Annotated in this window: 66 protein-coding genes and 1 pseudogene (1 of these 67 only partly in view); 30 read left to right on the top strand and 37 right to left on the bottom strand. The window is 69.9% G+C overall.

Going from position 1 to position 52,242, the window contains the following annotated elements; all coding sequences use genetic code 11:
- The 23 genes from ACWEF2_RS27175 to ACWEF2_RS27065 all read right to left on the bottom strand — a co-directional run.
- Nucleotides 1-456, bottom strand: the start of a protein-coding gene (locus tag ACWEF2_RS27175; protein ID WP_453819171.1) for a helix-turn-helix domain-containing protein. The gene continues 606 nt to the left of window position 1, outside the view; 456 of the gene's 1,062 nt are visible here — the first part of the coding sequence; it begins with the start codon at nt 454-456; the stop codon falls past the left edge of the window.
- Nucleotides 434-931, bottom strand: a complete 498-nt coding sequence (locus tag ACWEF2_RS27170) for a hypothetical protein (RefSeq protein WP_453819170.1) — start codon at nt 929-931, stop codon at nt 434-436. The genes ACWEF2_RS27175 and ACWEF2_RS27170 overlap by 23 nt, the downstream gene beginning before the upstream one ends.
- 244 nt (nt 932-1,175) lie before the next feature.
- Nucleotides 1,176-1,334, bottom strand: a complete 159-nt coding sequence (locus ACWEF2_RS27165) for a hypothetical protein (protein ID WP_453819169.1) — start codon at nt 1,332-1,334, stop codon at nt 1,176-1,178.
- Between the two features lie 99 nt (nt 1,335-1,433).
- A complete protein-coding gene (locus ACWEF2_RS27160) occupies nt 1,434-2,645 on the bottom strand; it encodes a hypothetical protein (RefSeq protein WP_453819168.1) in 1,212 nt (403 codons plus the stop codon).
- Complete coding sequence (locus ACWEF2_RS27155; RefSeq protein WP_453819167.1) at nt 2,642-3,238, bottom strand: hypothetical protein; 597 nt, start codon at nt 3,236-3,238, stop codon at nt 2,642-2,644. Before ACWEF2_RS27155 ends, ACWEF2_RS27160 begins: the two co-directional genes overlap by 4 nt.
- A 56-nt stretch (nt 3,239-3,294) precedes the next feature.
- Nucleotides 3,295-3,678, bottom strand: coding sequence for a hypothetical protein (locus ACWEF2_RS27150; RefSeq protein WP_453819166.1), 384 nt, complete (start codon nt 3,676-3,678; stop codon nt 3,295-3,297).
- Between the two features lie 105 nt (nt 3,679-3,783).
- A complete protein-coding gene (locus ACWEF2_RS27145; RefSeq protein ID WP_453819165.1) occupies nt 3,784-4,173 on the bottom strand; it encodes a helix-turn-helix domain-containing protein in 390 nt (129 codons plus the stop codon).
- A 195-nt stretch (nt 4,174-4,368) separates the two neighbouring features.
- The gene (locus ACWEF2_RS27140) at nt 4,369-4,920 is read right to left on the bottom strand and encodes a hypothetical protein (protein ID WP_453819164.1); all 552 of its coding nucleotides are present in this window, start codon (nt 4,918-4,920) and stop codon (nt 4,369-4,371) included.
- 49 nt (nt 4,921-4,969) lie between these two features.
- The gene (locus tag ACWEF2_RS27135; RefSeq protein ID WP_453819163.1) at nt 4,970-5,152 is read right to left on the bottom strand and encodes a hypothetical protein; all 183 of its coding nucleotides are present in this window, start codon (nt 5,150-5,152) and stop codon (nt 4,970-4,972) included.
- An 86-nt stretch (nt 5,153-5,238) separates the two neighbouring features.
- Nucleotides 5,239-5,805: an NUDIX hydrolase gene (locus ACWEF2_RS27130; protein WP_453819162.1), complete on the bottom strand. Its 567-nt coding sequence runs from the start codon at nt 5,803-5,805 to the stop codon at nt 5,239-5,241.
- Nucleotides 5,806-5,905: 100 nt separating this feature from the next.
- Nucleotides 5,906-6,034: a hypothetical protein gene (locus tag ACWEF2_RS27125; protein WP_453819161.1), complete on the bottom strand. Its 129-nt coding sequence runs from the start codon at nt 6,032-6,034 to the stop codon at nt 5,906-5,908.
- Nucleotides 6,035-6,256: 222 nt separating this feature from the next.
- Nucleotides 6,257-8,389 carry a hypothetical protein gene (locus ACWEF2_RS27120; RefSeq protein ID WP_453819160.1) on the bottom strand — a complete coding sequence of 711 codons (2,133 nt, stop codon included), beginning with the start codon at nt 8,387-8,389 and terminating at the stop codon, nt 6,257-6,259.
- Nucleotides 8,390-8,426: 37 nt separating this feature from the next.
- On the bottom strand, nt 8,427-10,046 hold the full coding sequence (locus tag ACWEF2_RS27115) for a hypothetical protein (RefSeq protein WP_453819159.1): 1,620 nt from the start codon (nt 10,044-10,046) through the stop codon (nt 8,427-8,429).
- Nucleotides 10,043-10,192, bottom strand: coding sequence for a hypothetical protein (locus ACWEF2_RS27110; RefSeq protein ID WP_453819158.1), 150 nt, complete (start codon nt 10,190-10,192; stop codon nt 10,043-10,045). The genes ACWEF2_RS27115 and ACWEF2_RS27110 overlap by 4 nt, the downstream gene beginning before the upstream one ends.
- Entirely contained in the window at nt 10,189-11,544 is a 1,356-nt protein-coding gene (locus tag ACWEF2_RS27105) for a hypothetical protein (protein WP_453819196.1), read from the bottom strand. Before ACWEF2_RS27105 ends, ACWEF2_RS27110 begins: the two co-directional genes overlap by 4 nt.
- Nucleotides 11,544-12,002, bottom strand: coding sequence for a Pycsar system effector family protein (locus tag ACWEF2_RS27100; RefSeq protein ID WP_453819157.1), 459 nt, complete (start codon nt 12,000-12,002; stop codon nt 11,544-11,546). Before ACWEF2_RS27100 ends, ACWEF2_RS27105 begins: the two co-directional genes overlap by 1 nt.
- A gap of 95 nt (nt 12,003-12,097) precedes the next feature.
- A complete protein-coding gene (locus tag ACWEF2_RS27095; RefSeq protein ID WP_453819156.1) occupies nt 12,098-12,247 on the bottom strand; it encodes a hypothetical protein in 150 nt (49 codons plus the stop codon).
- Between the two features lie 96 nt (nt 12,248-12,343).
- On the bottom strand, nt 12,344-12,520 hold the full coding sequence (locus ACWEF2_RS27090; RefSeq protein ID WP_453819155.1) for a hypothetical protein: 177 nt from the start codon (nt 12,518-12,520) through the stop codon (nt 12,344-12,346).
- Nucleotides 12,517-12,738, bottom strand: a complete 222-nt coding sequence (locus ACWEF2_RS27085) for a hypothetical protein (RefSeq protein WP_453819154.1) — start codon at nt 12,736-12,738, stop codon at nt 12,517-12,519. Before ACWEF2_RS27085 ends, ACWEF2_RS27090 begins: the two co-directional genes overlap by 4 nt.
- 94 nt (nt 12,739-12,832) lie before the next feature.
- Nucleotides 12,833-13,015 (bottom strand): hypothetical protein, encoded by a 183-nt coding sequence (locus ACWEF2_RS27080; RefSeq protein ID WP_453819153.1) that lies wholly within the window; start codon nt 13,013-13,015, stop codon nt 12,833-12,835.
- Nucleotides 13,012-13,671 carry a hypothetical protein gene (locus tag ACWEF2_RS27075; RefSeq protein ID WP_453819152.1) on the bottom strand — a complete coding sequence of 220 codons (660 nt, stop codon included), beginning with the start codon at nt 13,669-13,671 and terminating at the stop codon, nt 13,012-13,014. Before ACWEF2_RS27075 ends, ACWEF2_RS27080 begins: the two co-directional genes overlap by 4 nt.
- Nucleotides 13,668-13,796: a hypothetical protein gene (locus ACWEF2_RS27070; protein WP_453819151.1), complete on the bottom strand. Its 129-nt coding sequence runs from the start codon at nt 13,794-13,796 to the stop codon at nt 13,668-13,670. The genes ACWEF2_RS27075 and ACWEF2_RS27070 overlap by 4 nt, the downstream gene beginning before the upstream one ends.
- A 78-nt stretch (nt 13,797-13,874) precedes the next feature.
- Nucleotides 13,875-14,282, bottom strand: a complete 408-nt coding sequence (locus tag ACWEF2_RS27065) for a helix-turn-helix domain-containing protein (RefSeq protein WP_453819150.1) — start codon at nt 14,280-14,282, stop codon at nt 13,875-13,877.
- 199 nt (nt 14,283-14,481) lie between these two features.
- On the opposite strand from ACWEF2_RS27065, the gene ACWEF2_RS27060 reads away from it, so the two are divergent.
- The 7 genes from ACWEF2_RS27060 (at nt 14,482) to ACWEF2_RS27030 (ending at nt 19,097) form a co-directional block, all read left to right on the top strand.
- Nucleotides 14,482-15,240: a GntR family transcriptional regulator gene (locus ACWEF2_RS27060; protein ID WP_453819149.1), complete on the top strand. Its 759-nt coding sequence runs from the start codon at nt 14,482-14,484 to the stop codon at nt 15,238-15,240.
- A gap of 347 nt (nt 15,241-15,587) precedes the next feature.
- Nucleotides 15,588-16,847 carry a hypothetical protein gene (locus ACWEF2_RS27055; protein ID WP_453819148.1) on the top strand — a complete coding sequence of 420 codons (1,260 nt, stop codon included), beginning with the start codon at nt 15,588-15,590 and terminating at the stop codon, nt 16,845-16,847.
- A gap of 30 nt (nt 16,848-16,877) precedes the next feature.
- The gene (locus tag ACWEF2_RS27050; protein ID WP_453819147.1) at nt 16,878-17,087 is read left to right on the top strand and encodes a hypothetical protein; all 210 of its coding nucleotides are present in this window, start codon (nt 16,878-16,880) and stop codon (nt 17,085-17,087) included.
- A 45-nt stretch (nt 17,088-17,132) separates the two neighbouring features.
- A complete protein-coding gene (locus tag ACWEF2_RS27045) occupies nt 17,133-17,753 on the top strand; it encodes a hypothetical protein (RefSeq protein ID WP_453819146.1) in 621 nt (206 codons plus the stop codon).
- Nucleotides 17,754-17,760: 7 nt separating this feature from the next.
- The gene (locus ACWEF2_RS27040; protein ID WP_453819145.1) at nt 17,761-17,976 is read left to right on the top strand and encodes a hypothetical protein; all 216 of its coding nucleotides are present in this window, start codon (nt 17,761-17,763) and stop codon (nt 17,974-17,976) included.
- Nucleotides 17,977-18,298: 322 nt separating this feature from the next.
- Nucleotides 18,299-18,691 (top strand): DUF7718 family protein, encoded by a 393-nt coding sequence (locus ACWEF2_RS27035; RefSeq protein ID WP_453819144.1) that lies wholly within the window; start codon nt 18,299-18,301, stop codon nt 18,689-18,691.
- Nucleotides 18,681-19,097, top strand: a complete 417-nt coding sequence (locus ACWEF2_RS27030; RefSeq protein WP_453819143.1) for a hypothetical protein — start codon at nt 18,681-18,683, stop codon at nt 19,095-19,097. Before ACWEF2_RS27035 ends, ACWEF2_RS27030 begins: the two co-directional genes overlap by 11 nt.
- A 303-nt stretch (nt 19,098-19,400) precedes the next feature.
- Here the strand turns inward: ACWEF2_RS27030 and ACWEF2_RS27025 are convergent, their stop codons facing one another.
- The 3 genes from ACWEF2_RS27025 to ACWEF2_RS27015 all read right to left on the bottom strand — a co-directional run bounded on the left by ACWEF2_RS27025 (nt 19,401) and on the right by ACWEF2_RS27015 (nt 20,550).
- On the bottom strand, nt 19,401-19,598 hold the full coding sequence (locus ACWEF2_RS27025) for a hypothetical protein (protein WP_453819142.1): 198 nt from the start codon (nt 19,596-19,598) through the stop codon (nt 19,401-19,403).
- Nucleotides 19,595-19,816 (bottom strand): hypothetical protein, encoded by a 222-nt coding sequence (locus ACWEF2_RS27020; protein ID WP_453819141.1) that lies wholly within the window; start codon nt 19,814-19,816, stop codon nt 19,595-19,597. The genes ACWEF2_RS27025 and ACWEF2_RS27020 overlap by 4 nt, the downstream gene beginning before the upstream one ends.
- 353 nt (nt 19,817-20,169) lie before the next feature.
- Nucleotides 20,170-20,550, bottom strand: coding sequence for a hypothetical protein (locus ACWEF2_RS27015; protein WP_453819140.1), 381 nt, complete (start codon nt 20,548-20,550; stop codon nt 20,170-20,172).
- Between the two features lie 93 nt (nt 20,551-20,643).
- Here ACWEF2_RS27015 and ACWEF2_RS27010 point away from each other — a divergent pair, with 93 nt between their 5' ends.
- The gene (locus tag ACWEF2_RS27010) at nt 20,644-21,405 is read left to right on the top strand and encodes a GntR family transcriptional regulator (protein ID WP_453819139.1); all 762 of its coding nucleotides are present in this window, start codon (nt 20,644-20,646) and stop codon (nt 21,403-21,405) included.
- 62 nt (nt 21,406-21,467) lie between these two features.
- On the opposite strand, the gene ACWEF2_RS27005 is transcribed toward ACWEF2_RS27010, so the two are convergent.
- Nucleotides 21,468-21,875, bottom strand: a complete 408-nt coding sequence (locus ACWEF2_RS27005; RefSeq protein WP_453819138.1) for a hypothetical protein — start codon at nt 21,873-21,875, stop codon at nt 21,468-21,470.
- A 230-nt stretch (nt 21,876-22,105) separates the two neighbouring features.
- Here ACWEF2_RS27005 and ACWEF2_RS27000 point away from each other — a divergent pair, with 230 nt between their 5' ends.
- The 3 genes from ACWEF2_RS27000 (at nt 22,106) to ACWEF2_RS26990 (ending at nt 23,779) form a co-directional block, all read left to right on the top strand.
- Complete coding sequence (locus ACWEF2_RS27000; RefSeq protein ID WP_453819137.1) at nt 22,106-22,513, top strand: GntR family transcriptional regulator; 408 nt, start codon at nt 22,106-22,108, stop codon at nt 22,511-22,513.
- A 656-nt stretch (nt 22,514-23,169) separates the two neighbouring features.
- Entirely contained in the window at nt 23,170-23,364 is a 195-nt protein-coding gene (locus ACWEF2_RS26995) for a hypothetical protein (protein WP_453819136.1), read from the top strand.
- Nucleotide 23,365: 1 nt separating this feature from the next.
- A complete protein-coding gene (locus ACWEF2_RS26990; RefSeq protein WP_350945992.1) occupies nt 23,366-23,779 on the top strand; it encodes a type II toxin-antitoxin system VapC family toxin in 414 nt (137 codons plus the stop codon).
- 223 nt (nt 23,780-24,002) lie between these two features.
- Here the strand turns inward: ACWEF2_RS26990 and ACWEF2_RS26985 are convergent, their stop codons facing one another.
- The 3 genes from ACWEF2_RS26985 to ACWEF2_RS26975 form a co-directional block, all read right to left on the bottom strand.
- Nucleotides 24,003-24,443 carry a site-specific integrase gene (locus ACWEF2_RS26985; RefSeq protein ID WP_453819135.1) on the bottom strand — a complete coding sequence of 147 codons (441 nt, stop codon included), beginning with the start codon at nt 24,441-24,443 and terminating at the stop codon, nt 24,003-24,005.
- A gap of 69 nt (nt 24,444-24,512) precedes the next feature.
- Entirely contained in the window at nt 24,513-24,968 is a 456-nt protein-coding gene (locus ACWEF2_RS26980; protein ID WP_453819134.1) for a hypothetical protein, read from the bottom strand.
- Complete coding sequence (locus tag ACWEF2_RS26975; protein ID WP_453819133.1) at nt 24,965-25,426, bottom strand: hypothetical protein; 462 nt, start codon at nt 25,424-25,426, stop codon at nt 24,965-24,967. Before ACWEF2_RS26975 ends, ACWEF2_RS26980 begins: the two co-directional genes overlap by 4 nt.
- Before the next feature lie 166 nt (nt 25,427-25,592).
- Between ACWEF2_RS26975 and ACWEF2_RS26970 the strand changes: the two genes are divergently transcribed.
- From ACWEF2_RS26970 to ACWEF2_RS26940, 7 genes are all read left to right on the top strand, one after another.
- Entirely contained in the window at nt 25,593-25,754 is a 162-nt protein-coding gene (locus ACWEF2_RS26970; RefSeq protein WP_453819132.1) for a hypothetical protein, read from the top strand.
- 520 nt (nt 25,755-26,274) lie between these two features.
- Nucleotides 26,275-26,598: a hypothetical protein gene (locus ACWEF2_RS26965; RefSeq protein WP_453819131.1), complete on the top strand. Its 324-nt coding sequence runs from the start codon at nt 26,275-26,277 to the stop codon at nt 26,596-26,598.
- A gap of 74 nt (nt 26,599-26,672) precedes the next feature.
- Nucleotides 26,673-27,071: a type II toxin-antitoxin system RelE/ParE family toxin gene (locus ACWEF2_RS26960; protein WP_453819130.1), complete on the top strand. Its 399-nt coding sequence runs from the start codon at nt 26,673-26,675 to the stop codon at nt 27,069-27,071.
- Complete coding sequence (locus ACWEF2_RS26955; RefSeq protein WP_453819129.1) at nt 27,071-27,379, top strand: helix-turn-helix domain-containing protein; 309 nt, start codon at nt 27,071-27,073, stop codon at nt 27,377-27,379. Before ACWEF2_RS26960 ends, ACWEF2_RS26955 begins: the two co-directional genes overlap by 1 nt.
- A gap of 500 nt (nt 27,380-27,879) precedes the next feature.
- Complete coding sequence (locus ACWEF2_RS26950; RefSeq protein WP_453819128.1) at nt 27,880-28,371, top strand: DUF2975 domain-containing protein; 492 nt, start codon at nt 27,880-27,882, stop codon at nt 28,369-28,371.
- On the top strand, nt 28,371-28,592 hold the full coding sequence (locus ACWEF2_RS26945) for a helix-turn-helix domain-containing protein (protein ID WP_046086987.1): 222 nt from the start codon (nt 28,371-28,373) through the stop codon (nt 28,590-28,592). The genes ACWEF2_RS26950 and ACWEF2_RS26945 overlap by 1 nt, the downstream gene beginning before the upstream one ends.
- A 624-nt stretch (nt 28,593-29,216) precedes the next feature.
- Complete coding sequence (locus tag ACWEF2_RS26940; protein WP_453819127.1) at nt 29,217-30,140, top strand: ATP-binding cassette domain-containing protein; 924 nt, start codon at nt 29,217-29,219, stop codon at nt 30,138-30,140.
- Nucleotides 30,141-31,501: 1,361 nt separating this feature from the next.
- On the opposite strand, the gene ACWEF2_RS26935 is transcribed toward ACWEF2_RS26940, so the two are convergent.
- Both ACWEF2_RS26935 and ACWEF2_RS26930 read right to left on the bottom strand, forming a co-directional pair.
- Entirely contained in the window at nt 31,502-32,224 is a 723-nt protein-coding gene (locus ACWEF2_RS26935; protein WP_453819126.1) for a GbsR/MarR family transcriptional regulator, read from the bottom strand.
- A 266-nt stretch (nt 32,225-32,490) separates the two neighbouring features.
- Entirely contained in the window at nt 32,491-32,814 is a 324-nt protein-coding gene (locus ACWEF2_RS26930) for a hypothetical protein (RefSeq protein ID WP_453819125.1), read from the bottom strand.
- Between the two features lie 458 nt (nt 32,815-33,272).
- Here ACWEF2_RS26930 and ACWEF2_RS26925 point away from each other — a divergent pair, with 458 nt between their 5' ends.
- From ACWEF2_RS26925 to ACWEF2_RS26915, 3 genes and pseudogenes are all read left to right on the top strand, one after another.
- Nucleotides 33,273-33,542, top strand: a complete 270-nt coding sequence (locus ACWEF2_RS26925; RefSeq protein WP_453819124.1) for a hypothetical protein — start codon at nt 33,273-33,275, stop codon at nt 33,540-33,542.
- 295 nt (nt 33,543-33,837) lie between these two features.
- A pseudogene (locus ACWEF2_RS26920) lies at nt 33,838-34,244 on the top strand (IS30 family transposase); the annotation flags it as partial.
- A 54-nt stretch (nt 34,245-34,298) separates the two neighbouring features.
- Nucleotides 34,299-34,976 (top strand): class I SAM-dependent methyltransferase, encoded by a 678-nt coding sequence (locus ACWEF2_RS26915; protein WP_453819123.1) that lies wholly within the window; start codon nt 34,299-34,301, stop codon nt 34,974-34,976.
- 466 nt (nt 34,977-35,442) lie between these two features.
- Here the strand turns inward: ACWEF2_RS26915 and ACWEF2_RS26910 are convergent, their stop codons facing one another.
- The 3 genes from ACWEF2_RS26910 to ACWEF2_RS26900 all read right to left on the bottom strand — a co-directional run bounded on the left by ACWEF2_RS26910 (nt 35,443) and on the right by ACWEF2_RS26900 (nt 38,512).
- Nucleotides 35,443-36,087: a hypothetical protein gene (locus ACWEF2_RS26910; RefSeq protein ID WP_453819122.1), complete on the bottom strand. Its 645-nt coding sequence runs from the start codon at nt 36,085-36,087 to the stop codon at nt 35,443-35,445.
- Nucleotides 36,088-36,358: 271 nt separating this feature from the next.
- A complete protein-coding gene (locus ACWEF2_RS26905) occupies nt 36,359-37,156 on the bottom strand; it encodes an IclR family transcriptional regulator (RefSeq protein ID WP_453819121.1) in 798 nt (265 codons plus the stop codon).
- A gap of 180 nt (nt 37,157-37,336) precedes the next feature.
- On the bottom strand, nt 37,337-38,512 hold the full coding sequence (locus ACWEF2_RS26900; protein ID WP_453819195.1) for a PucR family transcriptional regulator: 1,176 nt from the start codon (nt 38,510-38,512) through the stop codon (nt 37,337-37,339).
- 108 nt (nt 38,513-38,620) lie between these two features.
- Between ACWEF2_RS26900 and ACWEF2_RS26895 the strand changes: the two genes are divergently transcribed.
- The 7 genes from ACWEF2_RS26895 to ACWEF2_RS26865 all read left to right on the top strand — a co-directional run bounded on the left by ACWEF2_RS26895 (nt 38,621) and on the right by ACWEF2_RS26865 (nt 47,753).
- Nucleotides 38,621-39,955, top strand: coding sequence for a purine-cytosine permease family protein (locus ACWEF2_RS26895; RefSeq protein WP_453819120.1), 1,335 nt, complete (start codon nt 38,621-38,623; stop codon nt 39,953-39,955).
- Nucleotides 39,955-40,974 carry an LLM class flavin-dependent oxidoreductase gene (locus tag ACWEF2_RS26890; RefSeq protein ID WP_453819119.1) on the top strand — a complete coding sequence of 340 codons (1,020 nt, stop codon included), beginning with the start codon at nt 39,955-39,957 and terminating at the stop codon, nt 40,972-40,974. Before ACWEF2_RS26895 ends, ACWEF2_RS26890 begins: the two co-directional genes overlap by 1 nt.
- Nucleotides 40,971-42,158, top strand: a complete 1,188-nt coding sequence (locus ACWEF2_RS26885) for a M24 family metallopeptidase (protein ID WP_453819118.1) — start codon at nt 40,971-40,973, stop codon at nt 42,156-42,158. The genes ACWEF2_RS26890 and ACWEF2_RS26885 overlap by 4 nt, the downstream gene beginning before the upstream one ends.
- Entirely contained in the window at nt 42,155-43,411 is a 1,257-nt protein-coding gene (locus ACWEF2_RS26880) for a threonine synthase (RefSeq protein WP_453819117.1), read from the top strand. Before ACWEF2_RS26885 ends, ACWEF2_RS26880 begins: the two co-directional genes overlap by 4 nt.
- On the top strand, nt 43,408-44,361 hold the full coding sequence (locus ACWEF2_RS26875) for an LLM class flavin-dependent oxidoreductase (protein ID WP_453819116.1): 954 nt from the start codon (nt 43,408-43,410) through the stop codon (nt 44,359-44,361). The genes ACWEF2_RS26880 and ACWEF2_RS26875 overlap by 4 nt, the downstream gene beginning before the upstream one ends.
- 36 nt (nt 44,362-44,397) lie before the next feature.
- Nucleotides 44,398-46,422, top strand: a complete 2,025-nt coding sequence (gene recQ / locus ACWEF2_RS26870; protein WP_453819115.1) for a DNA helicase RecQ — start codon at nt 44,398-44,400, stop codon at nt 46,420-46,422.
- An 86-nt stretch (nt 46,423-46,508) separates the two neighbouring features.
- The gene (locus ACWEF2_RS26865; RefSeq protein WP_355599963.1) at nt 46,509-47,753 is read left to right on the top strand and encodes a hypothetical protein; all 1,245 of its coding nucleotides are present in this window, start codon (nt 46,509-46,511) and stop codon (nt 47,751-47,753) included.
- Nucleotides 47,754-47,909: 156 nt separating this feature from the next.
- Here the strand turns inward: ACWEF2_RS26865 and ACWEF2_RS26860 are convergent, their stop codons facing one another.
- On the bottom strand, nt 47,910-48,767 hold the full coding sequence (locus ACWEF2_RS26860) for an NAD(+)/NADH kinase (RefSeq protein WP_453819114.1): 858 nt from the start codon (nt 48,765-48,767) through the stop codon (nt 47,910-47,912).
- Nucleotides 48,768-48,831: 64 nt separating this feature from the next.
- Nucleotides 48,832-49,275 (bottom strand): hypothetical protein, encoded by a 444-nt coding sequence (locus ACWEF2_RS26855; RefSeq protein ID WP_453819113.1) that lies wholly within the window; start codon nt 49,273-49,275, stop codon nt 48,832-48,834.
- Between the two features lie 317 nt (nt 49,276-49,592).
- Here ACWEF2_RS26855 and ACWEF2_RS26850 point away from each other — a divergent pair, with 317 nt between their 5' ends.
- Nucleotides 49,593-50,975: a hemolysin family protein gene (locus tag ACWEF2_RS26850; protein ID WP_453819112.1), complete on the top strand. Its 1,383-nt coding sequence runs from the start codon at nt 49,593-49,595 to the stop codon at nt 50,973-50,975.
- The gene (locus ACWEF2_RS26845; protein ID WP_453819111.1) at nt 50,972-52,006 is read left to right on the top strand and encodes a CNNM domain-containing protein; all 1,035 of its coding nucleotides are present in this window, start codon (nt 50,972-50,974) and stop codon (nt 52,004-52,006) included. The genes ACWEF2_RS26850 and ACWEF2_RS26845 overlap by 4 nt, the downstream gene beginning before the upstream one ends.
- The last annotated feature ends 236 nt before the right edge of the window (nt 52,007-52,242 follow it).

Raw genomic sequence — 52,242 nt, 5'->3', positions numbered from 1 at the left:
GGTCACGTGCATCAGTGGCCCGTCCCCGCCGATTTGGAGCGCCTCCCGGGTCTGTGCGGCCAGGTCCTCGATATCGTCCCCGGAAACCTCTCCGGTGGCGAAAGGCAGGTCGGGTCCGCCGTATCCGGCGGTGACGAGCAGATCGCTGGTGATCCGATACGCCTCGTCGAACAGTGCTTTGACGCGCTTGGCTTCCCCGCGGCGGGCGGTGGCGTACTTGCGGAACCGCAGGGTGCCGAGCGGGACGTCGGGCGGTATGACTTCGAAGAACCGGCGGGGGGTTGCGGTTGCTGCTGCGATGGCGTCGATGATTTCTTGGGTGGCTTCGAGTCCTCCTCGTTCGATCTCGGAAATTCTTGATTGTCCGACGCCTGCGGCGTCTGCGAGCTGTTCTTGAGTCAGGCCAAGCAGATGCCGCAGGGCTCGGATGCGCTCACCGGCCAGCGGGGTTGGCATCGCCCTTCTCCTCGTCTCGATCGATGGGCAGAATGACGTTGATGCTGCTTGATGAGGGACTGAACTCCAGGCCGGAGAGTTCGTCCCAGGTGCGTGAGAGGGGGAAGTCGATGTCGACCTTGGCGGCCTGGCCGATCTTCCACTTGTCGATGGTTCGGACGATGCGGATGTCGATCTGACCGTTGACGGTGAGTCCCCATACGCCGACCAGTTGGCTGGCTCGTACGCCGTGCAGGCCGACGTCGGCGTTGCGGTAGTAGTCGATGCGGGCTTCGTTGCTCCCTGGCGCCGGGATGCCGTCCTGGGGCCATCCGTGGAGGATTCTCAGCTTCAGGAGGGCGTTGCGAAGCAGGACTTGGCCGTTGACGCGGCCGGGGACCAAGATCCAGCCGCCAAGCTTTTCCTTCCGGAGGGCGTTGCGGAGGTGGAAGCGGGTGAGGTGGGTGATCCCGATCGCGTCTTCAGGGCTGCTCATGCCGTGCTCGATGAAGTGAGCTTCAGCGATGGCGTGGGATCTTTCCAGGCTGTTGTGGAGGGGGGCGCAGAGGGGGCCGACGGAGTCGACGATGAACCTCTGATCCAATAGAGTAGCCATGGCGCTGATATTATCAGCGAAAATCTAACACCTCGATCGACTTGGCCGCTTGTTTGTAGATTTTTAGGGACCGATGACGGCCCCCAGCGGCCGAGGCGGACGACGGCTGCCGGCCGCACTCGGCCTACAGCGCGGGCCGGTACCGGCTCACCCGCTGATCCACCGTCGCCCCCTTCATCCCCGTCGATCGCGCGATGCTCTGCCGGCTCGCCCCGTCGGCCAGCAGCTCCCACGCGACGGCCGCCCACGCGGCGATCGTCTCGGCCGCGGCCAGCCGCTCCACCTCGCCCGAGGTGAGGGGCCGTCCGAGGCGGGGTGCGGCTGCTGGCCAGCGCCCGCGACAGGGGTGCTCGCCGTCATGCGAGATGGCGGGGCCGCAGGCTCACGGCGGCCCCGCCCCCTGGTCGCGGAATTTGCGCCGCCACTGGAGGATTGTCGCCGTCTCCACCTCCAGGCGTCGGGCGGCCTCGCTCAGAGACAGGGAGACGGTAGCGGTGATGGCCTCCCGCCAGCAGGGGTATCCGGCCGCGCGCGCCTTGGCCTCCCGGATTTCCTCGTACGTCCCGGCCTCGGTGGCGGTCAGCGAAATCCGCCGCGCGGCGGGCGCTGCCTGGACGCCGAATTTGCGCCGCCAGCGGGTCACCGTGTCGCCCTTGCATTCCAGCATCCGCGCGACCTGGGGGCGGGGCAGGGCGGCGGTGGAGCGGATCAGGTCCTCCAGGCCGGAATATCCGTGTGAGACAGCCATGGCGTCCAGCTTGGGGGGAATCCCGCTGCCGCTGTCGGCGCCGGAGGGGCTGGGGGCATACTCGCGGCTGAGCCTGTCCCGCCAGTAGACAATGCCCGAAGGGTCCGCTCCCAGCTCGCGCGCGGCGTGCCGGGGGCGCATATGCGCGGTCCGGGTGATCGCCTCCTCCCAGGAGGTGAACCCCGCCGCTTCGGCGAGCTGTGCCCGCCGCTGTTCCCACGCCGCCTTTTGCAGCCGTATCGGCTGGCGGCGCGTCTCGGCCGACGCCTGGGGCGCGTCCAGGATCTTGTGCCGCCAGTACGCTGCGGCCCCCTGGGAGCGGCCGATCAGCCGCCCCAGCTCGGCGATGGTGAGGTGGCGGGTTTGCCGGATCAGGTCCTCCAGGTCCGCGCATCCCAGGCGCACGGCGGTGGCGTCCAGCTCGGCGCGCAGCCGCTCCGAGGTGGGGCGCCCCGCGCCGGTCGTCTGGATCGCGGGGCGGTGCCCGTCTTTCGCGGCGCGGCATGCCGCGCACTGGCACCGGTACCACCGGTAGCCGGTCGGCGTGCCGTGCGGGCAGTCGGCGGGGGCGGCGGCCCGCTGGGCCGCGTCCAGCGCCGTCCCCCAGGCCGGGTCGTACTTCGCCAGGCCGTGGACGGCCTGCGTGGTGGTCCCGGCCTCGCGGGCGGCCTGGGCCAGCCGCGTCCCCTGGGAGAGGGCCCGCAGGATGGCTTGCCGCTTGTCCGGGGGCAGTGCCGCGGCGGCCTGGGCGCGGCGGCGCTCCCGGTCGGCGCGGGCCTTGGCCTTCCGGGTCTCTGTGGTGCGTTCCCCCAGGCGGTAGCGCGACTCCGGCAGTGGCTCGCTCAAGACGCGGCGTCCTTCGCCTCGCCGGTGGGCAGGGCGTCGTGCTCGCCGCGGGCCAGGGCCTCCAGTATGGCCACGCTCGCGGCCCGGCTCCAGGAGCGGCACGCCTGCGACAGCGGCGCCTGCTCGACGCCGGCGGGCAGCTCGTCGGGGTCGAGGTCATCGACCTCCTGGGCGAGCAGGCCTCCGGGGTCGCTGATCCATGATTCGTCCAAGGCGATGTGCCGGACCAGGTGGCCGAGCACCGCCCACTGCGCGGGAGACAGCGGTTTCAGGTCGGCGAGTTCGGCCGCGGCGAGCTTCTCCCACACCGGCCAGGGCAGGCCGGGCCGCGGCGGCAGGCCCGCGCTGACCTTGGCCAGCGCCACGTCCACGCTTTTGACGGTGACCGGGGGGGTCATCGCGGCGGCGACCGCCTCGATCGCCGGGCGGCGGGTGCCCCGCCCGCCGCCCAGGGTTTCCTGGCACGCGTTCACCGCGGTGGTGATCGCGCGGGCGCGGTCGTCTCCGGCGGCGGCCATCTCCTCCCGTCCGCGGTCGAGGCGGGCGTGTGCGGTGGCCAGGGCGGCGGTGAGCCGGGTCTGCCAGGTGGTCAAGGTTTTCTCCGTTCACGGGGCCGGGGTGGCCGGTGGGCGGCCACCCCGGGGGCGGGTTAAAGGTCGTTGTCGTCTTCGGTGGAGGTGGGGACGCCGTCGACGTCCGTGCTCTGCCACCAGGTCGTGCCCTCCATCGCGCAGTCGGCGAGGGAGCGGACGTGCTCCTCGTAGCGGGTCTCGGCCTCCGCCCGGTCGGTGGACTCCTCCACCTCCAGGGTCGCCTCGTCCTGGTAGTAGAGCGCCCACCGTTCCTGGCCGGTGTCGGGGGAGGCGTAGGAGATGAGGGCGGCGTGGGCGGTGTACTGGCCCCACTTGTTCTTGGTGGTGGACTCGCGGTCGGCACCGCGGACGGCGGTGTCGAGGGCCGCGCGGACGGCGTCGGCGTACTCGGTGGTGACGCCGTCCGCGCGGCCGGCGGTGTCGCTGATGATGTTGCGCATGATCATGCCTTTCGTGGTGTGGGTTTGGCTTGAGGCGCCGGGTGGAGCGGGTCAGGGGGCGGCGATGGCGGCGCGGGCGCCGACGACGGTGCCCGCGCCGGATCCTCAGTACTCAGCGCCGATGCAGGAGATTTCGAAGCTGATGTCCTTGGCGACGCGGCCCCACTGGGCGTCGGTCAGGTGAACCTGCGCGGCGGGGACGCCGCCCAGGTACCGGGTGTCGCGGGCGCGGGCGGCGCGCAGCATGGCCTGTAGTGCGGCCAGGGATCTCGCCTCGGCGGCGCCGTAGATCTGCATGGTGAGCTCGTCGCAGAACTTTTCGGTGAGGTCGGCCGGCTTCTTGGCGCCGCCGAGAGCAATGCGGCGGGCCAGGGAGGCCGCCTCGATGACCCACCGGCGGGCGACCTTGGTGGCGGCGATGACGCCGCGGCGGGCCCAGGTGCGGATGGTGGCGGTGGTGACGCCGGCCTGAAGGGCTGCGGTGGTGGTGTCCATTGGCCGGTTCCTTCCGGTGGGCTGTTTCCCGACATCCCAAACACTACGGGTACCCGTAGTGTTTGTCTACGGATAGGGGTAGTTATTTTCAGGTGGCCACCGACCGGCCGAATTCACCCGCCCCGGTGACCGTGCGCAGGCGGACAGCAGGACGCCCCCGCCTCCAGCACGGAGGACGGGGGCGTCGTGGTGTGCTCAGTCGTAGATGTAGACCTTCGCGTGCCTCCTGCCGTCCTGGCGCATCACCTCCACCCGCCCGGGGCCCAGCAGGATGGTGCCGTCCGGCAGCTCCAGCCGCAGGCGGTCGTGGCGGCCGACCGGGCATGGGGCGGTGCCGACGATCCACCCCCACACCTGCCGGACGCCGGGCCTGGGGGTGGCCCATTCGCTGTCGGGCATCCGCAGCTCCGTGATTCGCCCGCTGTCATCGGTCAGGCGGCCGATTCCCCCGGCCCTCCGGGTGTCCTTCGGCTCCGCTTTCGGTGGGGTAGGCGTGGGCGCGGTCTGGGTGTGCGGGGCGGTGAGAGTGGTGAGGGCACCGGCGACGGTGGCGGCATGGACGTCGGCGACGACCCGGTCCTCGTGGTCGCGCAAGGTGGCCTGCACGTAGGGCCCCCACCCGGGGTGGATCATGGCGCCGGTGTCGTCCACGTCTGCGCCGTCGCCGACCAGGGACAGGCGGATGGTGCAGCCGCGAGCGAGTAGCCGGTCGAGTGCCTGGGTGGTGAGGGTGAGGTCGCACTCCATGGGTGCCTCCTGGGTGGGGTGTGGTGAGCGTACGGCGGGCCGGTGACCGTTACTTGCCGTAGAGGGACCGTTCGGCGCGGCGGATCTCTGCGAGCGCCTCCTGCGGGGTGGTGCCGCAGATTTTGGCGATCATCTGGGCGGCTTCCCTGTCTTGGGCCTCTGTGTCGCCCGAGCTGGTGGTCATGGCGCTCTTCAGCACGTTTCCGAAGGCGCGCTGCGTGTCCTTGCTCATGTGTCGATCTCCTCGGCGGGGTGGTGGAGCGGACGCTCCGGGCACCCGCCCGACCGCGCAGGCCGGGCGGGCACCCGCAGCAGCCGCTACGCGTGGGCGACGTGGGGGCGGGCGGCGAGGCCGTCGACCAGGGCCAGGTCGTCGCGTCCGGCAGCGACGATCCCGGCCTCGGCCAGCCAGGCCACCCATACCGGCTCGATCCCCGGATTGGAGGTGAAGGCCGCGTCGTCGAGTTCTCCGTGGGCGTAGGCCACGGTTCGGTCTGTCAGGAGCTGGAGCTGCCGGACGGTCAGCCAGCGGGCGTTGCGGGTCTCCCGGATGCTGGGCGCCAGCTGCCCGCTTACCTGCCGTGCCTGGTAGACCCGCCAGTGGTGCCCTGCCGTGCCGCTGTCCGGGATGGTGCGGCGGCACCGGTTGGTGCGCCACCCGCCCGCGACCGGGTGCAGGCCGGTGACGGTGAGGCCGACCTCCTCGGCCACCTCGTTTCGGGCGGCGGTCAGGAGGTCGCCGTGGTCGTCGACGTGTCCGGCCGGGGGAGCGATGCCCGCGGGGGCGGTGGCCCGCTCGAACATCAGGTAGCGGCCGTCGGCGTCGGTGATGAGGACGCCGACGCTGAGGTTGTCGCACTGAGTCGCGGGCTGGGTGGTTGTCATGATGGGTGGTGCCTTTCTGGTCTGTATGGATCGAGATGGGGTGCGGGCGCGCCCGGTGTGGGCTTCTTGGCGGTTGGCCATGCCGGGTGTGCCCGTCGCGTTACTCGTCGTTGTCCTCGTCGCCGGCGATCACGACGACGGTTGCGCCGGCGCCGATGGCGCAGCCGGTCAGGGTGACGGTGCCGCCGATGCAGACGACGCCGTCGCGGATCTCCTTGTTGTCAGTCATGTCGATCTCCTTTGGTTGGGCTCCCTGTGCGGGGAGTCGGGGTGGGGGTCTGAGGGGGGTCAGACCCCGGTAGAGGGGGGTGTCTGGGGGACCCGGACACCCGGACAGCAAGCCGTTTCGGCAGCTCAGAGGGTGTCCGGGGCGGACGTCCGGGGGTGTCCGGGTGTCCGGGGGGCTGTCCGGGTCCGACGTCGGACCCGGACGTCCGGGGTGTCCGGGGGGTTAGGCGGCGGGCCAGTCGGCGACCTCGGGCGGCACGGCCAGGTCGCCGGAGCGGATCGCGGTGGCTGCGGTTTCGAGGTCGGTGCGGGCGTAGCCGCGGCGCTCTTCCCCGCCGCGCATGAACGCCCGGGACAGGGTCCGTACGCCGATCGCGCGCAGCAGTTCGGTCAGCTCGACCTGGTCGACGCCGAGCCGCTCGGCGAGTACGACGGAGTGGATCCGGTCGTCTCCGGCGAACGCCTCCACGGCGCGGACGACGAGCTCCGGCACCGGATGCCCAGGCACCTCGACCTCACGGACCTGCTCGGCGCGCAGGGTTTCCACCCGCTCGGGCTCCAGGTCGTATCGGCCGGCGAAGACCGGTCCGGCGGCTGCGGCGGCGGCGATCTGCGAGGGGTCCGGCCAGCTGGACGCCCCGCCGGTCAGCACGGTCAGGTGGCCCCGCTCGGCGACGCGCACGGCACCTGAGGCGGGGGCGGCCTCGGCGACAGAGGGCGGGGGTGCGGAGGGGCGAAGCGGGCGGGCGGGCAGCGCCACTTGGCCGCCGCCGCTGAACGCCTCCCGCATCCGGGCCAGCCGGGTCCGGTAGGCGTCGCCGCCGACCGCGATGCCGGCGGCGTCCAGGTCGGGCCGGTGGTTGGCGATCGTCACCGCCGCTGCGGCGATGTCACCGTGCAGCAGGTTGCCCGCCTTGAAGGGGCGCACCGGCGCCCCGGGGATCCGGTAGAAGCCGGTGCCGGGCCCGGCGAGCTCGTCGGGGTCGGCGCCCTGATGCCAGCCGAACAGATAGGCCAGTTCCGCCTCGTCGTCGCAGTACATGCCGATCTTGACCTTGGACTGCTTGACGATGTCGGGGGAGACCATGTCCTGCACGGCCCGCAGGCTGGAGATGATGGTGTTGAATCCGGCGTCGCGGCCGATGCGCAGCAGTTCTTCGATGTTGTCGCGGATCTCCCGCTTGATCGGGTCGCGGCTGGTGGTGGACATCAGTTCGCCGCCCTCGTCGACGATGAGCTGATACGACGGCAGCTGAGCAGACATGGGCAGCAGCGACAGGTTGTGCTTGACCTTCAGGTGCCGATACGACGTCTTGCGGTCGATCGCCATTTCGACCAGGGTCCGCGACATCTCCAGCGCCTCGTCCAGGTCGCAGGCAACCCAGTCCAGGGCGGGGCGTTCGGTTTCCCCTTCCAGCCAGGGGTGCAGCCAAGGCTGGGCGAGGCTGCCGCCGTTGACGTCGATGACGGCCACCAGGCCGTTGAAGGATCGGGAGACTTCCCAGATCAGGCCGTGCAGGACGGTCGTTTTGCCTGAGCCTTTCTGCCCGATCAGCACCACCGACTCCTCCCGCAGGGGGACCGTCACGGGGGTGGAGTCGCGGTGCTCGCCCAGCCAGGCGGGTTCGTGAATGTCGCGGGGGGACAGGTCGCCGTGCCAGTCGACGTCCTCGGTCAACCGGTTGACCGTCATCACGTGCATCGTGAAGGCGCCGCGGTGTTCCCCCTTGTTCACCTCCACGCCGCAGCCGTCCGGCAGGCGGGCCGCGGCGGCGAGCTGGTCGACGGCGACGGTGAGCTGCTGGCGGGTGGCGCCGTTCAGGGGGAGTAGTCCGGTCAGGGTGTAGCCGGCGCCGCTGTCCCAGGTGCGCACGCCGGTGATCTCCACGCGGATTCGGGTGACGGCGAGGATGCGCTGCTCCCATTCGGCGGCGAGTTGCGCGACGCGGCGTGGCAGGACCGCCGTCCGTGCCGCGCCGCCGCCGCCGCTGGTGGCGGGGGCTTTGATGCGGAACGGGGTGGCCAGGACGCCGGCGGCGAGGGCGCCCAGGCCGAGGGCGTAGAGCGCGGCCGAGGTCCACGGGGTGGTGGCTGTGGCGTAGGTCAGCCAGCCTCCGGCGCCCAGGACGCAGCACAGCCGGTATAGCAGGGTGGGGGTGTGCGCGCCGCGGTCGGCGGAGTGCAGGACGCTGCCGATGGCCGACAGCGCGGTGGCGGCGGCGGGCAGCCAGGGTTCGATGTTCGCGGCGTGGGCGGTGGCGGCGAGGGCGGCCAGGCCGAGGGTGCCGTTGATCGCTCCGCTGACGGGTCCGTGGGTCAGTGACCAGTCGGCTCGTGGTGTGGTGTTCGCGGCCACAGGGCCCCCCTTTCGTGCGTGGTGCTGTTTGCGCTGGTCAGACGTTCCAGAAGTGTTCGCCGGTGCGGGGTGCCTCCCGCCGTTTGATGTCGTCGGCGTGGATTTTGCGGAACGCGGCGGCGATCTGCTGGGCCATGGCGGAGGAGACGGCGATGGAGGAGTAGAACTCGCCGAGCATCTGGACGACGCGGTGGTTGACGGGGTAGGCCGCTTCAAGGTTGGTGGTGTAGACGGCGACTGCTCGGGCGACGTTTTCGGGGACTTGGTGGAGTTGGTCGAGGTCGCGGCTGACGTCCCACATGTCCATGGGCAGGTAGCGGGAGACGGAGCCGATCATGTCGGCGCTGGCGATGATCAGGGGGGATCCGTGGGACATGGGGTGGTGTCTCCTTGTGGGGGTTCGAGGTGGCTGGGTGCTGGTGGCGGCGGGTGCCGGGGTTCCGGTGTCGGTGGCGGTGGGTTGAGTGGCGGCCGGACCGGTAGCGGTGGCGGTCGGTGTGGCGGTGCTGGTGTCGGTGGCGCTGCGGGTGGCGCGGTGGCGTCGTAGTGGTCTGCTCAGCCAGACGCCGAGGGCGGCCAGGGTGGCGGTGGTTTCGGCGTCCCATCGCCGGTAGCGGTGGCGCAGGGCGGTGGTGGCGGCGCGTCGGCCACCGTGGAGGGCGGCGGCCCAGGCGGTGCTGATGCGCTGCCCGGTGCGCCGGTTGATCCAGGCGCCGGCGCGGCGTAGGTGGGGTGCTGCCCGGCGGGCCGCGGCCTTGGCTCGGCGGACGGTTGCTCGTCCGGCGCGGCCGGCGGCGTGGCCGGTGGCGGCGTCCAGCCGCCGGGACGCCTGCCGGGCTTGGGCGATGCGGGGGGCGGCGTGTTTGCGTATGGTGCGGCCTGCCCGGGTGGCGGCGCGGGCTGGTGCTGTGGCGTAGTGGCGGGCGGTGTTGAGGGCGCGGCGGGTGGCGGTGGCGGGGTGGCGCCGGTGGCGTGCGCTGCGGGTGGCGCTACGGCGGGTTCGGGTGGCGGTGGCGCCACCTCGGCCGCTACCGCTACCGGTGCCGGGGAACTTCAGGCGGCGCTTGGTGGCGCCGCTACCGGTGGCGCCACCTCGGCCGCCACCCCTGAATGGCGTTCCGGTGCCGCTCCGTCGACCACCGCCACCGCTACTGCTGCGGGTGGCGGTGCGGGTGCCGGGGGTCGCCCGGCTGGTCCGGCCGGTGGAGAAGGTGGCGCCACGCCCCGACCGCGCCGTGCCGGCGAAGGGGCTCTTCCCGCCACCGCCACTGCCGGAGCGCCGCTCCCCGCCGCCCCGGTTCTTGCGGGGGTGGGCTTTGCGCCACCTCCAGTAGCCGTAGCCGCCCGCTCCCGCCACTGCGACACCGCCACCCGCCACCAGGCCGAGCACGCCGACCGTGTTGTACAGGCCGATGCCGCCGAGGGTGGCGGTGGCGGCGACACCGACGAGGAGCTGCCCGGCCGGGGTGCCGGTGGCGGTGTCGGTGCTGCTGGTGTCGGTGTCGGGGGCCGGTGTCGCGGAGCGCGGGGAGGCCGGTGTCGGTGTCGCCTCGTCCGCTACCGGTGGCGCCACCTCGACGTCCTCCTGGCGTCCGGTGTCGACGGCCTGCCAGCGGTCGGTGTCGGGCTCGCCGATCGACGCGCCGGGCGCGCTCAAGACCGCACCTCCAGACAGATGGAGAAGGCGCCGTCGGCGTTCTTGTGCAGGTAGACGACGGTGGCGTGGCTGTACGCTCCGCGGATGAGCAGGAGCTCGTCGGCGAGCTGGGCGGATGTTCCGGTGCGGTAGATGAACTCGCTCACGACTCGCCGCCCGCGTGGTGTCCGTTGACGGGGCCGGTGATGGGGGCGAGCGGCTGCTGGGTGTCGGTCAGCCAGAGTTTCTTCATGCGGCGGCCGTAGGAGGGGGCGCAGCCGGCCAGCCGGGCGAGTTCGGCGCCGCTCGGGTCGCGTCCTTCCTCGATGGCGCGCTGCCAGTGGCGCCACATGGTGTCGGTGGCGGATGCGGTGGCGGTGAGGGTGTCGTCGCCGGTGTCGGTGTCGGGTGTCGTGTCGGCCTGGGTGGCGGTGGCGTTCTGGGCCGGGTGTCGGGCCGGTGGCGGCGCTACCGGTGGCGCAGTGTCGGTGCCGGTGTCGGTGGTGGCGCTACCGCTACCCGTGTTGGTGGCGGTCGGCTCGGCGGGCGTCACCGCTACCGGTGTCGGTGCTGGTGTCGTGTCGGTGGCGGTGTCCGCCACTTCCCGGGTGGCGCCACCTTCGAGCGCCACCTGTCGGGTGGTGGTGACGGCCGGGTGGTCGAGATCGGCCCACGGGGCGGAGGCGGTCTCCAGTACGGCCGACAGGCTGTCGCCGCCACCGAAAGCGGTCAGCAGGTCCAGCAGAGCCGCTTGCTTCGTCTTGTCGCGGGCGAGACTGGTGTGCGCCACCGCCAGGTCGATGGCGCGGTCGCGGCGGGTGACTGCGGCCCGGATCCGGCGGTCGGAGGCGCCTGTCTGGCGGAGTTGGTAGACCTTCTTGGCGGCCCGCGCCACCCGGGTCAGGCGGCGGTGGGCGTCGACCTCGTCGGCGGTGCGGTCGCGGGCTTCGGCCAGGCCGAGCCGCACCAGGATGCGTTCGGGGGTGAGGCGCCAGTTGATGCCGGACAGGCCGGACACGCGGCGCCGCTCCACCGCCATGCCGCGCTCCCACAGCCAGGCGGCGACCAGCGGGGCCGCGAGCCGGAACACGGCTTCGGGGAGGGAGGCGGCTTCCATCGCGGACAGCACCGCCGACAGGCTGGTGAGTGCCCAGACGGCGATGCCGTCGATGCCGGCGGAGTACTTCTCCTTCATGGAGCGCTTGGCTCGGACGGCGCTGGTGATGACCGCGACCTCGATGAACGCGAATCCGGCGGCTTGGAGTGCCCAGTGGAGGTGCAGGGTGCGGTCGATGAACTGCCACATTCCTTGGGCGGAGACGCCGGTGGCGATGCTGGCCGCGATGACGGTGAGGACGTCCTCAGCGGGGCGGGGGGCGATGTAGCAGCGGAAGAAGCGGTTTGTGGCGCGGGTGAGGGTGCGGAGTCCTCGCAGGGCGAAGATGGTGGCGATGAGCGCGGAGACGGCTGCCGCTGTTTGCCAGGCGAGGGGCGGGATGAGGCCGAGGGTGTCGGTCATCACGACGCCCCGATGATTGCGAGGGCGACGGCGAGAATCACTCCGGTGGCGAGTGCGGCCTTCAGGAGGCGGACGCCGCGGCGGACGAGCCGGTACTTGGCGTCGGTCAGGCGGGACAGGTGAACGTACTCGGCGTGCTGGTCCCGTTCGGCGTCGGCCTGCGTCCGGGCCGCCAACTCAGCGGGCGTGGTGTAAGCGTGGGCGGCCCACCCGGTTCCGGTGCCGGGCTTGGGGAGCTGGGGGTTGATGGCGTTGAGGAGAGCCCAGGTGGCGCCGGCCAGGAACGCCGCAACCGCTCCGAGGCCGATGAGGGCGGTGGCGGGGAGGGGGTTGATGAGGGCGGCGGCGGCGAGGACGGCGCTCACCGCGGCCCAGGCGAGGGTGAGGAGCAGACCGGCTTTGGTGTCGGTGCGGGCGAGTTCGCCGCGGACGGCTGTCAGGTCGGGGTGGATGTCCACTGCGGTCCTGTTCGCTGGTTGCGGGTTGGGGGTGGTGGAGCGTCTGCTCCGGGCACCCGCCCGGCCTGGTGGCCGGGCGAGCACCCGCAACGGCGCTACTTTTTGGGCTTCGCCTGGTGGCCCATCTCGTTCAGCGTCTTGACTCGTGTCACGAGCGCGGCGACCTGCTCAGCCGCGCTCTTTCCGGCATAGATGTCGCACTTACGGCAGCCGCCGCAGTTCGGGCCGCAGGACGGTTCACCCATGGGTTCTCCTTCGATCTGGCACTTGCGCGCCTCCTCGGAGCGTCTGCTCCGGGCACCCGCCCGACCGAGGGGCCGGGCGAGCACCCGCACAGTGCGCTACGGGGTGTGCGGGGAGGGGGTGCGGGTGAGGGTGGTGTGGCAGGTGCCGCACACCCGGGTGGTGTGGGGGTGCGCGTGGGGGAGGCGGATGGTCACGGTGGTGGTGGCCGGCGCCGTGCAGTAGGCCTCGGTGGGGCAGCACTCACAGCCGACCCGTCTGCACTGGGTGGTCATGGTGATCTCCTCTGGGTGGTGGTGAGGGCGTTGGGCTCAGCGGAGAAGAACACGATGTTGGCGCCCTGCATCTCCGGGCCGGCCTGGTCGATCGCCCAGGACAGCAGGCCCTCGCGGGTCGAGCCGGGGCCAGCGGTGACGGTCCGGATGGTCGTGCTCTGGCGCATCCCGTTCCCGAGGGACTTGGCCAGGGTGAGGATGATGAGGTACTCCATCACGATTCCTCCTCGGCGGCGGTGGGGGTGGTGTCGGCCATGGTGGTGGCGAGGGCGTTGAGCCAGGCGAGGTGCGCGGGAAGCGGTTCGGGGGAGGTCATGGGGTTCTCCGGGTGACGGCTTGCCAGGCGGGATGGTGGGCGGTGGCGACGTAGTCGCGGAGGTCCGGGAGGGTGGAGGTGCGCAGGGCGGCGAGCATGTGCTTGTCGTCGCCAGTGCAGTGGAGGCACTTTGCGGCGTGGGTGAGGAGCTGTTCGCGGTCCATCCCGTCGACGTTCATTCCGCCGCCTCGGGCAGGTCCGTCAGAGGGGTGTAGTCGGCGAGGTAGCCCCGGTTGGCTTCCTCGACGGTGCACCGGCCGTCGGCGAGCGCCCAGAGCGCGGCCTGGATGTCCTCGTCGGCGGTGTGCCGGCTGTTGAGCAGCCAGTCGATGGCCTTGTTCCACTGGGCGGTGGCGGGGTCGGCCGGGGGGTGGCCTTCGAAGGCTTTGCCGAGGAATCCGAGGACGGCGAAGGTTTCGGTGAGGGCCCGCTGCTGGGCGGCGGTGTCCGTCGGCATCCGGTAGCCGTGCCGGGTGAGGAGCGCGGTGACGTCCGCCATCAGGGTGGGGGTGAGGCGGTCGCCGTCGTCGGCCGGGGCGGGCGGCGGCTGCTCCTGGCGGAGGTGGATGGGGGTGACCGTGTACTCGGTGCGGAATTCGTCGCCGAGGACGACGTACAGCTCGTGCGTCAGCTCGGTGTCGTCGGTGGGGTGCCAGACGAACTCGGCGCCGGTCTCCAGGTTGGCGCGCTCCGCTGTCTCGCAGAGCTGCCGGGCTTCCTGCTCGGTGGCGCGGGTGGCGTGTGGTTCGCAGTAGGCGGAGACCAGCCACATGGTGGTCTCGGTGGCGCCGTGGGGGAGGGTGATGGTGAGCGGTTCGCGCTCGACGCCGGTCATCGGGTGTCGCCGGTCGTGGGGCGGCAGGTGCCGCAGTTGGCGACGGTGGTGTCGTGGCGGCAGGTGGAGCCGAGGGCCTCGATGTGGAGGCCGCTGGGCTGGGGGTGGGCGTTACTCTTGGGCATGGGTTTCCTTCCTGTTACAGCAGGTTGGTGATCAAGGGCTCGTCCGGTGGTTGCACACCGGGCGGGCCCGTTTTTGCGTTAAAGAGTCGGGATGGTCTGGCGGCGGGCGATCTCTTTTCGGATCGCGTCCAGGTAAGTGACCTCCTGGGGGAGCGCGTCCCCGCGCTTCACGTGGTGTTCGGCCAGGTCGCGTTCGACGGCCAGGAGGCATTCCGGCAGCCGGGGGAGCATCGCCAGATCGCTGGCGAGAATCCGGCCTGCCGTCTTGGGCGGCGTCTGGCGCTTGGCTTTGCCGACGTGGACCTTGGTCTCAACCTCGACCTTCAGCAGTTCCTCGACAGTTGCCGCGCGCACCCGATACCGGCCGCCCGGGGTGCGGGTAGCGGGAAGGCGACCGCTCTTGATCCACTGCGCGACCGTCTTGATGTCCACGTCGTAGATGTCGGCGACCTCCTGCGGGCGCATCAGGCGCTCGAAGTCGCTCACGTAGTACCTCCAAACCGGACATTGAGCTTGTGGGATACACTTAAGGTTGTTTACCCTAGGGTAATCGCCCTAGGGTGCTTGTTAAGACAGTGCACCGCCCTAGGGTGATTTGTCAAGGCGTATCGTCGAAGCTGCCCTAGGCTGGTCTCCCTAGGGTGGACACGTAGGCTGGAAGCACGCGCTGCGGCAAGGAGGGCTGATGTCTCACCGTGAGCCGTCGATCGGCCAGCGGATCGCCGAAGACCTGAGAACAGCCATCCAGTCAGGCGAACTCGCCCCCGGGCAGACACTCGACTCCGAGCGGAAGCTGGTCGAGAAATACGGCACCAGCAAGGCCACCGTGCGCAAGGTCATCGAGACCCTCAAAGCGGAAGGACTACTGGTAAGCGAGCCCGGAAGCGGCAACCGGGTCCGGAGAATTAAGAGACTGGACCGCCTCGGCTCCAAGCGGCATTTGCGCTCACAACGCCCGGCCGGCACCAGCCCCCTCGAAGCCGAGGCGGCCGAGCAGGGGTTCCATCGCGAGCTGATCCTGGCGGAGGTCACAACGGCCGTTGCTCCACCGGACGTCACCGACCTGCTGGGGGTTGCCCCGGAAACGCTGGTCGTCGTGCGCCGCCACCTCATTACCCTCGATGGCCGCCCCGCCGTGACCGCTGACTCCTACATTCCCGCCCGCCTGGTGGAAGGGAGCCGTATCGCGCGCCACGAGAAGGTCCCCGGAGGCGTACACGCCGCACTTGCTGAGATCCTCGGAGCCCCTCTCACGGATGCCGTGGAGGCGCTCATAGCTCGAATGCCCACCCCGGCCGAGACGGAGACGCTTCGCCTTCCCCCGGGCACGCCCGTGGTGGAGCTGATCCGTACCCTCCACGCGGGGGAGCAGCCCGTCGAAGTGACGGTGTGGCTGTTCGACGCGAGTCGGCATCGATTCATCTACGACGTGCCAGTGGACTAGCGTCCCGCCGAGGTGGCCCGGACGGTGGTGACGGCGTTTGTGTGGTGGAGCGGAACGGCTAATGCGCAGGTCGGGGAGGCAGGGCGCAGTGTGGAGGGCCGAATCGCCGGTTGTGGCCCGTTCCCGAGGGTGCGAGCGTGCTGTACTTTGTGGTCGTTGATCGCCGCCAGCGTGCGGCCGGAGCCTCCGAGGGCTCTCTAACCGAATAACGAAGCGGGCGGGCCCGGTGCTACCAACACCAAACCCGCCCTTGATCCGCCCCTGTTGTAGTCAGGAGAGGACCCGATGGGCACGATATCGTCGTGCGCGCGTATGCGCATGCTCACGCACCCAGGTGGTGGCGCCTGATGGCTGCCACGCCCCCCGCCGCCGGAGGCGCTCCGGGCAGAAAGGCCCCGACCCCCGCGCAGCGATACGCCGACGCCGTGTGGGACGCCGACCCCGACGACCTGGCACAGGCCGAGCTGGCCATGGCGCTGTGCTACGCCAACCACTCCCACCGGGCGCCGCACGACCGGGCCTGGGTGACGAACGAGCGGCTCATGCAGCAGTGCAAGATCCGGTCCACGAGCACGGTCACGAGGGTGCGGGACTCTCTCGTCGCGAAGGGGTGGCTCGTCGCGCTGCACCCGCAGACCGGGGTTCCTCTGTCCGAGGCGGAGCGGCGGGCTTTCCAGAAGAAGCGCAAGACCATTCCCTACCGTCTCACCGTCCCCGCTTCTTCGACCATCGAAGTAGAGGAAGCCCCCTCGGCTACTTCGACCATCGAAGCCACTACTTCGATCATCGATCCTCACTACTTCGATGATCGACAGCTACCCTCTTATGACCCTCTTAAGAACCCTCCTTCTCTCGGCGAGCCCGATCGGCAGACCGCTCCCGCCGTCGTCTCGACGGTCGAGGAGAGAGAAGATCACCAAGGAGAAGACCAAACCCCAACCTCGCCTCCGAAGGTGCCTGGCGTCTCGGCCGACCTCGCCGAGCGGGTCATGGCTCAGACCACGGCGACCGCCGCCGAGTTCGTCCGCGTCATGGAGGACGCGCGCCGCGACGGCATCCGCACTCCCGGCCCGTGGCTGCGTAGCGAAGCCGGGGCCGAGAATTTTCTCGAGCGCCTGGCTGCCCTCCGCGCCGCCCCGTCCGCCACACGGTCCGGGCCGCCCGGTGTCGGCGACTACCGGCAGGCGATCCGCGCCGCCTGCGAGGAGCACGGCACGCCTGGTGGGTCCGCCCGGTGCGCCCTGTGCCGAAGGCAGGCGCAGGTTCAGCCGCGCCGAGACCAGGCGCCGCCCGCAGGTGAAGAGCACCCCACCGAGCCGCCGACGTCTGGGGAACGTGACACCGCCGTCGCCAGGCTCCGCGCCCAGCTGGCCGACAAACGGCCCCCGCGGGCCACAACCCCGGCCCGCTTCATCCCGGCCGCCGCCGAGACTCCGCCTGCCGTCACCGCTGCCCGCACCTACCTCAACCAGTGCGGCGACGGCCTCCACTGGATGAGCGTCGCCCGCAAGAAGCTCGGCGGCTCCACCGCCGACCGCGACGAGGTCACGGTGCTCGCCGCGACCCTGGCGCACGAACACCACGACCGGATACCCGCCGCCCGCTAACCTGCCCACCAACACCCCGAGGAGACCCCCGTGACCACCGAGACGGCCAGAATCGACGACGCGATCCAGGAGACGCTGGACGCCATCGCCGACGAGGACGAGTACGCCCCCGCCAGAGCCTCCCTGACCGCCGCTCTCAACGCCCTGCGCGACGGCACGACGGCCGAGGCGCACGCGCATCTCGGCCGGGCGCTGCGACAGATCAACGAGACGTGCCCCGTCCCGTCCCCGGAGAACTGACCGCCCGCGTCCGACCAGACGAGCACCCTTTTCGAGGAGACTCTCGTGAGAGCCGCAGAGATCCAGCCCGGCGTCGTCTACGCCTACCGCATCGGTCCCGGCCGCCTGCGCCCAGTCGTGTTCCTCACCCGCGCCGACCGCGATCATCTGTACTGGACCGCCGACCGGTTCCGGCAGCCGGACACCCCGGCGTTCCGGAAGGCGCCCGCCGGCGCGACGCCCCACCGCGGGACCAGGATCAGCGGAACGTGCGGCTACCCGGTAGTCGTCGGGTACGGCGTCGAGACCGGTGAAACGACCGTCGAGGCGCTCACCGAGACCACCCTCGCCGACTTCGAGGCGGCCACCACCGGCGGCGTCGTGGATGGTGTCGCCTTCGAGCTGGTCGTCAGCCTGGGCCGGGTCGTTGGCCCGTGGCAGGAGGCGGCCGCTGCTGAAGACGCCGCCCGCCGGGAGCAGGACGCCGCCGCAGCACGGGAGCGGCAGGCCCGGCAGGCAGCCCAGCGCCGCGCCGCCGATCTGGTCGAGGCGCTCGCGGCTCTCGGGGTGACGGCGAGCGCCGACAACCCCTGGAAGCCGACGGGCGTGGTGATCGGCCTGGAGCAGGCCGACAAGCTGCTCACACTTCTCGGCCAGCTCGACGCGCTCCCAGGGAGGCCACGGTGACCGCCCGATGAGCACCTTCCTGGCCGCGTTCCTCGGCGCCCTCGCCGCGATCGGCGTCAGCGCCGCCGTCGCGACGCTGGCCATGACGATCTCGGACGGCATCATGTCCTGCCCCGCACCGAGCCCCACGGGCCTGCCGTGCTCCAAATCGCGTTCATCCTTTTCCCAGATCCGGGAAAAAGGACAACTCGGGAGTAGTGGCCATATCTGCAATCGCCCCTAGTGTTGGGGTGAAATATCCGCATGATGGCCATTGAAGAGTTTTGAAGAACATACCTCTCAAAACCGGCCTCCGCTCGCATTCATAAAGTCACCGATGGCCATCAATCAGTCCACTATGTGGAACGATCTCCAGTAGGCTCCCTTCCGTAGGGGAGTTCCGTAAACCGGTGTGGTCATTCGACACCACGGAACCCGCACCGGCCACCGACCTGCCCCTGGGATGATGGCCGGCACCCTTCGCCCCCAGTCGGAAACGATCACGTACGGGCAGGTCACCCTTGGGTAAACTCCCCGAGAACTCCCGCCGGGAACGCTTGGCGGACATGAGCATCCAGCCACCCCCCGAACCCGGCTACATTCCCCCCGGCCTCGACGTGGCAACCGAGAACGTGACGCCGATTGACCTGGGCATGGACGACCAGCTGGTCATCCGGCAGCGGTACTACCGTGGCAAGACAGTCGACTTCGCGATCATGCAGAAGATCCGGATCGGGCAAAAATGGATCGATGTCGCCCGAATCGACTGCTGCCACAGCACGATCCACCGCCACCAGTTCAACCGACAGGGGGTTGATGTTTACGACCGTCGTGTCATCATCAACATTCCAGCAGAAGAAGCCGGATGGGACATCGTGCATGCTGGGTATGACGATGCGTATACGGCGATGCTGGCAGAGTGGGATCAGAACCTTGAGAGGTGGCGAAATGGTGGCTGACCGTCCACAGCGTCTCCAGGCCGCCTCCGCCCTGGCCGCGTTTCTCAACACCCCGGCCTGGCAGGAGGCGTTAACAAGAGGCGACTACCGCTCCGACCAGCAGATCATCTTGGCGCTGGAGACAGACAAGTTCGCCGAGGTCCGCTGCCGGATCGAGCGATACGAACCGCCCGTTCACGTCGCGGTGTACTGCCCATCAGCCCCCATGGAGTCGGGGCGGCTGCACTTCCTCGTGCTGGAGCCCGCCTCCCCCGAGTTCGACCCCGACGAGGACATCGTCGACGTGGACCCAGAGTCAACGATCGGCATGTTTTGTACCTACATGGACAAGCAGGAGCGAAGTGTCCAAGTCCGGTTCACCCGGTGGCAGCCGCACCTGGTGGTTCGCGAGCTGACCAGCGTCTGACCCAGAAGTGCCCCCGCGCATGCGGGGTTGAGAGCCCCGGCTTCGGCCGGGGCTTTCGCGTGACGGAGAATCTGTGGCTCACCACCATTTCCGGGACTTCCCGGAAAAGGTGTTTGTGCAGGTCGCCCAGGTTACCGGCCTGCGTAACCCGGGCGACTGGGCCGTTCGCGTTTCGGGGCGCCCTTCGGTCCTCGCTGCGGTCCCTTGTTTGCGCAGGCTAGCCGGGATTTAAGGCGGCCCTTCAGTCCCCGGCGCGGGCAGAGGCGGGTCTGGCAGGGGCCGGGGGCGGGCCCTGCCAGACGATCAAAGGACGGAGCGGCCTGGAGCTGCGACGCTGGCCCGGTAGTGCAGGGTCAGCGGCCCGTGCAAGCGCTCAACCTCCTCCACCGGGGCGCACGCCCCACCCGCACCGGTGAGGTGCAGGCCGAGGTGCGGGATGCCGTGGACGAACCACAGGCAACCGCGGTGGTCGGTGACGAGGTCGCCGGGCTGGATGTTCACGCGTTCTCCTCTCGCTGGTCGATGCGGCGAATCAGCCGGGCCACGGTGTAGGCCCGCACGGTGGCGGCCCCGCGGCGGTGGTTCGCCTGCCTCATGGCCCACCACGGGCCGGGCGGGTACCTCCACACAACCCAGTCGGGGTAGGTCTGCTCCAGGCGCCTGACGATGTCCCCGTCAGACAGGCCGGCGAGGTCGGTGAGCAGCTGCTCGACGGTCATGGGCGTTTGCTCCGGAGGCTCCGCTGTCTCCCCCCTCATCATTCGGATACAGCGGAGCCTCCGGCCCGGACCGGCCTGGTAACGCAGACCGGCCCGGGGGTCTCAGGGCCAGTGCACGCCGTTCGGAGACCTGCTGCATAGGCCGTTGCCTGCGCGGCCGATCCAGTTCACATCCCACGCAGTCCCCTGGCGGGTGATGCTCTCCTCGCAGGAGCCGCACTTGTGGGTGGCCGGCCCCGCCGGTGCTGGCGGCAGGGTACGGCCCGGATTCCAGATGCCCGCGATCAGGGCGTGGAGCCCCCACCCCTGCGCGCCGTGGGCCGCGCCCCAATCAGACGGCCGCTCGGCCCCGCTCACCCGGCCGCCCGGTGCGCTCGCAGGACGACCCACACCCGGTGTCCGCGCCTCGGCCCCTGGTCGACGCCGTCGGAGCCGTACAGGTCGGCGAGACCCGACACCCGTGCCTGAATCTGCGGGACGGGGGCGGCGTCGGCGACGGGGGTGTTCGGGTCGCGGACCTCGAAGCGGAGTTCGGCCTCGTCCGCGATGGTGGTGAGGCCGATGTTGCCGTCCGGGCCGGTCCTGGTGAGGGCGTCGGCGATCAGCAGCCCGACGATCGTCTCGGCGTCGGCGACGCGGCCCGGCTGATGTTCGGTGGCCACGGTTCGGGCGTGGTGTGCGGCTGCGTGGATGCTGCCCGGCAGCGGGGGATAGTCCTGGACGAAGGTGGGCACGAGTCACCGCCAAGAAGGGGGAAGCTGGCCATCCAGCTCTTCATTCGTATGGCCAGCTTGTGAGCTGGATAGCCAGCCTGTCAAGCTGGTCGCGTGGACCAGCCGCTGTTCCTGCAGATCGCCGCGGACATACGCAGCCGAATCGTCACGGGAGAACTCCCGCCGGGAACCCGCCTGCCCTCACGCCACGACCTCGCCGCCCACTGGGGCGTAGCCGAAGGAGTGGTTCGCGAGGCGATCCGCCAGCTCGCCGTCGAAGGACTGGTCGTCACCAAAAGCGGCTCCGGTGTCCGCGTCAGGCAGGTCCCCGAGGTTCGGCGGATCGTCCGCTCCTGGCACCGCGAACGGGCCGCCGGCTCGCCGTTCGCCGCGGGCATGCAGCAGCAGGGCCGCCGCGGCAGCTGGAAGTATGAGTCCGCCACCGAACAGGCCACACCCGGAGTGCGGGCCCGCCTGGCACTGGACGACCCCGACGGCGACCAGGTCGACGTCATGCACACGAGGTACGTGTTCTCCGCCGATGACCAGCCGTGGATGCTGTCCGATTCTTACGAGCCCCTGGCGCTGACCAAGGGGACGATCATCGCGCTGCCCGAGGACGGGCCACTCGCAGGCTGCGGCGTCACGCACCGCATGGCGGAGATCGGCGTCGTCGTCGACGACTGGGTGGAGGACGTCACCGCGCGGCCGGCTCTTCCCGAGGAGGCGAAAGCGCTGGGCGTCGCGGTCGGCAGCATTGTGCTGACGATCGAGCGGACCTACCTCGCCGACGGCCGGCCCGTCGAGGTCGCCGACATCGTCGTGCCCGCGGAGACGTCCCGGCTCGGCTACTCCGGCCCGGTCGGAGAAAGCTGACACCGGCGCCCCGAGACGAGCTGGTGGCGTTCGGCCGTCCTGGCGTGCACCGGCCGATCCGGTCAATCCCCCACGGTCAGCTGAAGCGACACGGCCAGCTGCTCAGCGGTGTACTGCAGGCGCCCTCGATGACTCACCTCGATGCCGTAGAACCGGTGCCCGGCTGGCGCGTCCGGTAACGAGAACGGGAAGACGCAGCGAGCTCCGTCGAGTGTTCCGCCCTCCAGGTGGCCGAGGGCGATGGTCTTGTTCGCCTCGTCGGTGATGACGACCTGGGCGCCCTCCTTGATGTCGGAGTAGCCGCCTCCGGTTACACATTCCTGGCTGAAGCCGCCGCTCAAGCTGCGGGGGACACGGAGGGCGCCGCCGACGGTGATGGGTGCCGGGCTGGGGGCGGCGGGTTCGCTGTTTGAGCATCCGGTCAGTCCGGCGAGTGTGACGGCGAGGGCAGGGAGGGCGATTCTCCGCACAGCGACTCCTGGTGATGATGTTGGGGCGCAGAGTAGACGCCGGTGGCGGGGACGGGGTTGTCCGGCGGATTGAAAACGCTGGGCGGGAGAGGCTCGCCCGGCCGCGGCCCGGGACGAGGTGGTGCCCGGCGCCGAGCTGGCGCGCACCTAGCACGCTGACCGGGATGACAAATCTGTTGGGCTAGGCCCACAGGCTCCTGTGGGGACAGGTCGCCCTAGGGTCCATGATCGTGACCATCGACCCGTCGAGCTACGAGCCGGCATATCGGCAGCTCGCCCGGCTGCTCAAGGCCGCAATCGAAGCCGGCGAGTACGCGCCAGGGCGGCGACTCCCCAGCGAGGAGCGCCTCGGGCAGATTTACGGCCTCGGACGCAACACCGTGCGGGATGCTTTACGGGCACTCAAGCACGAGGGCGTCGTGCGAACGGTCACGGGCGCCGGCTCCTACGTCCGAGGCAAGGGCGAGGTCACCATGGTGGAAGTCTCCAGCGGTGCAGTCATCACCACTCGGATGCCGAGCGAGGAAGAACGGCGTGTGCTCGGCATTGACGAGGGGGTGGCTGTATTCGTTGTTGAGCGGCCGGACCGGGAGCCCGAGGTGTTGCCCGGTGACACGACCACTCTGATCGTCGGTTGAGGCCCTCGGCCTGAGGGCTTCAACCGAAAGGGGGTAGGTCGCGTCTACTCCCGGTAGAGGCAGGGGCCCCGGTAATTCCTGTACCGGGGCCCCGCTCTCCACTGCGCCGCACGGCCGGCAGTTCACCCGGGGGAGGGGGCGCTTGACCGTGCGGTTGCCTGCCTCGCCTATACCCGCGACCGGCTCCGAAAATCGGAGCGTACATGAGCAAATCCCGGGTGTCACTGTCCTTTTTTGCCATTGCTGCCCGCTTGTCCTGGTCGGCGGGGGTGTCCATGAAGATCGCTTAGACAGAACTCGCTTTTACTGTTTCCGCTCTTTCCCCAGGTGGGACGATGCAGGTGGCTACGTCGCTCACAGCGCAGCGCCTTACAAGCGAGATGTCACTGGTTCGAACCCAGTAGTGCCCACCAAAATGGCTCTGACCTGCGTTAATAGGCCAGAGCCTTTCGTGGTTTTGGGTGGGTGTCGGGACTGCGGTGCTTGGTGATCGCTCGCCAGATCAGCGAGTTACGTTGATTGGAGCCAGCGTCCTCCCTTCGATGGGACTGCTTCTGGCACGCATGACCAGATCTGGTCACCCCTTCTGATCATGCTTTGGGAGGATGACCTGATGCACGGAAAGTAGGCGACCTACACTCGTAGGTATGAGCGTCATGCGTGAGGAACTGCATCACCTGGTAGATCAGCTGCCGGAGGCGGAGCTGCGCCCGGCCCTGGAGCTCATCCGCGGTCGTCTGAGTGAGCATGAGTCGGGTGAGCGCGATCTTCCGTTCTTCGCGTCGTTCGAAGCTGCCTCCGATCTCGCTGAGCGGCACGAAGAGATTCTCCGCTCGGAGTGGGGCCGCTGACGTGCTCCTGTGCGACACGGGTGTTCTTCTCGCCGCAGGTAACGTGAAGGACCAACATCACCGAGCGTGTCTGAAGCTTCTCCGGCAGGCCGAAGGGCCACTGCTTGTTCCGTCGCCGGTGATGGGCGAGGTGGGCTATCTGCTCGACTCTCGTGTGGGTCCGCAGGCTGAGGTGACGTTCCTCAAGTCGTTCGGCGACAACGGCTTTCATGTGGCCGAATTGGAGGATGAGGACCTGCCGCGCATGGCGCAGCTCGTCGAGACCTACCTCGATCTGCCGCTGGGGCTCGTTGACTCGGCAGTGATCACCATCGCCGAACGCCTCGGGCTGAAGGAGATCGCCACGGTGGATCATCGACATTTCAGGGTCGTCCGACCTCGCCACATATCGGCGTTCAGGCTGCTGCCTGATTGATCCGAGGTGCCGCACCTGAGTGACCAACTGGGTGACAACGACCCCGGACAGGGGCGGACAACGGTGGACGGCCGTGGACCGTACGCCCAGGTCAGGGTCGGTATCGTCCCTGGTCGCGCTTCTGCCTCGATCGCCTTACAAGCGAGATGTCACTGGTTCGAACCCAGTAGTGCCCACCAGCCAGAACGCCCCGTTCCTGATCTTCAGAACGGGGCGTGAGTGACTAACTCTTGAAGATCTCGTCCATCGCCTCCGCGCCCTGCATGAGCACGGGGCGGATCTGCTTGCGGTAGACGGTCTCGGTGACCGCCGTGTTCTGGTGGCCGACCAGGCGGGAGATGTCCTCGATGGGGACGCCCGAGTCTGACAGCAGCGAGACGAAGCTGTGCCGCATCTCGCGGGGAGTCCAGTCGGTGCCCCGGAGCCCCGCCCTCTCGATGATCTTCCGCATGTCCCTGCGGACGTTGCCCGCGCTCATGGGGGTTCCCTTCGAGGTGGAGAAGACGAGCCCCTCCGTGTCGGCGAGCTTCCCGCCCGCCTTCTCCTGCTCCTCCCGGAGCGTCCGCAGCGCCTCGACGCACCGCCGGGGGAGCTTGAGGGAACGACGCGACCGGACATCCCCACGTGCGTGGGGAGCACTCTTGCTGACCTGCGCTCTAGCCACCCGCCGCCGCTGATGACACTCCAGCGCGCGCCAGCTCGGCCGCGAGGACGATCACCTCACCCCGCCCGATCAGGATTTCTGGTTGCTCGTAGAGGCTGCTTGGTAGTCCTGAATGTCCACTGGGCCGGTTTTTCCGATGTCGTGGAGGCGCTTGATGTCTTCAAGGAAGACGTCGAAGAAGTGGAGCAGACCGACTATGAGGCTGAGGGGACGGGGCCCATCGGCGTCCGCCTCGGCGCAGAGCGCGACAAGAGTTTCAGCGTCTTTTTCCCACCAAGCGCGGGCAAGGAGGGCGCCTCGCCGGAAGTTTTCTTCGTCTTGCTGGCGGTTCTTCTCGTGTTCGTCGGTGACGCCGGAGAAAGCGTGGCCGTCGGCTGTCGTGAAGCTAGCGGCAGGTACGAGGGATCCTGTGGTCGGGTGGATGATCATCGGTGATCCGTCGTGTTCGGTCCAGCCGACGATGGGGTGGCGCTCCCGCGAGGGGTGGTAGTAGGCGTTCCAGCCTGTGGTGGCGGCTCTGATCACAGTGGGCTCCCTGAGGCAATGGTCGCCGTTCGGCGGAGAGCAGCGGCGAGGATCACAACCTCGCCGCGGTGGACGTCTTCGTCGAGTTTGTCGTAAGCGGCGGTCATCCACTGGTCGAAATCGCCACCTTGCAGAAGTTCGGCCCGGGCGGCTTCGGCGGCGGGGTCCAGTGGCGGTGGCGGCGCGGAGGGAGCGGGCCGTATAGCTGCGCGCTGATTGACCCCGACCTGGGAACGGGCGTAGGCGATGGCTTTCTGCCGGTCCGTCAGTTCTTCGTCTCGTGGCGCAGGTACGGCGGCCGAGGCACGGTGCTGGGCGAACACGGTGGCAGCGGGTGGCGTGGTCGCGCGCCGACCCTGGACGCGGGTGAGGTACACACCGAGGTCGGCAGGCTTCATCTGCGGGATGTATGAGTCAGGAGCTCGAACGTTCCATTCCTGAGTGATCAAAGTGATCATCTCTCTCCTCTCATCCGGAATCGCGTCGGTGGCGTCCGTGATCGCCTGCTCGGCCGGGGAGAGAGGGATTGTTCAAAGGCTTTATTTCCCCCGCATCCATGCGGGGGGTGGAGGGGGCATCCATGCGGGGGGTCGCATCCGTTCCACCCCTGCATGGATACGGGGGGTGGGGCCGTCCGAGGTCTTCCCGGTCGGGTTCTTTGATCTCCTGAGCGGCTTCGGCCCCTTCACGCTCAACGGCAGGTCGTACATCCACCGGCCGCTTTTCCTTCGGCAGGTGCTCAGCGCGTCGCTGGTCGCCCAGCAGGAGCAGCCCCAGGGCGCGTAGGCGCTTGATGTCGCACGCTCTACCTGGTCGACCGACTTGCCGGTCTTCTCCGCGATCGTGGGAACCGACTGGTAGGAGCCACGGCCGCGCTCGTCGCAGCACGCGGCGATCACGGTGAGGGTGAAGGCCAAGTGAGCGGGGACAGGCGCGTCGTGGATCACCCAGGCTACGGCGCGGGCGCTGACCCATTCCTGAGTCATCGGGCACCCTCGCAAAGGTGCGTGAATATGCGCGTACGCGCGCACGACGATATCGTGCCCATCGGGTCCTCTCCTGGTATCACAGGGGATGGATCAAGGGCCTGTTCCGGTGTTGACGCACCGGGCAGGCCCGACTTATTTGGTTAGACGGCCCCCGAGGGGGTCAGCCGCGCGCTGGTGGCGATCAACGACGGCAGAGTACGGCACGATCACGGCCTCTAGGCACGGCCGGTGTTCACCGGCCCAGCCCCGCATGGCCAGATTCGGATGTCTTTCGGGAAGTCCGGGGCAATCGGACAGTAGGCGTTCACGATGACGTGGTGACCACACCAACCGATCCCGACCTCCGGCATCTAGCGGACCTCCTCGACCGTTTACCAGGTCCTGACGACCGTGAATTCTGGGCACTGGTAGATGGCAAGGGCCACGGCCCGACCGCAGACGACCATGTCGATTACGTGCTGAGGAAGCTCGTCGGCGGCTTGCTGGTACTTCGCTCCCCTGAACCCCACCCAAATCACGTCGTCAACCTGGTCGACTACCTCATGATGTTCTTCGGCGGAGATCACCTCGGCTTGTATCCGCTCATCAACCGCTACTTGGCCCCCATCCCCCTGCCGCCAGAGATACTCGGCCGCTACTGAGCTGACGACGCAGGCGTGCCGATGCATGTCCTGCGGAAGACCGCTGGACACGGATCGCTGATCACAACGCAGCGATGCCTATCCCCAAGTGGTCTCCAGCTCCGCGCGGTCTAAGCGCCTATCCAGCAGTCCTGCGCGTGACCAGGTGTGAGGTTGCCGGACATGAGGGCGTTGACACGAGCCTCGCCGGGGGGAGGCTCACTGGCCTCCTGGCGGAAAAAGGGGCCGAGCTTGGCGGTCCGTGGTCGGATCATCTGGAAGGGCCGGTCTGGGAACTGCGTGTCCGACTGTGTGATGTTGCAGCTCGGGTGACGTACTGGTGTGCTCCGGGTAGGACGATCGTGTTGCTCACGGTTTTCCGTAAGACGAAGCAGCATGATCAGCGGCAGATCGACAGGGTGGTCCGCGCGCAGAAGATCTGTGAACGCGACCACCATGGGCCGGTGGCCGAGATCTATGAGAGGCAGGCGTGATGACTGGTTATCACACCTGCTGGGTGCGGCCTGAATCTCAGGCTGAGGATCCCGAACGGATCATGATTCGAGAGGCGCTGGCCTTCGGTAAGGCGCTGTATGACCGGCGTAGTGCGCTTGGGCTGACCGTGGCGGAGCTGGCGGATCGTGCGGGCATGACCGAGGATGAGATCGAGCGCATCGAGGAAGGCGGGACCGCGCCGACGCTCGCCTTACTGCGGCATATGGCTGCGGCGCTGAACGCCGACGTTCGTCTGACCTCTGGTCATGATCTGGGCTCCGTCTGGTCCGAGCCACATGCGGCCTGATCGACGGTCACCGGTCACCCGGCGCGCAGGAATCCCGGTCACTGCCGAGATGCTGTGGGGGTCACCAAAATCAGCGCTGACGGCAGGGCGTGCAGAAAGCGCGAGTCCTGGGTGACCGACTGAGTGACAACGACCACGGACGGGATGGGCAACGATGGACTGCCGTGGGCCGTACGCCCAGGTCAGGCTGGCATTGGTCCTGGTCGCGCCTGTGCTCGGATCGCCTTACAAGTGAGATGTCGCTGGTTCGAACCCAGTAGTGCCCACCAGTCGGAACACCCCGTCTTCCAGGGCTTCGGCGTAGTCGGATGGCGTCCGATTTGCGCTCAAGCAAGGCCGACTTCGACAAGATCAAGATGGTTCGCGCGAACGCCATGCCATGGGCGGGGACGACGGCGTCCCGCTACGGTGCGAAACCGCCGCCGGCCCTCTGCCTCAGCCCTTGCTTTACCTATCGAGATTCGATAGATTCTCATCGTAACTCGATGGAAGGGTGGGTCATGGGAAAGCTGGCAGTGCGTGCGCTTCGCGCCGTGCTCGTGGTGGTGCTCGCCTGCACCGTGTTCGTACAGGCATTGACGGTGTGGGCGTTGGTCAGCGGGAGTGACCCGGAGGACGGGTCGCTCCCGCTGACCCCGCTGCGCGTGATCGCGATCCTGGGCATGGTGTCGGCCCAGGTCGCCCTGGTCGGCGTATGGCGGCTGGTGACGATGGTCCGACGCAAAACCGTGTTCTCCCACGCCGCCTTCCGGTACGTGGACGCCGTGATCGGCGCGATCGTGGCGGCTGCCCTCCTGTGGTTCGCGGTCACGGCACTCAACGCGCCGGGCCAGCGGGACGACCCGGGTGTCACCGTCATCATGGGCGGGATTGGCCTGGCCATCCTGGGGGTCGCGCTCATCGTGCTCGTGCTGCGGATGCTGCTCGCCCAGGCCGTCGCGCGCGACGTCGAGGCGGCGCGGATGCAGGCCGAGCTGGACAAGGTGATCTGATGCCGATCGTCGTCGACATCGACGTGATGCTGGCCAGGCGGAAGATGTCCGTGGGCGACCTCGCGGACCGCGTAGGGATCACGCCCGCCAACCTGGCGGTACTCAAGAACGGCCGCGCCAAGGCGGTGCGCTTCGCGACGCTCGCCGCGCTCTGCGAGGTACTCAAGTGCCAGCCGGGCGACCTGCTGCGCTGGGAGGCCGAGGACGCCGCGGGCGGATGACCTGCCCCAGGGCGGGCGTGAAAACGCCTGGCACCACCGGCCCGACACGGCACGTCGACCCCGTGGGCGTGGGCGTGGATAGCCGATCACCCGCAGCGCCGTCCCGGTCTTGTTGGGGAGATTCCGGTTGACTCGCACCGCACCGTTTTGGTCGACGACCGCGACCTGTGAACGTGACCTCCCCACTGAAATCCCCCGTCCTTCCAGCGCGAAAGGGCGGGGGATCGTCGCTGAGCGGGCAGCCAGGGCTTCGCCGCAGTCGCTTTACACCCGATTCGCGATGACCCGTCAGGTCGACGGGGTTCTGGAAACGTGACACCTACGGGCTTCCAAGATCATGAATTTCTCGCCGCCCCGTGATTCGAGTGGAAGACCGTGCCTGCCGACGTATCATCGCCGATCCTGCCTGCCTTGGTTGCAGGATGAGGCGCGAGTTCCGCACCTCCGGCACCAGCAAGATCGCGGATAACGCGCGCGCGGCCATCCGAGGGTAGCCCGACCCGGACATGATCATGGCGAAACGCTCCAGGAACCACCGCTCGCCTGTCGTCATTCCTCACCCCCTGTGCTGCACATAATTCTGACACTTCATGAAGTTCGTGAAATTAGTGTAGCTTGAGATTCATGACGAACGCGATTTCCGTGTCCGGCCTGGTCAAGACGTTCGGCCGGACACGTGCGCTCGACGGTCTCGACCTAACCGTTGGCACCGGAGAGGTGCACGGCTTCCTGGGCCCGAACGGGGCTGGGAAGTCCACGACCATCAGAATCCTGCTCGGTCTGATGCGCGCGGACTCCGGCAAGGCGAGCCTCCTGGGTGGCGACCCCTGGGCCGACGCCACCGATCTGCACCGCCGGGTGGCCTACGTGCCCGGCGACGTGACGCTGTGGCCCAACCTGTCCGGCGGGGAGGTGATCGACCTGCTGGGACGGCTGCGCGGCGGGATCGACGTGCGGCGCAGGTCGAGCCTGCTCGAACGGTTCGAGCTCGACCCTCGTAAGAAGGGCCGCGCCTACTCCAAGGGCAACCGGCAGAAGGTCGCCCTGGTCGCGGCGCTCGCCTCGGACGTGGAGCTGCTCATCCTCGACGAGCCGACCTCCGGCCTGGACCCGCTGATGGAGGCGGTGTTCAGGGACAGCGTGGCCGAGGAGAAGGCGCGTGGCCGTACCGTGCTGCTGTCGAGCCACATCCTGTCCGAGGTCGAGGCCCTGTGTGACCGGGTGAGCATCATTCGCGGCGGCAGCGTCGTCGAGACCGGCACGCTGGTCGAACTCCGCCACCTCACCCGCACCTCGGTCACGGCGGATCTGGTCCACGAGCCGGACGGCCTCACCGGCCTGCCCGGCATCCACGACCTGCGCGTCGAGGGCAACCGGGTGAGCTGCCAGGTCGAGCCCGCACACCTCGACGAGTTGTTCGGCCGTCTGGCCGCAGTAGGTCTGCGCAACGTGACCGCCGCCCCTCCCACGCTTGAGGACCTCTTCATGCGCCACTACCGCACGGCGCAGCCGGGCAGGCGCGGGCGTCAGAACGAGGAGGCCCGATGAGCGCGCTGACCGGAGCGGGCACTCTCGCCCGTCTCATCGTCCGCCGCGACCGCCTGATCCTGCCCGCCTGGGGGTTGCCGGCCGCCGTCTACCCGACGAGCATCGCCACCAGCACCGCCGCGCTGTACCCGACCGCGGAGTCCCTGCGGTCGGTGGCCGAGGAGGCGATGGCCAATCCCTCGCAGCTGGCCACCCGCGGCCTCGTCTTCGACGCGAGCGTCGGTGGGCTGACCGCGTGGACCGTGGGCTCATCCGGCGCGATGCTGCTGGGCTTGGTGAGCATGCTGCTCGTCATCCGGCATACCCGCGTGGAGGAGGAGTCGGGCCGTCGCGAACTCCTCGGCGCCGCCGTGGTCGGCAGGCACGCGCCTCTGACCGCGGTGCTGGGCGTGGTGTTCACCGCCAACCTGCTGATCGCCGCCCTGATGTCGGCGCTGTTGATGAGTGGCGGGCTGCCCGCGGCCGGTTCGATGGCCCTCGGCCTCTCGCTGGCCGCCGCGGGGTGGACGTTCGCCGCGGTCGGCGCCGTGGTCGCGCAGATGACCGAGAGCGCCGCCGCCGCGAGAGGTCTCGGTGTGGCCGTCTTCATCGCCCTGTTCCTGATCCGCGCGGTCGGCGACGCGGGCGGGGCGGATTGGCTGTCATGGCTGTCGCCGCTGGGCTGGACGCTGCGCATGCGGCCCTTCACGGGGGAACGCTGGTGGGTGCTGGCGCTGCTGCTCGCCCTCGTCGCCCTGCTGGCCACCGCTGCCCACGTGCTGTCGGCCCGCCGCGACCTCGCCGCCGGCCTGCTGCCGCCACGGCTCGGACCCGCCACGGCGGCGCCCGGCCTGCGCAGCCCGCTGGCCCTGGCCTGGCGGCTGCAACGCGGCCAGGTCGTGGCGTGGTCCGCGGGCTTCGCCGTGGGCGGCCTCGCGCTCGGTGGAGCAGTCTCCGGCGGCCTGGAAGGCCAGATCGACGCTCCGCAGATCATGGACATGATCGCCAGGGTAGGAGGCGAGGACGCCAGGCCCGTCGACTTCTTCCTCAACTACCTGCTGTCCATGCTGGCCTGGATCGTCGCGGCGTACGGCATCGCGTCGGCGCTGCGGCTGCGATCGGAGGAGTCGGCCGGGCGCGCCGACCTCGTGCTCGTGACCCCGGTGAGCCGCGCCCGCTGGGCGCTCAGCCACCTGGTTGTCGCCGCCGCAGGTCCCGCTGTCGTCCTGGTCGCGCTCGGCACGGCCACCGGTCTCGGGTACGGCCTGAGCACCGGCGACCTGGGCGGGCTTCCGCGGGTGCTCGGGGGAGCCTTGGCCTACCTGCCCGCGGTGTGGGTGATGACCGGGATCGCGGCGGCCCTCGTCGGCCTGCTGCCCCGCCTAGCGATGGCCGGTTGGGGCGTCTGGATGACGTTCATCCTGCTCGACGTGTTCGGCATGCTCGGGCAGGTCGACGAGACGCTGCTGAACATCATCCCGTTCGTGCACGTGCCCTGGGTCGTGCTCGGGCAGATGTCGACGGCTCCATTGGTTGGGCTGGTCGCCGTCGCGGCAGCCCTGACCGCGCTCGGCGTCGTCGGGCTGCGCAGGCGCGACCTCGCGTGACCAGCCGTCCTTCGAGACCGTGTTCAGCTCCCGCCACTTGTGCATCAGCCTCGGAACCTCGCTGCGCAGGAAGGCGAAGAAACGCTGGATCTCCTCCAGCCGTGCGCCGGGCGGCGTATCAGGGCTGAACACCGCCAGCCCGTCGTGCGCGCCTTCCTCGAAGCGGCGGTACACCTCATCGCTCGACAGGGCCGCCTTGTACCAGGCGGCCTGGTCGACGCGGTAGTGGTCGCGGCGCTGACCCGGATCCCGCTCGCGAGTGATCATCCCGACACGCATCAGGTACTTCACAGCCCCGGAGATCGCTGGAGGCCCGACCCGTAGTTGTTCGGCGAGTTCGGCGGCGGTGCGCCTGCCCTCCTCGGAGATCAGGATCGCGGCGAACACGCGGGCCGCCATCCGGGGATAGCCGGAATCAGACATGATCATGGCGAAGCGCTCCAGGAACCGCGTGGCCGCGGTCTCCTGATCGCCGCCGGTGTCGAGTGTCTCGGCCATCCATACCTCTCCGCGTCGCCTCCACCTGGCCACACCGAGTTTACACAATCTCTATAGTTATGAAATTTCGTGAATTAAGAAAAAGAGTGCGTCGTGTCCGGAGAGCAGAGATGATCTGTGCACGTGATAACGGCCCCAACACCTACAGTGCCTGCGTCTGGACCATCGACCGCACCGTCGCGACGCTCGGGCGCGATCGGCCGCCGACCGAGATCGCGGACGAGGGGGTGGGGCAGGCGCTTGCCGTGTCGTACGGCGGGGGAGACTCAGCCGGTTCCCCCGCACAGGTTGGCATGGCCGGCGTTGTAACCGTCCACCCAGCCCCTTCTGTCCCAATCTGATCCGTTGTAGGAGAAGCTCTCCGCCTTGCCGCAGTCGTTTCCGGCGTCGGTGTAGCCCTTTCTGTAGGCGTCCCGATATGCCCTCGGCTTCTCGTCCGGAGTCTCGGTGGCCTTGCCCTGCGGGATGTTCACCGTCGCCGTCTGGGCGGAAACCGGAACGGCCGTGGATCGGGAGCCGTCGGCCGCTCCGAGTGCGAGGACTGCGAGAAGTGCCGGGCTGAGCAGCGACAGGCGTTGCCTGCGGTCCATGAGCGCCTCCTCTGATCAGGCGGCCGGCGGGAAACTCCGGAGGCCGCGGTCGATAAGGCCAGGATATGAAGTGAATTGTCCGGAGCGAAGAAGGTGTTTGTTTATCGTCTTCTCCTTGAAGCGGACGCGGAGGGGGTCTGCTCGCTGGAGTCGCAGGTCACATGGGTGTGGACAGCTGCGGTTCAGGGTGGGGGTGCTCTCATCACGAGGGTTCTTCTTCGAAGAATCGATGAACATGATTTACCGTTTATGCAGATTATGGGGAAACTTCGATTTTCCTGCGTCTCGCAGCTGTATGACCGGCGTGACGCGCTTGGGCCGGCCGTCGAGGAACGTGTCTGCTCAGGCGACCCCTCCCTGACAGTGCGACGCCTCGTTCTCCCCCGGAGGGCGAGGCGCTTTCGGTTAGGCCGAAATCCCTCGTAGGATCGCCCGGAACTGCATCACCCGGGGGGACCATGGCCGACCACACCTTTCCTGACGATCTGCTCGCCGCCCAGCGCGCCTACTGGGAGGCGGATGCCCGCGTGCGCGAGGTGGTGGACACGTTGCCGTCGTCGCAGGAGGTGCTGGAAGGGGCCATGACCGATGAGCAGCGGCAACTGCTGGCCGAGGTGCGGGAGCAGAGGCTTCTCGCCCTGGAGGCTCTGAACAACAACCCGTGGTGGGGAGGCGTGGACGACCGGTATGCCGCGTGGGCGCGGCTACAGGAGGCGGCCAGAGCCTGAGGAACGCCCGGCTCGGTCCTTTCCGGCTTCCGTTCTAGCGATCGTCTATACATCGCTGACCGGGTGCGGGAGAAGGTGTCGATCCGGGAGATCTCACGCGAGCTGGGCCGTGCGCCCTCGACCATCAGCCGGGAGATTCGCCGTAACCGGCATCCCACTAACGGCCAGTGCCGACCGCACGCGGCTCAGGCTCGTGCCGACGCGCGCCGGCCGCGCCCCAAGCCCAGCAAGATCGGGCAGAACCCGGAGTTACGGGCCTACATTCAGCAGCACCTGCATCGGCAAGAACCAGTTGTCCGCCATCGGGACACTGGTCGAGCGCACCACCCGCTACGTCATGCTCGTCCGCCTGCCACACGACCACAGCGCGGTCAGCATGCGCGATGCCCCGCTGGACAGCATCGTGACGCTCCCGACCCATCTCAGACGCTCCCTCACCTGGGATCAGGGCAGCGAGATGGGCTGCCACCACGAGTTTTCCATCGCCGCCGACATGCCCGTTTACTTCTGCAACCCGGCCGGCCCGTGGCAGCGCGGCTCCAACGACAACACCAACGGCCTGCTCAAGGGCACAGACCTGTTGGTCCACACCCGCGAGGTCCTCGACGCCGTCGCCGCTGAACTGAACGCCGGGCCACGGACGACGCTCGGCTGGGGACCCCGGCGGAACGCCTCGCGGAGCCCTTGGCCGCCTGCGCCTGACCTCGGGGAGGCGGTGCTGCGGTAATCCCGTCTGCGATGGGAACGTGACAGCAGATGAGAATCGCGGTGTCGAAGCGCACCGTGCGCAGGCTTGCCGCGGTTTGCGGCGCTCGTGCGATTATCTCAAGCATGCCTATCGATCTGCGTAGCCGCTGGAATCACAACACGCATTACCATCACCTGGCTCTGCAGGCCGTGGCACCCGGGGCGAAGACGGCTCTGGACGTGGGCACAGGCGATGGTCTGCTGGCGGCCGATCTACGCGAGTTGGTGCCGCAGGTGACTGCCATCGATCTGGATCCTGCCGTCCTCGACCGGGCTCGCGCGACAAGGGCGGACGTGGACTGGGTCGTGGGCGACGTGATGAGTAATCCGTTGCCTGAAGGGCACTTCGACGTTGTCACGTCCATTGCGACCGTGCATCACCTGCCTGACTTGAGCGCCGGACTCACAAGGCTGGCCTCGCTCACAGCGCCAGGTGGAGCGCTCGTCGTGATCGGTTGCGCCAATAGCGGACATCCGCGCGACTACCTGATGGACGCCGTCGGCGTCGCCCAAAACCAGGTGTTCTCGCGCACACGCGGCTACTGGCATCACACGGCGCCCGTGAAGATGACCTTTCCCCACACTTACGCCCAGGTGAAGCAGATCGCCTCCGCTGTCCTGCCGGGGATGCGCTGGCGTCGGCTTCCACTTTTTCGCTACGCCGTTGTCTGGCGCAAGCCCACCTAAAGTGCCGACGCTCGGCGTCGACGAATGCGCACGTCTGGGTGAACGTCGCCGACGTTCTCCCCGGCCGGGACGCCGATTGGGAGGCATAGCGGGCATCCTTCCCAGGGAGGACCGGCCGCCCTCGGAAGGATGCCCACCGGTGATCGCCCAGCTAGGCTGACTGCCGCCAGCAAATGATCACCTGTGTCGCGACGACCCCTGGAATTCGCCCGGGACCGAGCGGGGCTTCGGTGTCCCCGGCGCCTTCTCCGGTAGGGGTGCCGTCGTCTGTTCGTCCGGCTCCGCGGCCCGCGGTGGACGTCCCCTCCGGCGTCACGGCCATGGAGGGCCGTGACGCCGTGCCGTCTTCCTCGGCTCACGGAGTCGCCTGGTGGATCATGCCGATGATTCCGTCCTTTCGGTCTCCAACGTCATCGGAGTCATCGATCCCACCTCGTAGATCACGCTGTGATCTGCCCACCGGCGGCTACCGGCGGTTCATGGACCACTTGCCGTCGGCCTGGACGACGATCAGGCGGGTGCCGCTGGGCAGCGAGGTCTTACCGTTGTAGCCGCCGATCTCGTTGAACAGCACATCGGGGAACCCGGCCCCGGTGAAGCCGTACACGATGAAGTTCGACTCGCCGGTGTAGCGGGCCCGAACCGTACGGAAACCCCGTGAGGGCGGGTTGAGGCGTAGAACGGCGTCTCCCTTTCCGCGCGCTGTGGCGCCCTTCCAGAGCGGCGCGGAGGACAGCGGGCGGAACCGCAGCGTCCAGGGGCCGTCCGCGGTGATTTTCAGCCCGGCCAGGGTGTCACCCGGGGTGGAGTTGTAGAGCACCGTGCCGGAGTAGGTGCCGATGGCGTTGAAGAGGACCTGCTTTTCCTTCCCTTGCCTGTCCAGGCCGTAGACGATGAAGTTCGACTCCCCGTCGTAGGTGGCCACCACGATGCCCCTGGTCTTCGTCGCCTTGACGCGGAGGACATCGTCACCTTCTCCCCGGAATGTGGTGTCCCGCAGGGTGGAGGTGAGGACCGTCGCGGCCGCTGGCGTGGCATTGATCGGCAAGGCGAGGAGCACGGCTGAGGCCAGAACCGTGAACGCGGTGAGCGCGCGGAGGGGCAGGTACACGAAGTCGTCTCCGGGGTAGGGCGATGCGGACGAGGGAGAGGACGTTCCGCGGGATTTATGGGAGTACCTCCCTATCGGGAAAGTTGGAGCCCCACCTTTTCCGCAGGACAGGCCGGATATATCGCTGTCGGTGTGGCCGGGGTCCGGCCCTGCGGGATGAGTCCGGTTCCGTGGAACCCGGTGCCGTGCTTGGGCGGTGTGCCGTCACAGCCGTCACAGTCCGCCCGCCCGGCCGACGTCGGCCGGGACAGGGGACTGGGGCGGGGGCAGGTCAGGTTGCGGTCAGGGTGGGGGCGGACTGCCGGATCATCGCGGTTGAGACGCGTTCGGCCGCCTGGGCGACCAGCGGGCCGTAGGCCGCCCGGGTGGCCTCGTCGAACCGGGTGATCGGCCCGCAGACCGACACCGAGCCGAACACCGTCCCGTCCTGGCGCAGCACGGCCGCGGCGACGCCGCCGGCGGCGGGTTGCCGCTCACCGGCGCTCTCGGCGTAGCCGAGCCGGCGGATCCGCGCGATCTCCACCAGCAGGGCGTCCGGATTGACCAGGGTGCGGGCGGTCAGCGACTCCAGCGGGCGCAGCCGCAGGAACGCGTCCACGTCCCGGTCGGGCAGGGCGGCCAAGATGGCCTTGGACGACGATCCCGCGTGCAGCGGGTACGGCCGGCCGACGCTGACGGTCATTCTCACCTCGCGCGGGCCCTCCACCTGGTCGAGATAGAGCCGGGCCCAGCCCTGCCGCATGGACAGCGTCGCGGTCTCCCCGGTCGCCTCGACCAGGTCCCGCAGGAACGGGTGGACCGCCGCCCGCAGGTCGAGGTTGACGAAGGCGTTGAGCCCGACACTGAGCGCGCCGACGCCCAGCGAGTAGCGTTTGGTCCCCTCGTCGAACTGGAGGAAACCGTCGTTGCTCAGCGTCTTGAGGATCCGGTGCGCCACGGCCTTGGGCATGCCGAGATGCCGGGAGAGCGCGGAGACCCCGATGCCCGACGGGTTCGCGTCGGCTACGGCGTAGATGATCTGCAAAGCCCGGGCGAGACCCGACGCGGACACCGGATCAGCGGCTTCCATGACCCTGTTCCCCTCTCTTCGCCGGATGCCATCGGCACTTTAACCTCTGCCGTTCCCGCTCGCTGAAAATCGATCAATGAACTGCCGCCGTATCGGCGCGCGGCGGTCGTCCCCCGGCGCTCTCCAGCCCGAGAGGAGGGGCCGCTGGGGCGTGCCGGAAGGTCGGAAGGTCCGCCGGGATCAGTCCCGGCCGAGCTCGTCGGCCCTCAGCGCGAGGAGGACGTCGGGGCGGAGCAGCTGGGAGGTATTCTCCAGCTCCAGGAGCTGGAGGATGCGGCGCAGCCGGTAGCTCACGGTGTTCTCATGGATCGACAGGTGCTGCGCGGTCAGCCGTACCGAGAGCCCGCGGGACAGGTAGGCCCGCAACGTCTCGATCAGCGCGGGGCTGGACCGCAGCGGCGTCAGCACCGTGTCGATCAGGCGGCGGGCGTCGAGGGGGTTGTCGATGAGGAGCACCTCGGGAATGACGCGCTTGAAGTGCACGACCGCGCGGTCGGCCCCCATCCGCAGCCCGGCCTCCAGTGCGCCCAGCGCCTCGCGGCACGAGCCGCCCGCCTCCCCGAACCTCGGCCGAGGCTCGCCCAGGCCCACGACCAGCCCGCCGGGCAGGCCGGGCCGGCGGGCGGCGCGGGCCAGCGCCTCGTCCACCCCCGGGATGTCGGCGAGCACGAGCAGCATGGTGGAGCCCTTGCTCCCGGCGAGGATCCTGCTGCGCAGCCTGGGACGCAACGAGTCGAGGACCGTCTTCTGGGCTTTCGCCAGCACCAGCGGATCGGTCTCGCCGGTCATGCCGATGGCGGCGGCGCGGTGCGGGACCTGAGCCGGCACGCCGACGAGCCTGGCCCGTTCCTCGACGTCGACGGGGTCGAGCGGCTCCCCGCCGGCCAGCCGGGAGACCAGGTCGGTGGCGATCTGGTCGAGGTGGGCGGCGGCCTCGCTACGGGTCTGGCGGTAGGCGTCGGTCGAGGCGTCGATCATGGTGTCGGTCACCACGGCCAGCCGTTGCACGAGTTCGCCGAGGTCCTGTCCCCGCAGTGCGGGCCCCGTCGTGATCAGCCGTTCCAGCAGCGCCCGCTCGGCGACGTGCCACGAGGCGACCAGGCTCTCGATCGGCACGCCCTGGATGGCCCGCCGCTGGCCGAGCGCCGCCGCGGGCAGCAGCTCGGCGTCGGTGAGCCGCCGCCGGTCGGCGACCGCGGAGAGCATGGCGATGAGGTTGGGGGCCACCACGCCCGAGAGGTCGTCGACCTCCATCCTGGCCTGGTCGTATCCGGGCAGGCGCTCCCAGACGGTGGTCACCAGGCCGGCCGCGATCTCCTCGACCTGGGTGAGCAGAGCGCGGGCCTTTTGTGTCATGTCCACAAAAGCGATCTTCTCATCTTCCGGCAATGCCACGTAGTTGGGGTCGATGCCCTCATGGACTATGGACTATCACAGGGCGCAGTCCGGTCCAAGGAGGACGCTATGAGTACAAAAGTGGAGTCGGGCGCGGAATCCCTCGCCGCTGACCTCGACGACCACGCGCTGGAACCCGTCCCTCTGAACCGGCGCAAGTCCCTCACCCAGATGATCATTGTTCAGATCGGCTGGAACATCAGCGTCAGCAGTTTCCTGGTGGGCGGCGTCGTGGGCGGCGGCACCACGTTCGGCGAGGGCATGGCCGCGATCCTCGTCGGAAACCTGGTCCTGGTCGCCGTGGCCGCGCTGATCGGGACGGTCGGCTACCGGACCGGCCTGTCCAGCTATCTCGCCGCCAGAGTCGTCTTCGGCCGTCAGGGCGCGGTGGTGGTCTCGCTCCTGCTCGGCGTGGTGGCGATGGGGTTCATCGGGGTGCTGATGGACACCTGGAGCGGGGCGGTGCACAAGCTGATCCCGGCGATCCCGCCGTGGGCGTTCATCCTGGCCTTCGGCGCCGCCATCACCACGACGGCGATCTTCGGGTTCAAGGGGATGGCCAGGTTCTCCGCGATCGCCGTCCCGATCGAGATCGCGATCGCGCTCCTCGCGCTCTTCAAGATCGCCGGGGGTGAGGGCGGGTTCGCCGAGGTGGTCTCCCAGCAGCCCGCGGTGCCCATCGGTTTCGCCACCGCGGTCGGCGCCGTCATCTCCACCTGGATCACCGGTGCCGCGCTCGTCGGGGACGTGACCCGCTTCGCGATCCGCGGACGCGACGTGATCATCGCCTGCTTCGCCGGGTTCGTCGTGGGCGCCGGCGTCTTCGAGACGATCGCCACCGTGTCGGCCATGTCCGTGGGCAACAGCAACTTCGTGCTGGTCATGCAGGGGCTCGGCCTGCTGGCCCCGGCCGCGGTGATGCTGGTGCTCGCCCTGTGGAACACCGCCGACAACAACCTCTACTCGGCCTCACTGGCCTTCACCAACGCCTCCAACACCCTCAATCTGCGCATCGGCAAGGCCGTCTGGACCCTGGTCGCGATCACCATCGCGGTGCTGGTCGCCTTCGCCGGTCTGGCCGCCCAGTTCCTGGTCTTCCTGCAGATCGTCGCCCTCATCGCGCCGCCGTTCGCCGGCGTGGTCATCGCCCACTTCTGGATCCTGACACGTCACCAGATGAGCGGCCGGCTGCTGGAGTCGGCGCCGTCGGTGCGGCCCGAGGCCATGGTGGCCTGGGTGCTGGCGGCCGTGCTGTCCAAGTACACCGACGTCCTGCTCACGGACGCGATCGAGGGACTGCTCTACGGACTTGTCTGCTACTCCGTGCTCGGCTGGGCGGTGGCCGCGCTCAAGCGCCGCACCCCGGTCGGCATCGCCGCCGAAACCCAGGAAGGAGACGCGTGATGAGGTTCGGTCTCGGAGTGCCCACGGGGACGGAGGGGCTGATGTACCCCGTTCCCTACGCCGACATCGACGAGGCGGTCGAGCTCGCCGTCCAGGCCGAGAGCCTGGGGTTCGACTCGATCTGGGGCAACGACCACGTCACCACCCAGGGGTACGTCCGCGAGGAGTTCGACACCCCGCCCCGCTACTACGACCCGTTCGCCTACCTGAGCTACGTCGCCGCCCTCACCAGCCGGATCCGGCTGGCCACGGCCATCATGGTGCTGCCGTTCCGCAACCCGGTCGTCGCGGCCAAGCAGGCCGCCACCCTCGACCGGCTGTCCGGCGGCCGGGCCGTGCTCGGCGTGGGCATCGGCGCCTACCGCGAGGAGTTCGAGGCGATGAACCCCGGGCGCCGCATCAACAGGGGTGAGCACGCGGCCGAGGCCATCCAGGCGCTCAACGCCCTGTTCACCGAGCGCCGGACGTCCTTCAGGGGCCGCTGGGTCGAGTTCGAGGACGTGGAGTCCTATCCCAAGCCGGTTCAGCCCGTGCTGCCGATCCTGTCCGGCGGCAACGCGCCGGGGTCCCGGACCCGGGCGGCGCTCTACGCCGGGGGATGGCTGCCCGCCTGCCTCACCCCCGGGGAGGTGGCCGAGGGCGTCGGCGACATCAGGACGCAGGCGGCGGCGGCCGGCCGCGAGCTGCCGGAGGGCTTCGAGGTCGCCCTGCAGGTGGCGGTCTGTGTCGCGCCCACCCACGAGGAGGCGTGGCGCAGGTTCCGCTCCTCCCAGCTCTACAACCACCTGGTCTCGCTCTCCGGTACGACGCTGAAGGACCAGGGAGTGGCCGACCTGGCCGGCCGCAACCTCATCGGCACCCCCGACAGCGTCGCCGAGCAGGTGGCCGCCTACCGGGAGGCCGGGGTCGACACCCTGGCGGGCCTGCTGTTCGCGGCCAACACGGTGGAGGAGACGCTCGCCGACATGCACGAGTTCAGCGAGACCATCATCACCAAGCAGGGAGGAGAACAACGGTGACCGGCATTCCCCCCGCACCGGCGGTCGACCTGACGGGGCTGACGGCCGAGCGGGCCGGGCGGCTGCGCAAGGCCCTGTCCGAGGCCCCGTTCGACGCCGTCGTCCTGACCACGCCCGAGAGCATCCTGTACGCCACGGGCTACCGGAGCGTCGCGGGAGCCCTGTTCCGCGCCCACAGGATGGCGGCCGTGGTGACCACCGACGACTGCTGGCTGGTCTGCCCGGCCGCCGACACCGCCCCCGCGGTGGACGGCGGCCTGCCCGAGGACCGGGTGGTGCCGTTCGGCCGGTTCTACTTCGAGTCCTCCCGGCCCACGCCGCTCACCGGCGTCGCCGACCGCCACCCTGACGTGTACGCGGCGCTCAGAACCGCGATCGAGGCGGCCGGGGCGGGGCTCCGCTACGGCGTCGAGGGGCTCGCGGGCGATCCGGCGCTCGGCGCCGCTGTCGGCGACGGGGCCGAGGCCGACGCCACCGGCTGGGCGATCCGGGTGCGCGGCCTGAAGCTCCCCGGCGAGGTGGAACTGCTGCGCTACGCGGCGCGGCTCGCCGAGGCCGGGGTGCGGGCCGCCCTGGAGATCGCCGAGGAGGGGGTGACCGAGCAGGCGCTCGCCGAGGCCATCGCCACCACGATGGTCGCCGGGGGAGGGGAGCCGCGCTTCGTGGTGGCGACCACCGGTCCGCGTTCGGCCCTGTCCGACGCCCATCCCACCGACCGCCGCTGGCAGCGGGGGGAGCTGGCCCGCTTCGACGTGGGCTGCCTGTACGCCGGCTACTGGTCGGACATCGGGCGCACCGCCGTGCTCGGCGAGCCCGACACGCGCCAGGCCGGTCACTACGCGGCGATCCTCGCGGGCCTGGACGAGCAGATCGCCGTCACCCGCCCCGGCGTGGCCGTCTCGGAGGTCTTCGACGTCGCGGTGCGGACGGTGGAGCGGGAGGGCGTCAGCCCCTACCGGCGCCACCACTGCGGTCACGGCATCGGGCTGGCCGTGTACGAGCCGCCGATCGTCTCCCCGGGGGTGGCGGTCGAGCTGGAACCCGGCATGACGTTCTGCTTCGAGACGCCGTACTACAACATCGGATGGGGCGGCATGATGGTGGAGGACACGCTCGTGGTGACCGGCGACGGCGTCGACCTGTTCACCCGGTCGCCCCGCGAGCTGTCGGTGGTGGCGATATGACCACCGCCTCCCGCTACCTCGGGCGGCTGGCCTGCCTGCGGTGCTCGGCGGCCTACCCCGACCCCTCGCTGGAGCTGGTCGGGCGCGGCTGCCCGGCCTGCGAGAAGGACGGCGCGCCCGCCAACGTGCTCCCCTCCTACGACCTCGCCCCGGCCGGCCGGCTGCCCGCGGACCCGGCCCAGCCGGGGTTGTTCCGCCACCGATCGCTGCTGCCGCTGCGCGACACCACTCCCGCGGTGAGCCTGGGCGAGGGCGGCACGCCGCTGGTGGCGCTCCCGCGCACCGCCGAACGCCTCGGGCTCCGCGAGGTCCTGGTCAAGGACGAGACCCGCAACCCCACCTGGTCCTACAAGGACAGACTGGCCGCCGTGGCGGTGACCAAGGCCGTGGAACTGGGCGTCGAGGCGGTGGTCGTCGCCAGCACCGGCAACCACGGGGCCGCGGTCGCCGCCTACGCCGCCCGCGCCGGCCTGCCCTGCGTGATCCTGACCGTGGCGTCGGTGCCGTCCACCATGAAGACCCTCATGCAGGTGTACGGCGCGCGGGTCGTCGCCCTGGAGCACCCGCGGGATCGCTGGCGCCTGATGCGGCAACTCGTCGAGGAGCGGGGCTGGCTGGCCATGTCGGGGCACGCCGACCCCCCGGTGGGGTCCATCCCCTACGGCGTCGACGGCTACAAGACGATCGCCTACGAGATCGTCGCGGACCTCGGGCGGGTGCCGGACCACGTGGTCGTCCCGGTGGCCTACGCCGACGGGCTGGCCGGGATCTGGCGCGGCTTCGCCGACCTCGTGGCGCTCGGCCTGGCCGACCGGACCCCGGTCCTGGTGGCGGCCGAGCCGTTCGGCCCGCACGGCGCCGCGCTGGCCGCGGGCACCGACACCGCGGGCCCTGTGGCCGTCGCCCCCTCTGTCGCGTTCTCCATCGCCTCGCCGTACGGGACCTTCCAGGGGCTGACCGCGCTGCGCGCGACCGGCGGCAGGGCCGTACCCGTCCCCGAGGACGCGCGCGTCCTCGACGCGCAGGGCAGGCTCGGTCGGGAGGCCGGCCTGTATCTGGAGGCGTCCTCGGCCATCGGGCTGGTCGCGGTCGAGGAGCTGGCGGGGGCGGGCGCGCTGCCCGCCGACGCCACGGTGGTCCTCGTCGGGACCTCCACCGGGCTGAAGGACGTCGGGGCCACCGCGGCCACCCTGCCGCCGGTGGCCGTCGTGGAGCCCACACTCGCCGCCCTCGACCGGGAGCTGGGCGGATGAGGCTCGGATTCTCCATCTCGGGCCACCGCGACGCCGCCTCAGCCGTCGCGGTGGCCAGGCTGGCCGAGGACGTCGGGTTCGACACCGTGTGGATCACCGAGGACTACTGCGAGCGCGGCGCGTTCGCGCTGGCCGGCGCGATCGCCGCGGTCACCGAGCGGATCCGGGTCGGCATCGGGGTGGTCAATCCCTGGACCCGCCATCCGGCGCTGATCGCCATGGAGCTGGCCTCCCTGGAGGAGATCGGCGGCGGGCGTGCGATTCTCGGCCTCGGCGCCAGCAACTCCCGCTGGATGACCGACCGGCTCGGCATCCCGTTCGACCGGCCGATCGGCCGCCTGGCCGAGGCGGTCGAGGTCATCAGGGCGATGATGACCGGCGAACACGTCGAGCACCGGGGCGAGCATTTCCGGGTGTCCGCGGGACTGGCCTTTCCCCCGCCGCGCCGTACCCCGCCGATCGTGCTGGGGGTCAAGGGGCCGAGGGCGCTCGCCCTGGCCGCCGAGTGCGCCGACGGCCTGCTGCTCTCCATCCTCTCCTCGGCGCCCTATGTGGCCTCGGTCCGTGAGCGCGTCGGGCCGGGGATGGAGCTGGCCGCCTACGTCGGACTCTCGGTGGACCGGGACGCGGGCGCGGCCAGGGGCCGGCTCCGGCCCATGGTGGCCACCTATCTCGGGGTGCACGGCGACCACGAGATCACCCGGACGGCGGGTCTCGACCCGGAGCTCTGCGCCGCGTTCCGCGAGGGATGGCTCGCCGACGCCCCGCGCACCGACCTGGTCGACGACGCCCTTCTCGAACTGTTCACCGCGGCCGGCACGGTGGCCGACGCGGCGGCCTCGCTCGGCCGCCTCGCCGCCGCCGGACTCGACGTGGCGGTGATCCGCGACGACCCGGACACCGACCCCGAAGTCCTGGTGCGCACGGCCGTGTCCGCTCTTGGCGGCTGACCGGCGCGGGCGGCGGGATCCTCGTACAATGACGCGATGTCCTCCTCCCAGAACGGTTCCGGCGACAGCGTTCCCGACGGCGACGGTCCCGGCGGTGGCGGTGGCGGTGGTGACGGCCCCGGCGGCCCCGGCGGCGCGGTTCCGGGGGGCACGGCTCCCGGGGACGCCCCCTCCGGCGGCGCCCCCGAGGCGGACGGAGCGCTGCGCGTGCTGCGCCGCGTCTTCGGCTACGCCTCGTTCCGGGAGGGGCAGCGGGAGATCATCGACCATGTCGTCGGCGGTGGCGACGCGCTCGTGCTCATGCCCACCGGCGGCGGCAAGTCGCTGTGCTACCAGATCCCCGCGCTGGTGCGCGCCGGAGTCGGCGTCGTCGTCTCACCGCTGATCGCACTCATGCAGGACCAGGTCGACGCCCTGACGGCCCTCGGCGTGCGGGCCGGGTTCCTCAACTCCACGCAGGACCTCGACGAGCGCCGGCGGGTCGAGTCGGCCTTCCTCGCGGGCGAGCTGGACCTGCTCTACCTGGCGCCGGAACGGCTGCGGGTCGACTCGACGCTCAGGCTGCTCGACCGCGGCGCGATCGCGCTGTTCGCCATCGACGAGGCGCACTGCGTGGCCCAGTGGGGGCACGACTTCCGCCCCGACTACCTGGCACTGTCCGCGCTGCACGAGCGCTGGCCCGATGTGCCGCGCATCGCGCTGACCGCGACCGCCACCCCCGCCACCCACACCGAGATCGCCTCCCGGCTGAACCTGGAGCGTGCCCGCCACTTCGTGGCGAACTTCGACCGCCCGAACATCCAGTACCGCATCGAACCCAAGAACGAGCCGAAGCGGCAGCTGCTGAGGCTCATCCGCACCGAGCACCCGGGGGACGCGGGCATCGTCTACTGCCTGTCGCGGGCCTCCGTCGAGAAGACCGCCGAGTTCCTGGTGGAGAACGGGATCCAGGCGCTGCCGTACCACGCGGGACTCGACGCGCGCACCCGCGCGGGAAACCAGGGGCGATTCCTGCGCGAGGACGGCGTCGTGATGGTCGCCACCATCGCGTTCGGCATGGGCATCGACAAACCCGACGTCCGATTCGTCGCCCACCTCGACCTGCCCAAGTCCGTCGAGGGCTACTACCAGGAGACCGGCAGGGCCGGGCGCGACGGCCTGCCCTCCACCGCCTGGCTGGCCTACGGTCTCCAGGACGTGGTGCAGCAGCGCAAGATGATCGACACCTCCGAGGGCGACGAGACCCACCGCCGGAGGCTGGGCACCCATCTCGAAGCCATGCTGGCCCTCTGCGAGACGGTCGACTGCCGCCGCCTGCGGCTGCTCGACTACTTCGGCCAGTCCGGCACCGCCTGCGGAAACTGCGACACGTGCCTGTCGCCGCCGCAGTCGTGGGACGGCACGGTCGCCGCCCAGAAGGTGCTGTCCACCGTGTTCAGGCTGCTGCGTGAGCGGCGACAGAAGTTCGGCGCGGGCCAGATCGTCGACATCCTGCTGGGCAGGAGGACACCCAAGGTCGTCCAGCACGGCCACGACTCCCTCACCGTGTTCGGCATCGGCACCGAACTGGGCGACGCCGAGTGGCGCGCCGTGGTACGGCAACTGCTGGCCCAGGGACTGCTGTCGGTGGAGGGCGACTACGGCACCCTGCTGCTGACCGAGGCGAGCGCCGAGGTGCTGGGCGGCAGACGGCGGGTTCCGCTCCGGCGCGAGCCCGAACGGCAGGCACGCGCGGCCAAGGCCCCCCGAACCGCCAAGGCCGGTCGCGCCGCGGTCACCGAGCTGTCCGATGAGGCCACCGGGGTGTTCGAGCGGCTGCGCGCCTGGCGGGCGGCCACCGCGAAGGAGCAGGGGGTGCCCGCGTACGTTGTCTTCCACGACGCGACCCTGCGCGAGATCGCGACCGAGTTCCCGTCGTCCCTGGCCGAGCTGGCCGGAGTGAGCGGTGTCGGCGAGAACAAGCTGGCGAAATACGGACAGGAGATCCTGGACACCCTCGCAGACGGGCGGCCGGACGCCGAGGCCGGATCGGACACGAGTTCAATTGAGTCACACTTGTGAGCAACCGTTTCACCAACAAGGCTCCGACATTCTGGAATGATCGCGTTCATATCCTGTCGGACATCGAGAATGACGGACAGTGACTGATGCCCCTGATCGATCAAATCACCGCCTTCGCGTCGGACCGGCCGGTCGTAACGGTCATCATCTGCGTGGTCGGTCTGGTCCTCCTGGGCCTGGCCTACCTCGCCTTCCGCGCCGTGTACCGTGCCACGAACCAGTTCTTCCACCGCTACGTCGCCCCGCGCCCCGCTGAGGACATCCTCACCGTCGTCGCCGCCAGCATCGCCACGGGCGTGTCCGCCCAGGGCATGTGGCGTTTCTCCGGCGACGTGCTGGGCTTCGACGGCCCGCTGAGACTGCTGCTCTTCGCGTTCATCGAGGTCGCGGTGATCACCAGCGCGGTGCGGGCCCGCCGGAACATGAGGGAGAACTACTCCGCGGGCATCGACGGTATCGCGGTGTGGACGCTCACCGGCCTTTCCGCGGTGCTGTCCAGCATGGACGCCCGCAGCCTCGCCGAAGCCGTCTTCCGGCTCGCGGCCCCGCTGGTCGCCGCCTGGCTCTGGGAGCGCGGGATGGCGATCGAGCGGCACCGCATCACCGGGCGGCACCGCATCAACTGGCGCCTCACCCCCGAGCGCATGCTGGTCCGTGTCGGCCTCGCCGAGGTCAGCGACCGCACCGCGAGCGAGGTGGACGCCCACCGGCGGCTGACCCGCGTCGCGCTGGCCGCCAAGCGTGCCCGCGCGCTGCGCGAGGCCGGGGCGTCCGACCGGAAGATGCGGGTGGCCCTCACCAAACTGGACCGGGCGATGGACCGGGCGGTCGAGCACACCGGCCTCGCGGTGGACACCAACCGCCAGGAGGCGCTGCTCTCCCAGATCGGAGCGCTCTACAACACCTCGGCCCTGATCGACCTGAGCCCGCCGGTGCCCTGGGCCCCCGAGCCCGAGGAGCCGCACGTCTCGCCGGCGCTGCCCCCGGCCGCGCTGGACGACGACGATGACGAGGACGTGGTCGAGATGGTGGACCCCACCCCGCCCGTGGTGGACACCGCGCAGCGCGCGGCTCTGATGCGCGCCGCCCGGGAGTACTGGGACAAGCAGATCGAGCGGAAGTTCGTCCCCCGGGCGTCCGACATCGCCCATGAGATCGGCATCTCGCTGATCACCGCCCGGGAGTACCGCGCGCTCTGGAAGCTGGAGCCCCGGGCGCACGCCCTGATCGAGGCCGCGTACAACGAGCACGGCATCATCGACACCGGCACCTTCCCCGCGATAGAGACGCAGGAGAAGGTCCTGACGGTCAACGGCGCCTCCCACGGCTGAACCGCGCTCCCCGCGCCCCCACGCTTCCCGCGCTCCCCGTCCCCGCCGACGGCGGCCCGGCGCGCCGACACCGGCGCCCGGGGCCGGGAGCGGTGGGGGCGCCGGACGAGGACTACGACGGTGATGGCGGGGCGACGGGGGTGACGGGGGCGGGGTCTAGTCGACCTCTGCGCTGCCGTTGACGCGGAGCTTGCGGCGGGCGCGGTCGTAGAAGGTCCTGCCGCCGAGCCGTACGACCCAGGCGGCGGCGCGGAGCGCGGTGACGGTGAGCCGTTCCCCGGGCGACAGGTGGCCGGCCACCGTGCCGTCCACCTCGACGGCCAGCAGGCCGCTCGTCGGGAGCAGCTCCAGGGTGACCTCCTCGTCCGCCGAGAGCACCATGGCCCGGTTGAACGCCGAGTGGGCGGCCGCGGGTACGACGAGGAAGCCCTCCACGGTCGGGGACACGATGGGGCCGCCGGCGGAGAAGCTGTAAGCCGTCGACCCGGTGGGGGTCGAGACGATGACGGCGTCGGCCGCGTAGCGGACGAAGGGGTGGCCCTGGACGGAGACCGCCACCGCCGACAGCCCGTCGCCCGGGATGCGCACCAGGGCGATGTCGTTGAACGCGGTCACCGTCCCCACGCCGGGCAGGGGCGCCCGCACCGCCATGCGGGGCTCGACGGTGTAGTGGTTGCCGTCGATGGCCGACAGCGTGGGGGGCAGGTCGCCGGCGTCGATCTCGGCCAGGAACCCCAGCTTGCCGAGGTTCACGCCGAGAACGGGGGTGGGCCGTCCGGTGATGAGCCGCATGGTGCGCAGCATGGTCCCGTCGCCCCCCAGGCTGACGAGCAGGTCGGCCCGTTCCACCAGGGTGTCGGCGTCGACCGCCACCGCGCTGCAGTCGATGCGCCCGACCTCGTCGGGCAGGCCGAGCACGGTGACCTCCCGATCACGCGCCCACTCCACGATCGTGTCGATGGCCGTCTTCGAATCGCGCTGCGGGTGCAGCACCAGTCCAACCGTTCTGACCATGCCCATCCCGACACTGTACGGCGGGCCGTCCCAGGGTCCGATCCTGGCCGCTCCGCGCCGTCGCTCAGGACTGGCGCTCCCGTTTCATCCGCGCCTCGTGGAGATGGCGGCGCCCCCCTGCCAGCTCGTCCCTGATCCGCTGTTCCAGGCCGGTGAAGAAACGGTAGTAGCCGTCGTCGTAGTCCTCGACGACCTGGAAGGTCCACCGGTCGGTCAGCACGTTACGGCCGATGAGCTCCTTGGCCACGGTGTCGGCCAGCCGGTGGTGACCGGCGGCGCGCAGCAGTTCCACGACCCGGTCGAGCTGTAGGTCGGCGTGTCCGGTGAGCTGATGGAAGGAGTAGAGGTGGCCCCGGGCCCGTTCGGTGGTCTCCAGGGCCTCGGAGAGCCGGCCCAGCGCCTCGACGGTGGTGTCGTCGATGTCCGCGGGGCCTGCTGGTTCAGCGGGGCCTGCGGGCTCCGAGGGGTCGGCGGGCTCGGGCCTGCCCGGTCGTCCGTCGTGAGTCACCTGGCCTCCTCGTGACAGGCCCGCCCGGCGCGGCGGGGCGCCCTCGGCGACGGCGGTCCCGCCGGCCCTGCCCCGGCTCGGCCGTCACCGCCTCCACGGTGGTTGAACCGCGGGAATCGGTCTGTACCCGCGTGGGGGAGAGCGAATCGCGGTGATCGCCTCCGCCGCACGCCGTTCCACGGTCCGGTGGAGAGGGCTCGGGACGACGGGGAAGGAAAGAAGGAGGGGGAAGAGGAGAGAAGGGGAGAGAAGAGGAGAAGGGGGAGAGCCGTGTCATCGGACTGCGGCGCGGGCGGCGCGCGGGACGGGAGCCCGCGGTGAGCATCGCCCTCGCGCTCCTGGCCGTGCTGGTCCTGACACTGGGCACCGGATACTTCGTCGCCCAGGAGTTCGCCTTCGTCAGCGCCGACCGGCTGACCCTGTCACAGCAGGCCGTGGCGGGCGACCGGCGGGCCGGCCGCGCGGTGAAGGTGATGGAACGCCTCTCGTTCATGCTCTCCGGCGCCCAGCTCGGCATCACCGTCACCACGCTGGTCGTCGGTTTCATCGCCAAACCCGCGCTGGCGGGGGTGGTCGCCCCGCCGCTCGCGGCCGTGGGGCTGGCCGGGGGCACGCTGGACGCGGTCTCGCTGCTCCTGGGATTCCTCATCGCCACCGTTCTCCAGATGATCCTGGGCGAGCTGGTGCCCAAGAACCTGGCGCTGGCCAGATCCGAGCCGCTGGCCAGAGCGCTGGCCTCCTCCACGCTGATCTACATGACGGTCGCCGGGCCGCTCATCCGGCTGTTCGACTCTGCGGCCAACCGGCTGGTGCGCATGGTCGGCATCGAGCCCGTCGAGGAACTGCGCCACGGTGCCACGCTGGAGGAGCTCGGGCACATCATCGGCGAGTCCGAGGCGCACGGCCACCTCGCCGAGAACCAGGCGGACCTGCTGGAACGGGCGCTGGCCTTCTCCGACCACACCGCGGAGGAGGTCATGGTCCCCCGGGTGGACGTGGTCACCGTCAACGGCTCCGCCCGGGTGCCGGAGCTGGACGAGCTGATCGCCGAATACGGCCACACCCAGTACCCGGTCCTGGGCGACCGCCTGGACGACGTGATCGGGATCGCCGGCCTGCGCGAGCTCACCGGGATCCCGGTGGACAGGGCGGCACTGACCTCGGTGGCGGACATCGCGCGTGAGGCGCTGGTGGTGCCCTTCTCGGTGTCGCTGCCCGACCTGGTGACCCAGATGCGTGACCGTCACGAGGAGGTCGCCTGCGTTGTCGACGAGCACGGAGGTCTGGCGGGACTGGTCACCTGGGAGGACGTCGCGGAGGAGCTCGTCGGGGAGATCGCCGACGAGAACGACCTCGACACGCCCCTGGCCGTACGGCGTGGCGACGCCTGGGAGGTCGACGCCGGGCTGCGCATCGACGAACTCGCCCTGGAGACCGGAATCCCGCTCCCGGAGGACGACGACTACGACACCGTCGGCGGCCTGGTCCTGCAACGGCTGGGCCGCTTCGCGGTACCCGGTGACGTCGTCACCGTCGAACCGGTTCCCTCCGTGGACGAGCGGGCGCCCAGCCACGTCGAGATCGAGGTCCTCAGCATCGACCGGCACGTTCCCGAGCGGGTTCTGCTCCGCCCCGTCCGCCGCGTTGAGAACGGGGACGGGACCGGGCGGGCAGGCGGGGCAGGGGAGGGGACCTCGTGAACCCGCTCATCGGCCTGATGCTCACCCTGCTGCTGCTCGTGGGCAACGGCTTCTTCGTGGCCGCCGAGTTCGCCCTGGTCGCAGCCGGGCGCCACCGGCTGGAGAGGGCGGCGGCCCACGGCAACCGTGCCGCGGCGGCCGCCGTCGCGGGGATCAGGGAGTTGCCGCTGACCCTCGCCGGAGCGCAGCTGGGCATCACGCTCTGCTCACTGGGGCTGGGCGTGGTGTCCGAGCCGCTGATCGCCGGTGGCCTGGGCCCCGTTCTCCAGGGCCTCGGCCTGTCCGGCGTCGCCGCGCACGCCGTCGCCTTCGTCATCGCACTGGGCATCGTGACGTTCCTGCACATGGTGATCGGCGAAATGGCGCCCAAGTCGTGGGCCATCACCCACCCGGAGCGGTCGGCGACGCTGCTCGCCCTGCCGTTCCGCGGGTTCACGGTGGTGGCCCGCCCGGTGCTGGCCGCGCTCAACGGCGTCGGCAACCTGCTGCTGCGTGCGGTCGGCGTGCGTCCCACCGGGGAGACGGCCACCCCGCGCGACCCCGAGCAGCTCCGGCATCTGGTGGAGGAGTCCCGGCGGCTGGGCCTCATCGAGACCGAGGATCACGCCGTGCTCACCCGGGCGCTGAACGCCCCGAACATCTCGATCGCTCCGCTGATCACCCCCTGGGAGGCCGTCGCCGGCGTTCCCGCCGACGCCTCGGCCCGGAAGATGGTCGCCGTCTCGGCCAGGACGGGTCGCACCCGCCTCGTGGTGTGGCGGGGAGAGCGCCCGGTAGGCGTCGTCCACGTCCGTGACGCCTACCTCGCCCGCGCCCGTGGTGCGCGGGTCACCGCCGGTGACCTGCTCTACCGGCTGCCCGAGCTTCCGGCCGACATCTCGATCTCCGACGCGGTCGCCGACCTGCGGGCCGCTCACAGTCAGCTGGCCGCGGTCCGCGCCCCGGATGGCGCCCTGGTGGGGCTGGTCAGCCTCGACGACCTGCTGACCACACTGCTGGCTCCGGATCAGGGAGCCCCGGGGCTCTGGTAGGGGTTGGTCACCCCCGGGCGCGGGCCGGACGCGCCTTCCCGCCCCGCACGACGGAGCCCTCCCCGCCGTCGGGCGGGGAGGGCTCGGGGTGTCGATCGGTCCTCTGTCGAGACGATCAGTACCGGCTGGGGACTAGTACTGGCTGGAGACGGTCAGGCCGCTGAAGGCCGTCGCGGCGTGGGCGCTGATGTAGTGGTAGCCGGCGACCGGGCTGGTGATGGTCAGGGTCTCGGCGT

Source organism: Streptosporangium sp. NPDC004631, assembly GCF_053601935.1.
Note: the sequence above shows the minus strand (reverse complement) of the source record. Positions and strands in the feature narration are given on the sequence as shown.

Excerpts from the sequence above, each read along its gene's own strand:
- ACWEF2_RS26975 (WP_453819133.1), bottom strand. The coding sequence starts at position 25,426 with ATGATCACTTTGATCACTCAGGAATGGAACGTTCGAGCTCCTGACTCA.
- ACWEF2_RS26900 (WP_453819195.1), bottom strand. The coding sequence starts at position 38,512 with ATGACACAAAAGGCCCGCGCTCTGCTCACCCAGGTCGAGGAGATCGCG.
- ACWEF2_RS27030 (WP_453819143.1), top strand. The coding sequence starts at position 18,681 with ATGGTGGCTGACCGTCCACAGCGTCTCCAGGCCGCCTCCGCCCTGGCC.
- ACWEF2_RS26860 (WP_453819114.1), bottom strand. The coding sequence starts at position 48,767 with ATGGTCAGAACGGTTGGACTGGTGCTGCACCCGCAGCGCGATTCGAAG.
- ACWEF2_RS26890 (WP_453819119.1), top strand. The coding sequence starts at position 39,955 with ATGAGGTTCGGTCTCGGAGTGCCCACGGGGACGGAGGGGCTGATGTAC.
- ACWEF2_RS26950 (WP_453819128.1), top strand. The coding sequence starts at position 27,880 with ATGGGAAAGCTGGCAGTGCGTGCGCTTCGCGCCGTGCTCGTGGTGGTG.
- ACWEF2_RS27040 (WP_453819145.1), top strand. The coding sequence starts at position 17,761 with ATGAGCACCTTCCTGGCCGCGTTCCTCGGCGCCCTCGCCGCGATCGGC.
- ACWEF2_RS27090 (WP_453819155.1), bottom strand. The coding sequence starts at position 12,520 with ATGACCACCCAGTGCAGACGGGTCGGCTGTGAGTGCTGCCCCACCGAG.
- recQ (WP_453819115.1), top strand. The coding sequence starts at position 44,398 with ATGTCCTCCTCCCAGAACGGTTCCGGCGACAGCGTTCCCGACGGCGAC.
- ACWEF2_RS26895 (WP_453819120.1), top strand. The coding sequence starts at position 38,621 with ATGAGTACAAAAGTGGAGTCGGGCGCGGAATCCCTCGCCGCTGACCTC.
- ACWEF2_RS27145 (WP_453819165.1), bottom strand. The coding sequence starts at position 4,173 with ATGGACACCACCACCGCAGCCCTTCAGGCCGGCGTCACCACCGCCACC.
- ACWEF2_RS26865 (WP_355599963.1), top strand. The coding sequence starts at position 46,509 with ATGCCCCTGATCGATCAAATCACCGCCTTCGCGTCGGACCGGCCGGTC.
- ACWEF2_RS27020 (WP_453819141.1), bottom strand. The coding sequence starts at position 19,816 with ATGACCGTCGAGCAGCTGCTCACCGACCTCGCCGGCCTGTCTGACGGG.
- ACWEF2_RS26945 (WP_046086987.1), top strand. The coding sequence starts at position 28,371 with ATGCCGATCGTCGTCGACATCGACGTGATGCTGGCCAGGCGGAAGATG.
- ACWEF2_RS27080 (WP_453819153.1), bottom strand. The coding sequence starts at position 13,015 with ATGAACGTCGACGGGATGGACCGCGAACAGCTCCTCACCCACGCCGCA.
- ACWEF2_RS27125 (WP_453819161.1), bottom strand. The coding sequence starts at position 6,034 with ATGACTGACAACAAGGAGATCCGCGACGGCGTCGTCTGCATCGGCGGC.
- ACWEF2_RS27140 (WP_453819164.1), bottom strand. The coding sequence starts at position 4,920 with ATGGAGTGCGACCTCACCCTCACCACCCAGGCACTCGACCGGCTACTC.
- ACWEF2_RS26930 (WP_453819125.1), bottom strand. The coding sequence starts at position 32,814 with ATGGACCGCAGGCAACGCCTGTCGCTGCTCAGCCCGGCACTTCTCGCA.
- ACWEF2_RS27170 (WP_453819170.1), bottom strand. The coding sequence starts at position 931 with ATGAGCAGCCCTGAAGACGCGATCGGGATCACCCACCTCACCCGCTTC.
- ACWEF2_RS27105 (WP_453819196.1), bottom strand. The coding sequence starts at position 11,544 with ATGACCGACACCCTCGGCCTCATCCCGCCCCTCGCCTGGCAAACAGCG.
- ACWEF2_RS26880 (WP_453819117.1), top strand. The coding sequence starts at position 42,155 with ATGACCACCGCCTCCCGCTACCTCGGGCGGCTGGCCTGCCTGCGGTGC.
- ACWEF2_RS27055 (WP_453819148.1), top strand. The coding sequence starts at position 15,588 with ATGGCTGCCACGCCCCCCGCCGCCGGAGGCGCTCCGGGCAGAAAGGCC.
- ACWEF2_RS26925 (WP_453819124.1), top strand. The coding sequence starts at position 33,273 with ATGGCCGACCACACCTTTCCTGACGATCTGCTCGCCGCCCAGCGCGCC.
- ACWEF2_RS27150 (WP_453819166.1), bottom strand. The coding sequence starts at position 3,678 with ATGCGCAACATCATCAGCGACACCGCCGGCCGCGCGGACGGCGTCACC.
- ACWEF2_RS27075 (WP_453819152.1), bottom strand. The coding sequence starts at position 13,671 with ATGACCGGCGTCGAGCGCGAACCGCTCACCATCACCCTCCCCCACGGC.
- ACWEF2_RS26995 (WP_453819136.1), top strand. The coding sequence starts at position 23,170 with ATGCGTGAGGAACTGCATCACCTGGTAGATCAGCTGCCGGAGGCGGAG.
- ACWEF2_RS26960 (WP_453819130.1), top strand. The coding sequence starts at position 26,673 with ATGCCTATCCCCAAGTGGTCTCCAGCTCCGCGCGGTCTAAGCGCCTAT.
- ACWEF2_RS26915 (WP_453819123.1), top strand. The coding sequence starts at position 34,299 with ATGAGAATCGCGGTGTCGAAGCGCACCGTGCGCAGGCTTGCCGCGGTT.
- ACWEF2_RS26935 (WP_453819126.1), bottom strand. The coding sequence starts at position 32,224 with ATGGCCGAGACACTCGACACCGGCGGCGATCAGGAGACCGCGGCCACG.
- ACWEF2_RS26940 (WP_453819127.1), top strand. The coding sequence starts at position 29,217 with ATGACGAACGCGATTTCCGTGTCCGGCCTGGTCAAGACGTTCGGCCGG.
- ACWEF2_RS27135 (WP_453819163.1), bottom strand. The coding sequence starts at position 5,152 with ATGAGCAAGGACACGCAGCGCGCCTTCGGAAACGTGCTGAAGAGCGCC.
- ACWEF2_RS26905 (WP_453819121.1), bottom strand. The coding sequence starts at position 37,156 with ATGGAAGCCGCTGATCCGGTGTCCGCGTCGGGTCTCGCCCGGGCTTTG.
- ACWEF2_RS26955 (WP_453819129.1), top strand. The coding sequence starts at position 27,071 with ATGACTGGTTATCACACCTGCTGGGTGCGGCCTGAATCTCAGGCTGAG.
- ACWEF2_RS27130 (WP_453819162.1), bottom strand. The coding sequence starts at position 5,805 with ATGACAACCACCCAGCCCGCGACTCAGTGCGACAACCTCAGCGTCGGC.
- ACWEF2_RS27095 (WP_453819156.1), bottom strand. The coding sequence starts at position 12,247 with ATGGGTGAACCGTCCTGCGGCCCGAACTGCGGCGGCTGCCGTAAGTGC.
- ACWEF2_RS27070 (WP_453819151.1), bottom strand. The coding sequence starts at position 13,796 with ATGCCCAAGAGTAACGCCCACCCCCAGCCCAGCGGCCTCCACATCGAG.
- ACWEF2_RS26875 (WP_453819116.1), top strand. The coding sequence starts at position 43,408 with ATGAGGCTCGGATTCTCCATCTCGGGCCACCGCGACGCCGCCTCAGCC.
- ACWEF2_RS27035 (WP_453819144.1), top strand. The coding sequence starts at position 18,299 with ATGAGCATCCAGCCACCCCCCGAACCCGGCTACATTCCCCCCGGCCTC.
- ACWEF2_RS27060 (WP_453819149.1), top strand. The coding sequence starts at position 14,482 with ATGTCTCACCGTGAGCCGTCGATCGGCCAGCGGATCGCCGAAGACCTG.